41 protein-coding genes and 1 pseudogene (2 of these 42 running past the window's edge) are annotated in these 57,671 nt (G+C 58.3%); 19 read left to right on the forward strand and 23 right to left on the reverse strand.

What is annotated here, in order from left to right:
* Window positions 1–633 (reverse strand): annotated as a pseudogene (locus HFP54_RS18965) (SulP family inorganic anion transporter); its annotated part reaches 1,011 nt to the left of the window's first position; the annotation flags it as partial.
* A 668-nt stretch (window positions 634–1,301) separates the two neighbouring features.
* Between HFP54_RS18965 and HFP54_RS18970 the strand changes: the two are divergent.
* Window positions 1,302–2,024, forward strand: a complete 723-nt coding sequence (locus HFP54_RS18970; protein ID WP_168566392.1) for a dioxygenase family protein — start codon at window positions 1,302–1,304, stop codon at window positions 2,022–2,024.
* Between the two features lie 78 nt (window positions 2,025–2,102).
* On the opposite strand, the gene HFP54_RS18975 is transcribed toward HFP54_RS18970, so the two are convergent.
* The 5 genes from HFP54_RS18975 to HFP54_RS18995 all read right to left on the reverse strand — a co-directional run bounded on the left by HFP54_RS18975 (window position 2,103) and on the right by HFP54_RS18995 (window position 6,801).
* The gene (locus HFP54_RS18975; protein WP_146415804.1) at window positions 2,103–2,630 is read right to left on the reverse strand and encodes a shikimate kinase; all 528 of its coding nucleotides are present in this window, start codon (window positions 2,628–2,630) and stop codon (window positions 2,103–2,105) included.
* On the reverse strand, window positions 2,627–3,484 hold the full coding sequence (gene aroE / locus HFP54_RS18980) for a shikimate dehydrogenase (protein WP_146415803.1): 858 nt from the start codon (window positions 3,482–3,484) through the stop codon (window positions 2,627–2,629). Before aroE ends, HFP54_RS18975 begins: the two co-directional genes overlap by 4 nt.
* A gap of 106 nt (window positions 3,485–3,590) precedes the next feature.
* A complete protein-coding gene (ispG, locus tag HFP54_RS18985; protein WP_168566393.1) occupies window positions 3,591–4,742 on the reverse strand; it encodes a (E)-4-hydroxy-3-methylbut-2-enyl-diphosphate synthase in 1,152 nt (383 codons plus the stop codon).
* Window positions 4,739–5,608, reverse strand: a complete 870-nt coding sequence (locus tag HFP54_RS18990; protein WP_168566394.1) for a polyphosphate kinase 2 family protein — start codon at window positions 5,606–5,608, stop codon at window positions 4,739–4,741. The genes ispG and HFP54_RS18990 overlap by 4 nt, the downstream gene beginning before the upstream one ends.
* The gene (locus HFP54_RS18995; RefSeq protein ID WP_146415800.1) at window positions 5,605–6,801 is read right to left on the reverse strand and encodes a glycosyltransferase family protein; all 1,197 of its coding nucleotides are present in this window, start codon (window positions 6,799–6,801) and stop codon (window positions 5,605–5,607) included. Before HFP54_RS18995 ends, HFP54_RS18990 begins: the two co-directional genes overlap by 4 nt.
* A gap of 319 nt (window positions 6,802–7,120) precedes the next feature.
* On the opposite strand from HFP54_RS18995, the gene HFP54_RS19000 reads away from it, so the two are divergent.
* From HFP54_RS19000 to HFP54_RS19015, 4 genes are all read left to right on the forward strand, one after another.
* On the forward strand, window positions 7,121–8,392 hold the full coding sequence (locus HFP54_RS19000) for a hypothetical protein (RefSeq protein ID WP_235952051.1): 1,272 nt from the start codon (window positions 7,121–7,123) through the stop codon (window positions 8,390–8,392).
* A 331-nt stretch (window positions 8,393–8,723) separates the two neighbouring features.
* Window positions 8,724–10,148 carry an NAD-dependent malic enzyme gene (locus HFP54_RS19005; RefSeq protein ID WP_146415799.1) on the forward strand — a complete coding sequence of 475 codons (1,425 nt, stop codon included), beginning with the start codon at window positions 8,724–8,726 and terminating at the stop codon, window positions 10,146–10,148.
* 265 nt (window positions 10,149–10,413) lie between these two features.
* Window positions 10,414–11,745: a Gfo/Idh/MocA family protein gene (locus tag HFP54_RS19010; protein WP_231604830.1), complete on the forward strand. Its 1,332-nt coding sequence runs from the start codon at window positions 10,414–10,416 to the stop codon at window positions 11,743–11,745.
* A gap of 126 nt (window positions 11,746–11,871) precedes the next feature.
* Complete coding sequence (locus HFP54_RS19015) at window positions 11,872–14,001, forward strand: HEAT repeat domain-containing protein (protein ID WP_168566395.1); 2,130 nt, start codon at window positions 11,872–11,874, stop codon at window positions 13,999–14,001.
* Between the two features lie 75 nt (window positions 14,002–14,076).
* Here HFP54_RS19015 and HFP54_RS19020 read toward each other — a convergent pair whose 3' ends face one another.
* The 6 genes from HFP54_RS19020 to HFP54_RS19045 all read right to left on the reverse strand — a co-directional run bounded on the left by HFP54_RS19020 (window position 14,077) and on the right by HFP54_RS19045 (window position 20,335).
* Window positions 14,077–14,436, reverse strand: coding sequence for a hypothetical protein (locus tag HFP54_RS19020; protein ID WP_168566396.1), 360 nt, complete (start codon window positions 14,434–14,436; stop codon window positions 14,077–14,079).
* Window positions 14,433–15,191, reverse strand: a complete 759-nt coding sequence (locus tag HFP54_RS25775; RefSeq protein WP_197138272.1) for an ankyrin repeat domain-containing protein — start codon at window positions 15,189–15,191, stop codon at window positions 14,433–14,435. Before HFP54_RS25775 ends, HFP54_RS19020 begins: the two co-directional genes overlap by 4 nt.
* A gap of 64 nt (window positions 15,192–15,255) precedes the next feature.
* Window positions 15,256–15,747: a hypothetical protein gene (locus HFP54_RS19030; protein ID WP_146415796.1), complete on the reverse strand. Its 492-nt coding sequence runs from the start codon at window positions 15,745–15,747 to the stop codon at window positions 15,256–15,258.
* Window positions 15,744–18,218, reverse strand: a complete 2,475-nt coding sequence (locus tag HFP54_RS19035; protein ID WP_168566397.1) for a secretin GspD/PilQ domain-containing protein — start codon at window positions 18,216–18,218, stop codon at window positions 15,744–15,746. Before HFP54_RS19035 ends, HFP54_RS19030 begins: the two co-directional genes overlap by 4 nt.
* On the reverse strand, window positions 18,169–18,795 hold the full coding sequence (locus HFP54_RS19040; protein ID WP_168566398.1) for a hypothetical protein: 627 nt from the start codon (window positions 18,793–18,795) through the stop codon (window positions 18,169–18,171). Before HFP54_RS19040 ends, HFP54_RS19035 begins: the two co-directional genes overlap by 50 nt.
* A gap of 40 nt (window positions 18,796–18,835) precedes the next feature.
* A complete protein-coding gene (locus HFP54_RS19045) occupies window positions 18,836–20,335 on the reverse strand; it encodes a hypothetical protein (RefSeq protein ID WP_168566399.1) in 1,500 nt (499 codons plus the stop codon).
* Window positions 20,336–20,699: 364 nt separating this feature from the next.
* Between HFP54_RS19045 and HFP54_RS26240 the strand changes: the two genes are divergently transcribed.
* A complete protein-coding gene (locus HFP54_RS26240; RefSeq protein ID WP_168566400.1) occupies window positions 20,700–24,392 on the forward strand; it encodes a preprotein translocase subunit SecA in 3,693 nt (1,230 codons plus the stop codon).
* 73 nt (window positions 24,393–24,465) lie between these two features.
* Complete coding sequence (locus tag HFP54_RS19055; RefSeq protein WP_168566401.1) at window positions 24,466–25,764, forward strand: 3-deoxy-D-manno-octulosonic acid transferase; 1,299 nt, start codon at window positions 24,466–24,468, stop codon at window positions 25,762–25,764.
* Between the two features lie 256 nt (window positions 25,765–26,020).
* Here the strand turns inward: HFP54_RS19055 and HFP54_RS25290 are convergent, their stop codons facing one another.
* Window positions 26,021–26,896 carry a Spy/CpxP family protein refolding chaperone gene (locus tag HFP54_RS25290; protein ID WP_197138268.1) on the reverse strand — a complete coding sequence of 292 codons (876 nt, stop codon included), beginning with the start codon at window positions 26,894–26,896 and terminating at the stop codon, window positions 26,021–26,023.
* Window positions 26,897–27,181: 285 nt separating this feature from the next.
* Between HFP54_RS25290 and HFP54_RS19070 the strand changes: the two genes are divergently transcribed.
* A complete protein-coding gene (locus HFP54_RS19070) occupies window positions 27,182–27,685 on the forward strand; it encodes a fasciclin domain-containing protein (RefSeq protein ID WP_146415790.1) in 504 nt (167 codons plus the stop codon).
* Window positions 27,686–27,894: 209 nt separating this feature from the next.
* Here HFP54_RS19070 and HFP54_RS19075 read toward each other — a convergent pair whose 3' ends face one another.
* Window positions 27,895–28,578 carry a TlpA disulfide reductase family protein gene (locus HFP54_RS19075; protein ID WP_168566402.1) on the reverse strand — a complete coding sequence of 228 codons (684 nt, stop codon included), beginning with the start codon at window positions 28,576–28,578 and terminating at the stop codon, window positions 27,895–27,897.
* 289 nt (window positions 28,579–28,867) lie between these two features.
* On the opposite strand from HFP54_RS19075, the gene HFP54_RS19080 reads away from it, so the two are divergent.
* The 4 genes from HFP54_RS19080 (at window position 28,868) to HFP54_RS19095 (ending at window position 35,870) form a co-directional block, all read left to right on the forward strand.
* Window positions 28,868–29,539 (forward strand): sigma-70 family RNA polymerase sigma factor, encoded by a 672-nt coding sequence (locus HFP54_RS19080; protein WP_235952052.1) that lies wholly within the window; start codon window positions 28,868–28,870, stop codon window positions 29,537–29,539.
* Window positions 29,540–29,545: 6 nt separating this feature from the next.
* A complete protein-coding gene (locus HFP54_RS19085) occupies window positions 29,546–31,708 on the forward strand; it encodes a serine/threonine-protein kinase (RefSeq protein ID WP_168566403.1) in 2,163 nt (720 codons plus the stop codon).
* 152 nt (window positions 31,709–31,860) lie between these two features.
* A complete protein-coding gene (locus HFP54_RS19090; protein WP_168566404.1) occupies window positions 31,861–33,831 on the forward strand; it encodes a sensor histidine kinase in 1,971 nt (656 codons plus the stop codon).
* Window positions 33,828–35,870 carry a putative bifunctional diguanylate cyclase/phosphodiesterase gene (locus HFP54_RS19095; RefSeq protein ID WP_146415786.1) on the forward strand — a complete coding sequence of 681 codons (2,043 nt, stop codon included), beginning with the start codon at window positions 33,828–33,830 and terminating at the stop codon, window positions 35,868–35,870. Before HFP54_RS19090 ends, HFP54_RS19095 begins: the two co-directional genes overlap by 4 nt.
* A gap of 61 nt (window positions 35,871–35,931) precedes the next feature.
* Here HFP54_RS19095 and HFP54_RS19100 read toward each other — a convergent pair whose 3' ends face one another.
* Window positions 35,932–38,439, reverse strand: coding sequence for a DUF1592 domain-containing protein (locus HFP54_RS19100; RefSeq protein WP_168566405.1), 2,508 nt, complete (start codon window positions 38,437–38,439; stop codon window positions 35,932–35,934).
* Between the two features lie 11 nt (window positions 38,440–38,450).
* Entirely contained in the window at window positions 38,451–39,731 is a 1,281-nt protein-coding gene (locus tag HFP54_RS19105; RefSeq protein ID WP_146415784.1) for a DUF1552 domain-containing protein, read from the reverse strand.
* Between the two features lie 331 nt (window positions 39,732–40,062).
* Between HFP54_RS19105 and HFP54_RS19110 the strand changes: the two genes are divergently transcribed.
* Window positions 40,063–40,740, forward strand: a complete 678-nt coding sequence (locus tag HFP54_RS19110) for a CPBP family intramembrane glutamic endopeptidase (protein WP_146415783.1) — start codon at window positions 40,063–40,065, stop codon at window positions 40,738–40,740.
* 155 nt (window positions 40,741–40,895) lie between these two features.
* Window positions 40,896–42,884: a TolC family protein gene (locus tag HFP54_RS19115; RefSeq protein ID WP_315853934.1), complete on the forward strand. Its 1,989-nt coding sequence runs from the start codon at window positions 40,896–40,898 to the stop codon at window positions 42,882–42,884.
* 11 nt (window positions 42,885–42,895) lie between these two features.
* Here the strand turns inward: HFP54_RS19115 and HFP54_RS19120 are convergent, their stop codons facing one another.
* The 4 genes from HFP54_RS19120 to HFP54_RS19135 form a co-directional block, all read right to left on the reverse strand.
* Entirely contained in the window at window positions 42,896–43,933 is a 1,038-nt protein-coding gene (locus HFP54_RS19120; RefSeq protein ID WP_168566406.1) for an efflux RND transporter periplasmic adaptor subunit, read from the reverse strand.
* A 140-nt stretch (window positions 43,934–44,073) separates the two neighbouring features.
* Window positions 44,074–44,613 (reverse strand): hypothetical protein, encoded by a 540-nt coding sequence (locus HFP54_RS19125; RefSeq protein ID WP_168566407.1) that lies wholly within the window; start codon window positions 44,611–44,613, stop codon window positions 44,074–44,076.
* Entirely contained in the window at window positions 44,610–45,239 is a 630-nt protein-coding gene (gene hisH / locus HFP54_RS19130) for an imidazole glycerol phosphate synthase subunit HisH (RefSeq protein WP_146415780.1), read from the reverse strand. The genes HFP54_RS19125 and hisH overlap by 4 nt, the downstream gene beginning before the upstream one ends.
* The gene (locus HFP54_RS19135) at window positions 45,236–48,394 is read right to left on the reverse strand and encodes a PVC-type heme-binding CxxCH protein (protein WP_168566408.1); all 3,159 of its coding nucleotides are present in this window, start codon (window positions 48,392–48,394) and stop codon (window positions 45,236–45,238) included. Before HFP54_RS19135 ends, hisH begins: the two co-directional genes overlap by 4 nt.
* Window positions 48,395–48,715: 321 nt before the next feature.
* On the opposite strand from HFP54_RS19135, the gene HFP54_RS19140 reads away from it, so the two are divergent.
* The gene (locus HFP54_RS19140) at window positions 48,716–49,753 is read left to right on the forward strand and encodes a galactitol-1-phosphate 5-dehydrogenase (RefSeq protein WP_146415778.1); all 1,038 of its coding nucleotides are present in this window, start codon (window positions 48,716–48,718) and stop codon (window positions 49,751–49,753) included.
* Window positions 49,754–49,776: 23 nt separating this feature from the next.
* Here the strand turns inward: HFP54_RS19140 and HFP54_RS19145 are convergent, their stop codons facing one another.
* Window positions 49,777–50,625 carry a response regulator gene (locus HFP54_RS19145; RefSeq protein WP_146415777.1) on the reverse strand — a complete coding sequence of 283 codons (849 nt, stop codon included), beginning with the start codon at window positions 50,623–50,625 and terminating at the stop codon, window positions 49,777–49,779.
* Window positions 50,626–50,949: 324 nt separating this feature from the next.
* Here HFP54_RS19145 and HFP54_RS19150 point away from each other — a divergent pair, with 324 nt between their 5' ends.
* Window positions 50,950–51,456: a GNAT family N-acetyltransferase gene (locus HFP54_RS19150; RefSeq protein WP_168566409.1), complete on the forward strand. Its 507-nt coding sequence runs from the start codon at window positions 50,950–50,952 to the stop codon at window positions 51,454–51,456.
* A 78-nt stretch (window positions 51,457–51,534) separates the two neighbouring features.
* On the opposite strand, the gene HFP54_RS19155 is transcribed toward HFP54_RS19150, so the two are convergent.
* Complete coding sequence (locus HFP54_RS19155) at window positions 51,535–51,870, reverse strand: cupin domain-containing protein (protein WP_168566410.1); 336 nt, start codon at window positions 51,868–51,870, stop codon at window positions 51,535–51,537.
* A 261-nt stretch (window positions 51,871–52,131) separates the two neighbouring features.
* Here HFP54_RS19155 and HFP54_RS19160 point away from each other — a divergent pair, with 261 nt between their 5' ends.
* The gene (locus HFP54_RS19160; protein ID WP_168566411.1) at window positions 52,132–53,013 is read left to right on the forward strand and encodes an efflux RND transporter permease subunit; all 882 of its coding nucleotides are present in this window, start codon (window positions 52,132–52,134) and stop codon (window positions 53,011–53,013) included.
* Between the two features lie 180 nt (window positions 53,014–53,193).
* Complete coding sequence (locus HFP54_RS19165; RefSeq protein WP_168566412.1) at window positions 53,194–55,512, forward strand: HEAT repeat domain-containing protein; 2,319 nt, start codon at window positions 53,194–53,196, stop codon at window positions 55,510–55,512.
* A 50-nt stretch (window positions 55,513–55,562) separates the two neighbouring features.
* Here HFP54_RS19165 and HFP54_RS19170 read toward each other — a convergent pair whose 3' ends face one another.
* Window positions 55,563–56,414 carry a hypothetical protein gene (locus HFP54_RS19170; protein WP_168566413.1) on the reverse strand — a complete coding sequence of 284 codons (852 nt, stop codon included), beginning with the start codon at window positions 56,412–56,414 and terminating at the stop codon, window positions 55,563–55,565.
* A 363-nt stretch (window positions 56,415–56,777) separates the two neighbouring features.
* Here HFP54_RS19170 and lpxD point away from each other — a divergent pair, with 363 nt between their 5' ends.
* Window positions 56,778–57,671, forward strand: partial view of a UDP-3-O-(3-hydroxymyristoyl)glucosamine N-acyltransferase gene (lpxD, locus tag HFP54_RS19175; RefSeq protein WP_146415771.1) — the 5' portion only. 162 nt of this gene lie beyond the right edge of the window; the window shows 894 of its 1,056 coding nt (coding positions 1–894); its start codon is at window positions 56,778–56,780; its stop codon lies beyond the right edge, outside the window.

The raw sequence follows: 57,671 nt of genomic DNA on the forward strand, positions 1-57,671 counted from the left end.
TGCATCGTCGGCGGTCGGGACCGTTCCAAAGCCGGACGTCTGGTTGATCGCGACGGAGATGCCCGTGACGACCAAGATGGCGGCCAGCGAAGCCGGGACCGCTCGGGTCATCTTGGGCAACAGCCAAATGATGGCCATCGTCAATCCGACCAACCCCAGCATCCAACCGAGGGCAGCACCCGACAGAAAGACCATTTCACCGTCGGGCGAAAGTGTTTTAAAGCTGCTGATCTGGGCCAAACCAATCACGATCGCCAAACCGTTGACGAAACCTAGCATGACCGGGTGTGGGACCATGCGGATGAACTTGCCCAGACGTGCCAGGCCGATCGCGACCTGGAACACCCCGCACAAGATCACGGTCGGGAACAGGTATTCAATTCCGTGATCTGCGACCAGGGACACGACGACCACCGCCATCGCACCGGTGGCACCGGAAATCATGCCGGGACGTCCGCCCAACACCGCAGTGATCAGCCCCAGGAAAAAAGCCGAATACAACCCGATCAGCGGTGAAACGCCGGCCACAAACGCGAACGCGATCGCTTCGGGGACCAATGCCAGGGCGACCGTCAGGCCGGACAGCACGTCGTTTTTGATCGAGCCGTCCTGCGAGCGAAAGTAGTTCAGCATGTATTCGTTCGTCTCAGAAATTTCGATTTCGAAATCACGCGGATCGGTTCGCCGATCGGGGGCCGGCCCGCCGGGCCGCCCGCCATGTGATCGCGAACGAGATTCCACGCATGGGTGAAGTTCGGCTTGACTGAAGCGAGCGACCGCAGAGTCGCCCGGCACAGCCCCGTTGTTCCGGCAAAGCGGAGCACACGGAATTGCCGTGATATTTGTCGTCGCTGGTGGGGATCGACCGCCGGCGGTCAGCCGGGCATCTCGGGTGCAACCCTCGGTTCGCAAGGGCCGTTTTGATCGCATGGGTCGGTGGCGCGACGGCGCGGTGAGTCGAGAACTATACTTCGCCCCTAGCGCCGGTCAACGCGGATCGGACCCGGGGCCAAGCCTTTGCCACGCTGGACCAGCGGTTCGGAACGGCCGATCGATCGAATGTCCTGATGCAGCGGGTGGTCCCGCCCCATTGCGGTCGTCTGACGTGGGGATCTTTCACGCCACGAGTGACCCCGTCGGTGATGGAAAAGTTTGCGAAATTTTGTGACAGAAACCGAAACCCTCTACGATGAGGACACGGCGGCGCCGGAACTTGGCACACCCCAAGGGGTTTCACTGGCACCACGGACCGCGGCGTGCGGTCGATTCGGTTTTGATGTTGGGGCGGGAGACAAACGCGGATGGGACATACAAATTTGTTCAGCCGGCGGGCTGCGTTGCGGGTTTTACCGGCCGGGATTCCCGCGTTGTGGACGCCGGGGGTGATGGCGGAACAACTGGAAATCACGCCTCGACTGACCGAAGGGCCGTTCTATCCGGACAAGCTGCCGCTGGACACCGACAACGACCTGCTGGTGATCAACGATTCGATCGATCCCGCGGTTGGTCAAGTCACGCATTTGACCGGCAAGGTTTTGCGCCGCAGCGGCGAACCAGTCCGAAACGCGTTTGTGGAAATCTGGCAAGTCGATGCCAATGGCGTTTATCTGCACTCTGGTAGCAACGGGGCCAAGGGACGCGACACGAATTTTCAAGGCTATGGTCGATTCCTGACGGACGTGAACGGACGCTATTACTTTCGCACGATCAAGCCGACGACTTATCCCGGCCGTACGCCCCACATCCACTTTGCGGTCAGCATGAATGGTCGTCGGGTGATGACGTCCCAGATCCTGATCGAAGGGCATCCGCAAAACGAACGGGATGGTGTCTTCCGAACCATTCGTGATTCCGAAAGACGCAAGCTGGTGACCGCCAAGTTCAATCCGATCGCCGATTCGAAACTGAACGAGTTGCAGGCAAGGTTCAACATCGTCTTGGGGGAAACACCTCAAGAAGACGATCAGGGCGTGATGCGTGGTGGCATCGGTCCAAGCGATCGTGCGTCGAATCGGCGTGGTTGATTCGCCGGCGACCTGTGAGTGTGTTATGGATCGAGTTTGGCATTCGATCCGCGATGGGCTGATCGGGCGATGGCCTGATTAGGAAGCCTGCACATGTCCCGCTTCGACCAGCCATGCCACAACCGCGTCGGCCACTTGTGCGACGGTCACGTCGTCAGTGCATACTTCGAAGTCACTGACGCTTTGGTATCGCGGGTGACGCCGCTGAAGGACGTCGGCGATTTCATCGACGAAGCTGTGTGAACCCGTCAGTGATGGCCGCTGGGTGTCACCGCCGATCCGCCGAGCGATGGTTGGAACGGAGGCGGTCAGCCAGATCACCGGTCCGGCTTGCTTAAGGCGGGCGAGATTGGCATCTCGTTCGATCACCCCACCGCCACAGTCAATGACCAGTCCATCTTGGCCGGTGAAACGCTGGACGACCGATTCTTCCAGGTCACGAAAGGCGGTCCATCCCTCGGCGTCGACGATCTCAGGAATCGACTTGCCGGCTGTTCGAACGACGGCGTCGTCCAAACTAATTTTCCGCAAGTTCAGTCGACGTGCGATGCGGTTCGCGACGGCACTTTTTCCCGTTCCCCGGTATCCGACCAATACCACGTTCACAGTCGTGACTCCACGACGCGCCGCATGACGTCCCGAGGTGCCGGTTTGCCGGTCCACAGTTCGAACTGGACATAAGCCTGACCCAAGAACATTTCCAACCCTTCGATCGTGCGTCCGCCGGCCGCCATGGTATCGGCCAACAGCTTGGTCCGACGTGGGTTGTAGACGGCGTCAAAGACGGCCAAGTCGCGACGCAACCATGCGGCCGGGATTAGCGTGGCGTCTTCGTTGGGATGCATTCCGACCGGTGAACAGTGGATGATGATGTCCGCCGCATCGACTTCGGGTTTCAATGCTTCGGCGTTCAACCCGCATCCGACGATCGGCGTGCCGCCCTGGGACTGAACATCGGCAACAAGGCTTTGCACCCGAGAATCCGTTTTTCCGGCGATGGCAATACGTTGCGGCGGATTTTCGCGGACCAAGGTGACGGCAATGGCTCGCGCGGCACCGCCGGAGCTCAGGATCAGTACGTTTTTGTCCTGCGGATCAGCGTCGGCGTCAATTAACGCGTTCAGGGCTCCGCGTCCGTCGCTGTTGAAACCGGTCAGCACGCCATCGTTGTTGACCACCGTGTTGATGCATCCGATGCCCTGGGCCGTTGGGTCGACGACGTCGACGTTCTCCATGGCTTCCACTTTGTGCGGAATGGTGACCGACAGTCCTCGGTACCCCATCGCACGCACGCCTCGCAGTGCTTCACCGACTTGGCCCGGCGTCACGTCGTGAGCGACGTAAACATAGGGCAGCCCCAATGCATCAAAGGCGGCATTGTGAATCGCGGGCGACATCGAATGACCGACCGGGTGCCCGAACAGGGCACAGACGATCGTGTCGGGGGTGATTTCGGGCATGGAATGCGGGGGGAAGCGACGAAAAAAGGACCAACGGCGGACAGTGGCGGTCACGCCGCTGTGTGGGGCGACTGCCGAGTCAAGAAACTTGACCTGTCGATGATCTTCACGAGTTGGCCGAAGCGGTTTTCTGTTGAATCAGTTTGTCCAATTCCATCCGCAATTGATCCAAGATCTCGTCGTAACCGAAAGCACCCAACGGTTCGGGGCCGCGTTTCAGATTGACTTTGGCCGGACCGCACCACAGTCCCAAGTCCGCGTCGTCGGTTTCACCAGGACCGTTCACGCGGCATCCCATCACGGCGATCGTGATGTCGTATTGCTTGGCGTATTCGGTCATGACTTTGACGTCGGCGGCCAATTCCACGAAGGCTTCGTTTTCAACGCGGCTGCAACTGGGGCAACTGATGATGTTCAGCCCACCTTCGTTGAAGTTCACCACACTGCGGACGCGTCCGGCGTAGATATCATCGATGATCGATTGTCCTGCGTCGATTTCTTCGGGTTTACGCGGGTTGGGCAACGTCAAGGAAACGCGGACGGTGTCGCCGATGCCTTTACCGATCAACTGCTCAAAAGCGATTCGAGTTTTAATGATGCCTTCCGGCGGCATCCCGGCTTCGGTCACGCCCAGATGCAGCGGCACATCGGGACGGGCTTGGGCGAAGCGGCGATTGACTTTCACCACGTGCTTCGGATCGCTGTCTTTGAGCGAAACGACATAGCGATCAAAGCCCAGTGAATCGACGAACTCGCAGTGTTCCAGCGCGCTTTGGAGCATCGGCGTGATGGAATCGGACGGGTCGTACTTTTCTTTTTTGGCCGGATCGACGCTACCGCAATTGACGCCGATTCGAATGGCACAGTCGTGCTGTGCCGCTTGGTCAATGATGAAGCGGACTTTGTCTTGCCAGGGTTTGTCGCGTTGGTGGTGGTACAGGTGGCCGGGGTTGTATCGAATCTTGTCGACGTACGGCGCGACCTTTTCGGCCAAGCGAAAGTTTTCTTGCAAATCCACCGCCAAGTTGGCCGTGGTGCCGTCGCGGATCACGGCCAGGGCGGCCGCATCCTTGTCGCTGTCCACGGCGATGCGGACCACACCGGCGCCGCGTTTGCGGATCGCTTCGGCCTGTTCGATGGTCGCGTCGGTGTCCTGTGTCTTGGTCGCGGTCATGCTTTGGACCGCGATCGGGTTGTGATCACCGATGGTAATCGTGCCGATACGAACGGCACGTGTTGGATTTCGTTCAATGGTCATGAGGATGATGCTTTGCCCAATTCGGCGGCTTCGCGCTGGTACAGGGACCGGATTTCATCCAGGTCGACGTCGACCGGAGGCAGTTGTGGATCCATCGATAGCAACGTGTCGCAAACAATGGCCGCGACCGATGCATCGCGATACCACTTGTGATCAGCGGGGATGACGTACCAGGGGGCGTGATCTGTGTTGCATTGTTCGATCGCGTCCTCGTAAGCCTCGCGGTACTGGTCCCACTGATCGCGGGCCGCGTAGTCACCGGTGTTCAGTTTCCAGTGCTTGTCGGGATTGTCCAAGCGTTTCTTGAATCGTTCCAGTTGTTCTTCCGGACTGATGTGCAGGTAGAACTTCAGGATCTGGGTCCCCGCTTCGGCCAGCATGTGTTCGAAGTCGTTGATGATCTTGTATCGATCCTTCCATACCCGTTTGGGGACCAAGTCATTCACACGGACGACCAGCACGTCTTCGTAGTGGGATCGATTGAACACGCTGACTTTTCCCGCCGCGGGGGTGCAGCGGTGGATCCGCCACAAGAAATCGTGGGCGCGTTCTTCCTTGGTGGGGACTTTGAACGGATAAGTCCGGCACCCCTGGGGATTCATCTGGCCCAGAACTTTCCGGATCAGCCCGTCTTTGCCCGCCGCGTCGGGCGCCTGCAGGACGACCAGCAAAGACTGTTTTTCTTCCACGAACATGCGGTACTGCAGATCACGAATCTTGTGATTGGTATCCGCCGTGAATGCCTTTGCGTCATCTTTATCGTCAAACGGGCCACCGACTTTGGTGTCCAGCTTCTTCAAATTGGGACGCTTGCCGGGGGCGATCCGATGTTCTTTCGCGAATTTCAGGTCTTCTTTGGCACTCATGTGGCGTCGCGCAGTTGCCGGACGAAATGGGGGAATGCGGCGCGGATGCGGGTCCAGTTGGGGATCGCTTCGGCACCCGATGGATCGTTGCGGAAAAGGTCGCCGGCGATGGTGACGCATTCGGCGAACGATTCCACCGCGACCTCTTCGTCGTGACGATTGAATTGTAAGTCGTTGACGACCGCGTTGGCCGAATGTTGACGGATGCAGTCTTGTGCGGCCCGTAGGTAAGAGGCTCGTAGGGTGATGAAATTGCTGCGGCTAAGCTGGACGCCTTGGCTGGCCAGGGTGCGGTAAATCGTGCACAGGATGTCGATGGCCATCTTCATCAAGCCCTTGGTCTTGTCTTCGACCGACATCGCTTGGTGCTTGTGTTCGTACAGCCGGCACAGGTCGACTTGGCACACGCGTTTGAGCGATGTGTTGCGATAGACCTCCGCCAACGTGCCGACTTCCAGACCCCAGTCGCTGGGGATGCGGTTGCTGCGTGCCAGGTTGCGGGTCAGCGAAAATTCGCCCGAAAGCGGGTACCGAAAATTGCCCAGAAAGCGAATGAAATGGTTGTCGCTGAAACACTGTTTCATCGCACGCAACAAGGGCGCGACCAGCAAGCGGACGACGCGGCCGTGCATGCGATCGGTGACGCGAGCGTAAAAGGCTTTGCAAAACTCATAGTCCAGCGCCGGATGCACCATCGGCAAGCAAAGCCGCGACAGTAACATGCGGTCGTAATCGACGATGTCACAGTCGTGCAAAACGAAAGTGTCGATTTGCGGGTCGGCCAACAAGAAGCCGAACGCCGTCCAAACGCTGCGGCCTTTGCCCGGCGTTGAAACGGGAATCCCGGCATCGATCAGTTCTTGATACAGGCCCTGGATTTCCGGTCCGTCGGTCCAAATGACTTTGGCACGATCGCCCAGCGGTGCGACTTTGCGAAGCGTTTCGGTGTAATCGTCCTGGTCCGGGGCGACCCCCAGGGTGACGGCAATCGTGTGAACGTAATCCGCTTCGGTCAATTCCTGCACGATCCGATCAAAGGGCGCCGCACGCATGTCCGATGCCGTCACGGGCAGCACCAGCCCGATTTTGCTGGCCTGCGTCGATTGACGGATCAGGTCTTCGAGCTGCGTCAGCGTCGCCGACTGCAGGTCGTGAACCGTCGTGATCATGTCGTGCTGATAAAAGTCGGGCATCTTGGATGGGCACCACAGATAGAAAACGGGACGATTCGAAAAGGGGCACGCAGGATACCGGCGCCGCGTGCGGCTCGGAACCAGCGGCGTTTTCGCCAGGTCCGGAACGCCGCCGCGGCGTGGCGGCGACCCGAATCTGCTGGACCCGCTGGATTCTGTACCCTGGGGTGTAGGAATCGAGTATGCTGGGGCACATCGTTTGTGACTTCGGCGTTGTTCTTTCCCCCGATCCGCCAGATTTTCCATGTTTCTGCGTCGTTGCAGCCGTGCCGTGTTGGCAATGGTCCGCCCCGGCCATCGGTCGCTCGGACCGTGTGTTTTGTCGATCTTCCTACTGGGGGCGACTGCGTCGGCCCAGCGCGCGGCCTATGAACGACCGCCGATCGATTATCTGAACGCGGACGTCGACGACGCGGTGGCGCGGCTTCAGCAGCGAATCGACGATGGCCAGACGACTTTGGCGTTCGACGAAACGTTCGGCTACCTGCCGGCGGTGCTGCGCGAATTGGAGGTTCCGGTCAGTTCGCAGATGTTGGTATTTTCCAAGACCAGTTTGCAGATTCACCGCATTTCGCCACGTCGTCCCCGAGCGATCTACTTCAACGACGATGTCTACATCGGTTATTGCCAAAAAGGCGACGTGTTGGAAGTCGCGGCCACCGACGCCCACCAAGGCGCGACCTTCTACACGTTGAAACAGGAACGTACCGAACGACCGGCGCTTGTGCGGGACCGCGGCGGATGTCTGACTTGTCATGCGTCCAGCCGTACGCAAGACGTGCCCGGGTATTTGGTCCGCAGCGTGTTCGCCGACGCGGCCGGTCGCCCAAAATTCGGCAGTGGCACCTTCGTCACCGATCACACCAGCGACTTTCGCGATCGCTGGGGCGGTTGGTACGTCACCGGACGCCACGGATCAATGCGTCACATGGGGAACACTTTGTGCAAGGGAGATGACACGTCGTTTGATCGCGACCCAGGGGCGAACGTGAACGACCTGTCGGACTTCTTCGACACCGATCAGTACTTATCCCCCCACAGCGATCTGGTCGCGTTGATGGTGATGGAACATCAGACCCAGACCCACAATGCGATTGCCGCCGCCAATTATGAGACACGTTCGGCGCTGCATCAGTCCTATGAAATGAATCAGTTGTTGGAACGTCCGGAGGGTTTCATCAGCGACAGCGCCCGGCGTCGCATCCAAGCGGGTGCCGACCAGGTGGTGCGTCATCTGTTGATGTGCGATGAGTTTGCTTTGACCGATTCGGTCAGCGGAACGTCCGACTTTGCCAAGCAGTTCCAGCGACGCGGGCCGTTCGATTCCCAGGGGCGGTCGCTGAGGCAGCTGGATCTGCGGACGCGTTTATTCCGCTATCCGTGCAGCTATCTGATTTATTCTGATGCCATGAACTCGCTGCCTGACGAAGTGCGTGGGGTGATCTATCAGCGGATCGCTGACGTGCTGCGGGGCAACGATACCTCGGGTGACTTCGATCATCTGACCCCGTCGACTCGTTCTGAATTGGCCGAGATTTTGGCGGAAACGCGACCCGAGTTCGAATCGGCTTGGGCATCGGGGGCCCGGTGACAGCCCCGCCCACCGGCTCTCGCTAGCGACGGGCCCGGCGGAGCGAATCGACGTCGTCGCACGCTTGGGCGTGGCTGAAAGCTGGCGTGGGCCGGAGCCGGTATAGAACCGGGCCGGCGTGGGCGGATCGACTTCCGCTGGCCGTGCCGCTGGGTCGTGCAAAGGGTTTTTGGCATTGCCCGTCGGTTGTCTCCGCTTCGGGCAAGATGTCGCACGTGGTAGAAAATGCGTCCGACGGATCCCAATGTCTCCGGGTTTTCCCGGGGCCGGGCCGTGGGGATCCTTTTCACGATTCGCGACGCCTTCCAAAACCACGGGTGCCACAACCCTCATGTACGAACCAGCTCCGACCTACGCCGTTACGATTCGTTTGCGCTATCCCAACATTGCTGGAGTGGCGGAAAGGATCACCGATTCAATCGGCCAGGCGGGTGGATCGATCGGCGGCGTCGATATCGTCAAGGTCGGCGACGGCATGGTTTCGCGCGACTATACGGTCAGCGCTAAAGACGTCGAGCACGGGACCGAGATCGTCGATCAGTTGCGTCAGTTGGATGACGTGTCGGTGGTCAACGTTTCCGACCGTGTCTTTCTGATGCACTTGGGCGGCAAAATCGAAGTGCTACCGACCAAGCCGGTCAAGACACGGGACGATTTGTCGATGGCGTACACGCCCGGTGTCGCTCGAGTGTGCCGGTCCATCGCGGACGATCCGGATGCCTCGTTTTCTTTGACGATCCGTCAGAACACCGTAGCGGTGATCAGCGATGGTTCGGCCGTTCTGGGATTGGGCAACATCGGTCCACGCGCGGCGATGCCCGTGATGGAAGGCAAGGCGATGCTGTTCAAAGAATTTGCCGGCGTTGATGCCTTTCCGATTTGTTTGGACACCCAGGACACCGAAAAAGTCATCGAAGCGGTTCGGCATTTGGCGCCGACCTTTGGCGGCATCAATCTGGAAGACATTTCCGCGCCGCGATGCATCGAAATCGAGGAACGATTGGATGCCGAATTAGAGATTCCCGTTTTTCATGACGACCAACACGGGACGGCGATTGTCGTGTTGGCAGGATTGCAAAACGCATTGAAGCGTGTCGGCAAATCAATCGCCAAAGCGCGGATTGTGATCAACGGTGCGGGATCCGCGGGAACGGCCATCGTGAAAATGTTGAACTTGGCCGGTGCGGGCGAAGTCATCGTGTGCGATCGCGAAGGAGCCATCGTTCCGGCCGACGGATTGGACAAGGTGAAACGCTGGGTGGTGGACAACACCAACCCCAACCGAGTGACGGGCAAACTTGGCGAAGTCATTGCCGGTGCGGACGTGTTCATCGGTGTTTCGGCCGCCAACGTGTTGACCGTCCAAGACATCCAGGCGATGGCCGATCAACCCATTGTCTTTGCGTTGGCCAATCCGGATCCCGAAATTGATCCGCGATTGGCTGCCCCGCACGTTCGGATCATGGCGACCGGGCGCAGCGACTTTCCGAACCAGATCAACAATGTGCTGTGCTTCCCGGGTTTGTTTCGCGGCGTGTTGAAGGTGCGTGCGTCGACAATCAACAACCAGATGAAGTTGGCGGCGGCGCAAGCCATTGCCGGGGTGATTCCGGAACAAGACATCTTGGACGACTACATCATCCCCAGCGTGTTCGACCGCCGTGTCGCGCGTGCGGTCAGCGACGCAGTGTCAACGGCGGCGATCGAATCCGGTGTCGCACGGCGTACCAGTAAACAGCCGTACCGAATTCACTAGACATTCACTCGGCCGATAAACACGCGAGGCCGAATTGGATCGCGGCGTCGATCGAATGCTGCGACGTTTCTGCTTGCTGCCGATTTGGGATTGATGGACACGCCGCGACGGGCGTTTCGTTAGACTGGGCTTAATCGCCCCTTGGCCCGTTCGTAGAAATCCACGCGATTGAAGAAGCGTGGATCGGGCGGACCCAACGGGCGCCCCGCCAGCGTCAGTCTTTCCCGCCTTCCACGCAGCCAAAAGAAGCATGATGTCGCATCAGGTGTCCTCTTCCTCGAAAGGTTGTCGGCCGAGCCCGTCCAAAGCAGACGGGAATCCTGCGGCCGCATCCCGTCGTCGATTTCTAAAAACCGCCGCGGCCGCGGTATCCGCACCCTATTTCGTTTCCGGCCCCACGATGGGCTTGGGGGCTGCGGTTCCGCCAAGCGATCGCGTCACGGTGGGCGGGATCGGAATCGGGCGTCGCGGCACCTACGACCTTGGATGTTTCTTCGAACAGTCCGATGTGCAATTCCTGGCCGTCTGTGATGTGAAGCAGAAGCAACGCCAGGCGATCAAAGCGTTGGCCGACTTGCACCACGGCAACAGCGACTGTGATACCTATCAAGATTTTCGCGAATTGTTGGACCGCGATGATATCGATGCGGTGTTGATTGCGACCGGCCCAAACTGGCACGGCACCGCGGCGTGTGCAGCGGCACGTGCGGGCAAAGACATGTATTGCGAAAAGCCCTGTACAAAGAACATCGCCGAAAGTTTTCAGTTGGCTGATGTGATGCGTCGCACCGGGCGTGTGTTCCAAGCCGGGACCCAGCGCCGAAACCTGCCGCATTTTGCTTTTGCCTGTGAACTGGCCGCGTCCGGACGTTTGGGCAAACTGAAACGCGTCTACGCGCACCCGCGTGGCATGACGGCAAAGATCAGCGGATGGATGCCGCCCGAAGATGCACCGCCGATCGAAGAAGTCGATTGGGACATGTATTTGGGCCCCGCCGCCTATCGTCCCTACAACCACGAAATGATGGCCGCGTTCCACTTTGAAAAAGGGGGCGGTTTCGTCGGTGGTCTTGGCGGCGGTGGCGTCTTGGAATGGGGATCCCACTGTGTGGATCTGTGCCAATTGGCCGCCGGTGCCGATCGCACGGCGCCGGTGAAGTACTCGCCGCCGCGTGATGGCGAAATGGTTTCCACGTACGCCAGTGGCGTCGAACTGGTGTTGCGTGAAAAAGACTGGTTGCCGTTGGGGTCGTGCCCGGTGCGATTCGAAGGCGAAGACGGCTGGGTCGAAACGGGGGACAGCGGCAAATTTGTGCTTAGCAGCAATGAACTGTTGGCCGGCCGCAAGGTCGAAGAAATCGCTGGCTATCCGGCAACGTTCCATGTGCGTGATTTCTTGGACTGTGTGAAAACACGCAGCCAACCCAAGGCCAATGCGGTGGCCGCCTGCTATTCGCATATCGCCTGTCACGCGGCGAACATCGCTTTGTTCCTGGATCGCGAGTTGGAATTCGATCCGGTGAAGGCGGAATTCAAAGACGATGCGGAAGCCAATCGCTTGCGCAGCGAAGCGACCCGCGCGCCGTGGCGAATGTAGCCGACACGCTTGTCCAAGGAATGTCGGATCCATCCGGCAATGATAGCGCGTGAGTTTGCACGAATCTCACGCGGCGACCTTCCCACCGAAACAACCCTCCTTTGATTGAAATCCTGTCCACTCACCATGCGATACTTTGCAATACGGTTCGGATTCTTGGCCGCGGTCGCCGCGTTGACGGCTGTGCCGACGATGGCTCCCGCCGCCGATGGTTTCCGACAAGACGAACAGACGCTCATCGAGATTCTGGTATCCGAAGATGCCGGAAAACCACAAAAGGCAATCGCCTGTAAAAAGTTGGCGGTCTTTGGTTCGCCCAAAGCGGCCGAAGCGTTGGCGCCGCTGCTGCGTGATCCCGAAATGGTGTCATGGGCCCGCATCGCCCTAGAAGCCATTCCGGGTGAAGAAGTCGACCAAGTTTTGATCGAATCCATGGCCGACATCGACGGACGTTCGTTGATCGGCGTGATCAACACTCTGGGCATTCGTGGTACACGTGCTGCGGTGCCATCGCTGATCGATGCCTTGCAGAACCAGGACGCCGACGTGGCGGTCGCCGCCGCGGTCGCGCTGGGGGCCATTGGTGGCAACGATGCACGGCAAGCCCTCCAGTCGGCGTTTGCATCGGCCGATGACATGACCGTCCGATCAGGACTGGCCGAAGGACTGATTCTGGTCGCCGAAAATTCCATGGCCCAAGATCAGTCGGACGCCGCGGCACAGATTTACGATTCGGTCGCCGCCGCTGACGTTCCACCGCAGCGAAAGATCGAAGCGATTCGCGGAAGCATACTGTCACGTGGATCCGACGGCGTGGATCGTTTGATCGAAGCCTTGAAGTCGGATGACCGCGCCAAGCAAGGGATCGCATTGACAACTGTCCGCGAACTGTCGGGCGATGGTGCCACCGACGCATTGGTCAATGCCATTGAAAAAGTCGATGCGTCCCGACGCGCTTTGCTGATCACCGGGTTGGCCGAACGTGGCGATAACGATGCACAAGACGCTTTGATTCGGCAATCCGAGTCAGAGGACTTGGCCGTGCGGTTGGCCGCCATCGAAGGATTGCAGCGGATCGGCGACGTCACCGCCCTGCCCGCTTTGTTGGCCGCCGCCGATGACGAAAACGTGGTGGTGGTGGCATCGGCACTGGAAACGCTTTCACTGTTGCCCGATGACCAATTGGAAGACGCGGTCATCAGCCGGCTGAAAAATGCTGACGGTCGTGCCAAGGAAGTGTTGTTAAGTGTGGTCGGCGCGCGACGGATCGCCGGTGCAAAGTCGATGGTGATTGACACCTTGGATGCAAAGGATGCTTCGATCCGCGAAGCGGCCCTTCAGGCGATAGGCCAGATCGCCACAATGGACGACTTGGGGATGTTGATGGCCCGAGCGTTCGATGCCGACAACGACGACGCGGCGGCATCGCTGGACGCATTGCGTGCGGCTTGTGTGCGTATGCCCGATCGCGATGCGTGTGCGGAAAAGCTGGATCAGGCGGCCGCCAATGCTTCAACCGCAGATCGCATCACGACCCTGGAATTGTTGACCGCGATGGGTGGGGAACGTTCGCTGAAGGCATTGGCCGACGCGGCGCAATCCAACGATCGTGAAATCCAGGACGCTGCGACGCGTTTGCTGGGGACTTGGATGACCGTCGACGCCGCACCTTATTTGTTGGAACTGGCGTCCCAGCCCTCACACGCGTACCGAATCCGCGCTCTACGTGGTCATCTGCGGATCGCACGTCAATTCACGATGAACAATCGCGACCGATTGCAAATGGCCAATGACGCGTTGAAGGTGGCTGATCGCGAGGAGGAAAAGCGTTTGATTTTGGACGTCGTCCGTCGCTATCCAACACCGGCCATGTTGAATGTTGCGGTGAAGGTTGGGCAAGATGCCGAGATGAAACCCGAAGCGATCGCCGCCGCTGCGGTCGTGCTGAAGTTGGTCGGTGTGACGGACAAAACGGCCAAAGCGTTGCAGCCGCTGTGGGGCAAACCGATGGATATCGAAATCATTTCCGCGAAGTACGGTTCGGCCGACAAGCAAAAGGATGTGACCGAATTACTGCGACAGCATGCCGGGGATTCCCCGCTGATTTGTCTGCCCCAAAGTCAGTACAACTCGGCTTTGGGTGGCGATCCGGCACCGGGTTCCCCCAAGGAATTGACCGTTGAATACAAGATAAACGGTGAAGCCGGACAGGTTTCGTTTGCCGAAAACGATCCGATCGTTTTGCCGTTGCCCTAGTGCGACCGAAAACTCAAGGGCAACGCGAAAATCTCGCTTGCGCCGTCCAAACGGGCGGCGCGGCTGACGAAATGGCTACAAGTTCTCGGCGATCATCCGGTACAGGACCAATCGTTCGGTTCGGGATTCGATCGCCTTTTCTTGTTGCAAACGCTGGGCGATCAACGCATCGTCGACACCATGCTGGATCAACCAATCGCGGGCGTCTTCCCAAGTCGGCAACCAAACGCAGGCATCTTGCAACGCTTCGATCGTCTTGCTGCGACGCAAGAAATGCTTCATGTCCAGGATGAAAAAGACTCGGTCATGAAACGGCGAATCGGCTTCGATCAAGCCGTTTTCATCCCAGACGAAATGGCCGACCGCGGGCGTCCAATTCAAACCGTCGCCCTTCAACTGACGGGCGAGTTCGATTTCCATACGACTGAATTTCACTGTTCGGTCTCCGCAATCGCCTCCAAGCGTTTGGCGACTTCCGCGTGGCCGTTGGCCGCCGCGAACACGCCAGCGGTATCACCGTCGATGTCTTTGGAATCGACTCGGGCCCCGGCGTCCAGCAACAGATCCACTACGGACAATTGACCTTCGGCTGCGGCGAACATCAGCGGCGTGAAGTTTTCCACCTTGTCGGCCAAGTTGGGATTCGCACCACGACGTAGCAGCAGTTTAACGGTGTCAACGTTGTCGGCAGTTGACGCGTACATCAGTGCGGTTCGACCGGCGGAATCACGGTGATCGACGACCGCGTCCTGATCCAACAGCAACTTGACGACTTCGGTGTGTCCGTTGAACGAAGCCAATTGCAGCGGGGTCCGGCCCTCGGGACCGACGGCGTCCGCGTCCAGGCCTTGACGGATGCCGCTGCGAATCGCATCGGACAAGCCTTCTTCGGCGGCGGCAAAGAAAGCTTCTTGGGTCATCATCGGCACCGAACTGGAAATCGATGTGGATGCGGACTCCGCGGGATCGGCGGTGTCGTTCGGGGATGAGGCGGTGTCGTCGTCGGCCGTCGGATTGGTGTCGTCCGATCCGGCATCCTGTTCGGACGATTCCGCCGGCAATCCATCGTCGCCTTCGATGGGGACGGTCGCCAAATCGGTGCCACCGCATCCGACCAGCACCACCAATGCCAGGGGTAACAGGGACGCGGTGAACGTAACGGCAAGATTGCGATGGTGGGGACGCGTCATCGGTTTCGGCTTTGGGGGATGTGGTGACGAAGTGAGGTCACGATTCTCCCCAAGCTTAGCCGCTTCACCGATCGTCGAACATCGTCGCCGTCCAAGTCAGGTTATCGATGGCCAGGACGACATTGGGTGGATTGATTTTGACCACCCGGATATTCATCGCCTGGTCGCCTTCACGCAATATTTTGGTTTCGTCTTCGATCCGCAAGAACACGCGCGGGACCCCGACGTCGGCAAACCCCAAGACCTTCACTTGGGATGCGTTCGCACCGCGTACGGCGAACCCACTTCGTTCGTCTTGTTCACCGCCGGGGTACACAAAGGGATTGACCCGATCAGGGCTGACCGGATCGAACGCGACCGGCGTCGCTTGAACATCGGCGGTTTGGGACTCCTGGCTTGGCGTCGCGGTGATGCCTCGGACCGGGACGGCGTTTTGAATCGCTTCCAAGGTGGTGGCCGCGTCGCCACAGCCCAGCGTGGTCGCACAACCGATCGAACCGACCAGGTAAACCCAGTGAAATCGCCCCGATTTAAATTCATCTGGCAAGCGTTTCATTGTCGGGGTTCCTTCACGATCACGGGTTCAAACAGCATCGGTTCGGGCGAACTTTCCATGTCCATCGGCATTTCGCCCGGTATGTCGTCGGGTGATTCCGAAGGATGCCAAGTCGTGGGGGACTGGACCGTTGATTCCGGTACGGACGATTCGGAGATGACCCTTTCGCTAATGATGGTGGGGTTGCCGTGCATCATCGGATTCATGGTCGAACCATAGCCCCCGATCATCTCCAATTCACGTGAGCCACCGTTAACGCGGGCGCGTGGATAGTGGTTGGGACAATTCGGATCGCGACAGTCGGGCGTCAGCGGGCATTGCGTGGCGTAGGGGACACTGTCCAACAGGCAATCAGTGACCCGAGCAGCATGCTGTTCCCGGGGCAGCCCGACGTGGTTGGGGGTGATCATTTCCGGACGAATGAAAACGATCAATTCGCTTTCCTGGATCTCCGTGTCGTGACTGCGAAACAGCTTCCCGAAAAACTTCATGTCTTTCAGGTAGGGAACGCCAGCTTGCGATTCGACAACGCGTCGGCGACGCAGGCCGCCCAGCACGAAAGTCTCGCCGTTGGCAACCCGCACGACCGTTGACGCGTTCCGACTGTCAATGATCGGGTTGCCATTCAATTCGCCGACTTTGGTGCTGAACTCCGGTGCAACATTCAGTTCGATGGTTCCGTCGTCTGCGATACGCGGTTGGACGGTCAATGTGATACCGGCGTCCTCGAATTCGATGTCCGCCACGGCACCACCGACGCTTTGCTGGGCGGTTTGGACGGGCAGTCGTTCGACAATCTTGATCTCCGCCTGACGGCGGTCGCCAACGGTGATGCTGGGATTGGCCAGCAACTTGGCTTCTTCGGTTTGATCCAACGCGACGATCAGGCCCTCGACGTTCAGTTTCGATCCTGACGTCCCGAAAAGGAAACTACTGGACTTCGTCAGCACCGTTTCGGTGGTTGTTGCCACCGCGCCGGTGGTTGTATCAACGGCGGTGGTCGCGGCGTCTTCGATCGGCGTGACCAGATCCGATAGCGCGCTCAATCGAGTCGCCGATCCCAGGTTGCGTCCGCCCGACCAGTTGATGCCCAGGGCTTCGCGTTCGCTCATCCCGACATCGTAGATCAACGCCGTGATGCGGACTTGTGGGCGTGGTCGGTCCAGTTGCTCGATTGCCCGACGGGCAAGATCGACGCTGCGAGAATCGCCACGGACCAAGATGCGGTTCTCGTCGATGTACACCGCGACGGTCACGTCGGTGCCCAGGATCGACGCCAGTGATTCCTGCATCTGTTCGGCTTCCACGTACTGCAAAGCGAAGATGCGGATTTCATCGTTGGAATCGGTGCCCAGGACGTCTGCCGCCGCCATCGTCGGCGCTGCCGAGGGCGTCGGGCCAGGTGACGTACCAGTTTGCTGAGGCGTCGTTGGCGACAGGTTTCCGAAAAGGTTTTCGACCTGGCTGATCCGATCCGGATAATCTTTGACCAACACACGCTGTTGTCCGACTTCCAACATCTGGCCGCGTTCGGACAACAGCATCCGCGCCGCATCGACCACCACGGCTGGGTCATCCGAAGGCGGGATTTGCAAGGTGCGCGAGACGAATCCAGGATCGTCCGTTCCGACTTGGTCCACGGGCAATACGATCAGACTGTTGCCCGTTTGCTTGTAACCGTAACCGGAAGCCGACAGGATCGCCGAAAGGACTTCTCGTAAAGGCGTTTCATGAAATGTCCCGCTGACGCTTCCCGTCACGGATTCACCGGCGACGATGTTGATCTGCCAAAGGTCGCTTAGTAGGAAAACAACTTCTTGCAGCGGAGTTTCGCGAAACGTCACGGTCCCCCGTCGGTCCAGTGCCTCGGCAACACTGGTCGGACGCATCGTCGTTGACGTGGCCGATGTTCCCATGGGCTGCGTTGGTCCGAGCGATGGGACGTTGTTCGCTTCGTTGGACGTGCCTGACGAGGTGAACGTTGTTGCGGACGATGAATCTTGTTGTGCCGATGCGATCGAAACCGGATCGCCAGATCGGATGACCTTAGCTTGCGGGCGCCAAAGCATGGGGCGTCCGCGAGAATCCAGTGGCGTTTCACCGGGCGCGATCGGCACCGCGGTCAGCGGCCGAAGTCCCAGGGGTGTCAATCCGTCGCCACAGACCTTGGTCGATGGCGTGCAGCAAATGACAAGACAAAAGGCCGAGAACGCAATGCTCCACGCGGCGGCGGAGTATTGTCCGGTCGGTTTCGTGAAATCTGTTGTGGGGCGTTGAACGCTGTCGGCCCCGCAGACGTGCTGGGTATCACAAACGCCGTCACGCCCGACGACGCGCAGCATGGCGGCGAACCGTCGGCCGTTGCCCGCGTCCTTGGCGTCGAGAGAATGCGAATCGGCGTTGCCATCCATGGCAAAGGGCCTAATGAAGAAGTAGTTGTCGTGTGTGTTGTATCGGACGTCTTGCGACATCCTCGTCGGGTTCATCGGGGCGGGCGTGCAGGCCGAACACGGTGAAGCGAAGTTCCAGTGCCACGGGCGCCTCTGGTTTCATCGTCGGCAACACGTTCATCGTTCGCGTGGTCATGTACCAGCGTTGGCCTCCGATGGCCGTCAGGATTTTTTCAATCGCTTCCAGGCTGCCGTCCGCACGCAAATCGACGTCGTGTGAATGCAGGTCATAAGGTGACATCCTTGCGAACTCAGGCATCACTTCCGCCGTCGGATCGTCGTTTACCGTCGCCCAGGGCCGTTTGTTTCCGGTGTGGACTTCTAAACTTCGAATCCGCCCGCCGCCTTGACGCACGATTTCGACCAGTCGTTCCCGGACATCGGACCGGTTTTCGGGAATCACCGAACGGTCGTTCAGCGATTTCAGTTGTTCATTCAGTTCCCTTTCCATCTTGGCCAAACGCAGACCGCGTTGACGGATTGCCGTCAGTTCGACTTCCATCTTGTCGAACTCGGCCATATCGCGTCGCAGTTCAAAGTACTCATCGACCCAGGGCAGTCCGATGCCGATGATTGCCCCCAAACTTGCGGTTGCCACGATTAGTCCGACTATACGGGTGTTAAGTCTTTGCATGACATCAGTCCTCCGACGTCGAGTCGACGACAGGCAATGTTTCTTTGTGCAGATGTAACCCGATCAAAAAGCGAATGCCGCGGGTTTGGGGTTCCGGGTTGGTGGCCTTCAAGGCGACCTGTTCGACCTCAGGCAACCGGCGAAACTGGCTGACTTGTTCATACACTAGTGATTCATCGGTGACGGTGCCGTCCAGCAGGATCTGGTGACCGTCTTCCACGTGAAAGCTGTTCAACTTGCAGCGATCCAGCAAACTCTGCGTGATCTGGCGCAGCGTTAGATTCCAACGCGGTTCCGCCGCACCCTTTTCGATGCGTCCAAAGTGGTCCACCAGTTGGCGTCGCTGGGCCAAGGTCATCATGCGTGCCTTGGTGCGATACACCTCGGCCTGCATGGCTTCGCGTCGTTGGATGGCACGATCGGCAAGACCACGTTGACGGTGGACCATTGCAAACGATCCCAGCAACAGCACGGCCGCCACGAGCGCCGGCCAAGCGATCCGAAGAACTTGTGTGGTGGTCGAAACATCCGGTGCACGGCGGACGTGGTCCAACAAATCGGGAACACCGTCGTTTTGGATTCCGATCAACAGCGGCAGCACCGTGGCCACGACCGCCGTGGTGCCGCTTTCGTGTTCCGACTGTTCCAGGATGAATTCGCCACCAGACACGTTCAGCACGGCGGCGTCGATGTCGTGGGAATCGTCAAACAGATCCGCGGCGGCTTTGGCTTTTTCGGGGCTGCCACAAATCAGCAATTCGCTCAAATTTCCGTCGGATAATTGCCGGTGTCGCTGGCAAAATCGGCGTAGCCGTTCCAGGTGATTGATCACCGCGTCGTGGAATCCCTGTTCGTTGTTGGCCGCCGCCGGACGGTAATCCAACAGCAACCGACCTTCGAAAGCGATGCCCACGTCCCATTGGCGGCCGGTTCCGTCGGCGATCAGGGTCGGTGCCGCGTTGCAGTGGCCCAGGTGCCCGGCCAGCCGCGCAAGGCTGTTCAGCGATGGTTCCAGCCACAGGATATTCAAATCCGCGGCCCGAAAGGCTTCATAGACCGTTTCGATCACGCCACGGCTGGCAACACCGGTCACGGCGTAGTCGACCGACGCAGCCAAACGTTCGCGAAAGGACCCGATGACTTTTTCACCCGGGCCCAGCTGCAGGTAACGGGGAATTCGTGTGCCCAGCGTGTTCAATTCACTGTCGACGTCCTGGGGATGGCCGGTCGTGATCCGAGTTACGCAATAATCGCCGTCCAGTGACGCCACGGTGATGCCCTGGTCCATCTGGTGCTTGTGTCGCCATTTGACCAAGCAATCCACCAGGTCGTCCTGTGCCGCGGGACTCAGCCATCCGTCGGGACGCGGACAGTGGATTGCCTCGATCGTGATCCGATGGCTCGGACCCTCGGTCGGCGTGGCGATGGCCAGTTGCAGCAGGTCACGTTCGATACGCAACCCGAATCGCTGGCGGACGTCGGTGGTGATTGGACTTTGGGGCATGTCAGGCGCGGATTTCGATGGATGTTCCGCCGAAAGCTAGGTCACGTCGCAGGGCCTTGCCGGCAGGATCGCCAAAGTTCTTCAGTTGACCCAAATTCTTTAAGCCCGTAACTTGAGAATTTGAAACAAGTTACGGCGATTTTATTGGGCCCCGCTCGGGATGAGGTGGTCGCCCCGGACACGCCACCGGTGCGTTGAACTGGCACACTTGGTGGCTGCCTGCTAAAGAACACGCTTGCACAGCCTGTATCGGTCCGTCCGATCACGGCAGATTTTCCGCTTTTTGCGGTGTGGTCCCGCCCCACTTGGGCCGTATCCCATCGGGCGGCCGCTGATCGTCCAACGATCCACCCCCACAAGAAACATGTCAATTTTGGAAAGAATTTGGGACGCCCTCGGGCTCCTTTTCGGCGGTCTATTCGGATCGTTCGATCGCCTGTTCACCTCCGTTTTTGGATCGGCCAACGCGCGTCAGGTCGCCAAGCTGCAACAGCGTGCCGATCGCATTACGGAAATGGAGCCCAAGTATCAGGCAATGTCCGATGAGGAATTGCGTGAACAGACGGCTTTGTTTCGCAAGCGGTTGCGCGACGGTGAAACGCTGGATGACATCTTGGAAGAAGCGTTCGCGGTATGTCGCGAAGGCAGCCGTCGCCATTTGGGCATGCGCCACTATGACGTTCAGCTGATCGGTGGCATGGTCCTTCACGGCGGTGCCATCGCCGAAATGGTCACCGGGGAAGGGAAAACTTTGGTCGCGACCTTGCCGGCGTATTTGAACGCCTTGGAAGGCAAGGGCGTTCACGTCGTGACGGTCAACGATTACCTGGCACGCCGAGACATGGAATGGATGGCCCCGCTGTACATGAATCTGGGCCTGACGGTGAACGCCATTCAATCGGGCATGTCGATCGCCGAAAAACAGGCGGCCTACATGTGCGACATCACCTATGGGACGAACAACGAATTCGGCTTCGATTACCTGCGGGACAACATGCGACCGGCGGCCAAGGGCGACGACCGTTATCCGCCCGAAGCCCAGCAGTGCCAAGGTCCGCTGAACTACGCCATCATCGACGAAGTCGACAATATTTTGATCGACGAAGCCCGGACACCGTTGATCATCAGTGGCCCCGCTGACCTGGACCTGGGACGATACAGCGAAGCGGATCGCGTCGCGCGACAGCTGACCAAGGAAACGCATTTCACCGTTGATGAAAAGCAACACAACGTCACGCTGACCGATGACGGCGTCCGCAAGGCCGAAGAACTGGCCGGTGTGGAAAGCTTTTACACCGCGGGAAACATGGAATGGCCGCACTTGATCGACAACGCGCTGAAGGCTCATTTCCTTTACAAGCGTGATGTCAATTATGTGATCAAAGATCGCCAAATCGTCATCGTTGACGAATTTACCGGACGCTTGATGGAAGGTCGACAGTGGAGCGACGGGCTTCACCAAGCCGTTGAAGCGAAGGAAGGCGTGCCGATCAAACAGGAAACGCAGACCTTCGCGACCGCTTCGCTTCAGAACATCTTCAAGATGTACAAAAAGCTGTCCGGTATGACCGGGACGGCCATGACCGAAGCCGATGAGTTTTGGAAGATCTACAAACTGGACGTGGTGGCGATCCCGACCAACCGTGTCTTGGAGCGGATCGAACACCCCGACCTGATCTATCTGACCGAAAAAGACAAGTTCGCCGCTTTGGCCGATGAAGTCGAACGCACCAACAAGTGGGATGTGCTGACCATCAAAGACGGCACCGAACTTTGGGGCCAGATCCAAGATGAAAACGACGAATCGATCCAAATCATTCTGAAGAACGAGAAACAAGCGGAGTCGGTTCCGCGCTCAAAAGTCACCAAGATCGAACGCCACGGTCGCCCCGTCCTGATCGGGACGGTCAGCATTGAAAAGAGCGAACGCCTGAGCCAGTTGTTGGAACGACGTGGCATCCAACACGACGTCTTGAACGCTAAGAATCACGGCCGTGAAGCAGAAATCGTTTCCCAGGCCGGTCGCCTGGGTGCCGTCACGATCGCCACCAACATGGCCGGTCGAGGGACCGACATTATCTTGGGCGGTAATCCCGAGACGATGGCTTGGGCGCAGTTGCAACACAAATATGCGACGCGTTTGGATGTCCCCGACGACGAATGGAACGCGTTGGTCAAAGAAATCGACGAGCGCGAAAGCATGTCGGTCGAAGGCCAGCAGGTTCGCGAGATCGGCGGGCTGTATGTGCTGGGGACCGAACGCCACGAATCACGACGGATCGACTTGCAGCTTCGCGGACGTTGTGGCCGACAGGGTGATCCCGGTTCCAGTCGCTTCTTCCTGTCGTTGGAAGACGACTTGATGCGGATTTTTGCCGGCGATTTCGTCAAGAGCATGATGGAACGTCTGGGAATGAAAGAAGGCGAAGCGATCGAATCATCGCTGGTCACACGACGTATCGCCGCGGCACAGAAGAAGGTCGAAGAACGCAACTTCGAAATTCGAAAGAGTCTGTTGGACTATGACGAAGTCATGGACGAACAGCGGAAACGCGTTTACCGCTATCGCCAAAACCTGATGGACGGACACAGCAGCCGCCAGATGGTGCTGGAATTGATCCATGGCCAAATCGACAAGTTTGTGGAAACCTTCTTGGATCCCGATTATGGCGTTGAATCGTTTGCCGCCTTCGCCGGTGCCCAACTGAAGTGCCAGTTGGACCCGCGCGAATTCCGAAACATGGATTTCGAAATGGCGGATTCTTATGCCAAGGATCAGGCCGAACGGGCATCGGAAGTGACCGTCAACGAAGCGGTCGAAGAAAACCTGCCCGAGGGCATGGAAGACGAGTGGAACTGGAAAGCATTGACCCACTGGGCCAACACGAGGCTGGAAGCCAATTACCAGGACCACCAGCTGAAACGGATGGATCGCGATGACATGATCGACGAATTCATCGAAAAAGCACACGCACTGGTTGAAAAGACCGATCTGTCCGAAGGCCAACCGTTGCTGGATGCCGAGTTCGGGCTGCGAACCCTGTGCGCTTGGATGCGACACAAGTTCGGTATCGAAGTCACGCCGGAAGAATTCCGGGAAGTCGAGGATCGTCGCCAAGTCGCCGCTGCGTTGATGAAGCGGGCCGAAGACGCCTATGCGGAGAAGGAAGCGGAGTACCCGGTGCTGACCGGTATTTCACGCTTCACGCAAAAACAGGGCGCGCAAGTATCCTTGGATCGCGAGGGCTTGGTCGATTGGGTCCGCGGTCGATTCAAAGTTGAATTGCCTGTCGACGATGTCAAGCTGAACCGCGACGATTTGAAGGCACAGTTGGTCCAGTACAGCCGAAACGCGATCGGCGACGTCGAAAGCCAACAGTCCGCCGCCCAACAGCGTTTGAAAGACCTGTTTAGCAACGCGGACGATTCGACCACCGCGGCCGTTGCCGCCGGCGGTAACGGCACTCTGTCGACGATGGCCAAGTGGTTGGAAGAGGATTTGAACCACCACACGCCGGCCGAAGACTTGGCGCGGATGACGCGTAAGGAAATGGAATTGACCGTCAGCGGCGCGCTGGACGATCGGTTCCACCCTGAAATGCGTCGGATGGAACGGCATATCTTGCTGAACATCGTCGACGAAGCTTGGAAGAACCACCTGCTGACGATGGACCATCTACGCAGCAGCGTCGGCTTGAAAGGCTATGCCCAAATGGATCCCAAGGTCGAATACAAACGCGAAGGCATGCGTTTGTTCGACGCCATGTGGGAAAACATCGGCGAACGAGTCACCGACTTGATCTTCCGAATGGAGTCGTTCAACGAAGACTTCATCCGCAGCACTTGGGTCGATGCACGCACGGCCAAGGAATCCGCACCCGCCCCGCAAAGTCAGGCCCAGGAAGTCGCTCAGCAAAGCAATGAATCCCGCGGCGGCGAAGAGTCGAAGACCGAACCGATCCGCCGGCAAGGTCCGCGGATCGGTCGAAACGATCCATGCCCCTGCGGAAGCGGAAAGAAGTACAAGTCGTGCTGCATGCGGAAGACCGTCGAATAGTCAGGCACACACGACATCAATGATTCCGGTGACCGGCGAATGGCCTCCGGAATTCGATCACGGATGATGATCCATGTTCGCCAATTTCGTCTATCTGTTGATGCTGGCGTTGGCGTCGCCGTGGATCTTGTATCGCGTCATTGCCCATGGTCGGTACCGACGTGGCGGGCGACAGAAACTGTGGGGCCTGTCACCCAGTGATGCCGAACGATTGCGTGGCGATGACAGGCCGTGCATCTGGTTTCATGCCGTTAGCGTCGGCGAAGTCAATTTGCTGTCCAGCCTGGTACCCGCGGTTCAGGACGCGTTGCCTCAGTTCCGCTTGCTAGTCAGCACTTCGACGGACACGGGATTCGACTTGGCGGTGGACCGTTTCGGGGCGGATCGTGTGTTCTTTTGCCCGCTGGATTTTTCTTGGGCGGTGAAGTCGACGATCCGCCGATTGCGTCCCCGAATGTTAGTGCTGACGGAGTTGGAGCTTTGGCCCAACTTGATCCGGTGCAGCGAAAGACTGGGCGTGCCCGTCGCGGTCATCAACGGCCGACTGAGTGCGACCAGCGCTCGTCGCTATCAACAGTTTGGCTGGTTCTTGAAGCCCACATTCCATCGGATCGACTGGTTGGGAGCCCAAGACGAAACTGCGGCTCGGCGATTTCGTGATTGTGGATGTTCCGACGTGGATGTCACCGGTTCGCTTAAGTTTGATGGTGCGCCGGACAACCGTGACGATCCCAGGGTGCTCGCGTTGGCGGATTGGGCCGGCGTCGCGCCCTGGCAACGGGTGTGGTGTGTCGGCAGCACACAAGCCGGTGAAGAAGCGATGGCTTTGGCAGTGTTTCAAGATCTTGCACCGGAGCATCCCGAGCTGCGTTTCATCTTGGTTCCGCGTCATCAACAACGATTCGATGAAGTCGCCCAGCTGATTGAAGATTCGGGGCTTTCATTGCGGCGACGCAGTCGATCGGCTGATGCCGTATCCAATGCCTGGGATGCCGATACCGTCATCTTGGTCGATACCATTGGTGAACTGCGTCAGTGGTGGGGAGTCAGCCAGATCGCGACGGTCGGCGGCAGCTTTGGTGATCGCGGCGGTCAAAACATGCTGGAACCGGCTGGCTACGGGTGCGCGGTTTCTTTCGGACCGAATACCAAGAATTTTGCGGCGATCGCAGGCGGATTGTTGGATGTGCAAGGGGCTGTGCGGGTCCAGGACGAGAGTGAACTGAACCAATTCGTTCGGCGGTGCCTGGATGATGTGCCGTCGGCAGATCGGCTGGGGATCAACGCACGTCGGTACGTGGCCCAGCATCAGGGGGCGACCGGCCGAACCGTGGATGCAGTGAAACGCCTGCTGCAGCGTCAGGCTGGCTGATCTTGGCTGGCCGCAATCGCCCCTCGCACGTGAAAGTCGGCCTGGGGAGCGCAGAAAAATGGCCTGGCAACCGGTGACGATTGCCAGGCCATCGATCAAACCATAGCAGGACAGACACTCACCCAATGAGTGTCTGTCCCTATCGGTGTCGTCGGAGCGTACGAGCGACAACCGAGTGCGGTTTGTTTTTTACCGGACGCGTTTTGCCGCGTCCGGCGTAAAGCCGCGGGACGACACTGTCCGTGGGGAATCCGAATTACTCGGGACGTCCACCGCCGCGACCGCCACGGCCACCGCCGTCGCCACCGCGTCCGCCACGACCACCTCCGGGTCCGCCGCCGGGGCCACCGAATCCGCCGCGGCCGCCGCCGAATCCGCCACGGCGTTCGGGCATTTCAAAAGGCTTGCCCTTCATTTCTTCGAATTTTTTCTTTTGCTCGCTGGTCAGCACGGCAAGGGTTTCGGTTTCCAGCTTTTCTTGCATACCGGCAAAGGCTTCCTGCATCGCTTCACGCATCTTATCGCGATCGCCCGATTCACGGGCCTCGGCAATCTTTTCTTGGATGCCGTCACGCAAATTTTCGCCGACCTTGCGAATCTTTTCCTTTTGCTCGTCGCTCAAACCCAGCTCTTTGACAACTTCAGCGTCACGCAGTGCGTTGATGCCTTGGACTTGGATGTTGATTTGCTTCAGGCGGTCGTACTGCTCGGGAAACAGGACTTCTTCCAGTTGCTCGCGAGTCTTCTTCTCCACCTTTTCACGCATTTCTTGCATCTTGGCGAAGGCTTCTCGGCGTTCTTCATCGCTCATGTCGCGGAAATTGGGCATGTCGCCACGCATTTCTTCCACGATGTCACGGCCGACCTTTTCCAGCGTTTGGACCTGATCGTCCATCAGATCCAGTTCGGTGCGAACTTCATCGATTCGCAGCAGTTGCAGCATTCCGCCGCCACCGGGACCGCCACCACGGCCGCCGAAACCACCGGGGCCACCCGGACCGCCGCCACGGCCTCCGAAACCGCCACCGCCACCACCGCGGCCGCCACGTCCGCCTTGGGCTGAAACATCAGATGCGATCAATGCCATCACAGCAACGCACAGGACCAAGGCGGTCAGACGCGTCAATTTCATCGTTTGGGAACTCGTGTTGGGAGTTGACATAAAGAGAAGACGATCGGGTGCGTGCGACGCACAAAAATGGGCCCACTCCCGCTCGCGGTACTCTCATTCAAACCACGCCAGCCGTACAGGGTTTCGCGGATGCGAGGGATCACCGAGGCAAAATTTTTCAAGATCTTGCTTGCCGCGTCTCTACAGTCTGCCGATTCGCGAATGCCGACGCCTGTCACGGGGGGCGCCCCACAGGCCAATGAACTTCCTAACGTCTGTTAACAATCCGAAAAAGGAACCGAAACGATGAAGCGTTTCATGCTGACCCTGGCCGCCCTGATGATCGTTCCCGCCGTCGCCAAAGCTGACGATCACAAGAGCGGTGAACACGCACAGAAGAACATCGTAGAAACCGCCGTTGGTGCTGACGGCTTCAAGACCCTGGTCGCCGCCGTCAAGGCGGGGGGATTGGTCGAAACCCTGAGCGGCGAAGGCCCGTTCACTGTCTTCGCCCCGACCGACGACGCGTTCGGCAAGCTGCCCAAGGGCACCTTGGAAACCTTGCTCAAGCCCGAAAACAAAGATCAACTGGTCGGAATCTTGAAGTACCACGTCGTTGCCGCGAAGGCACCGGCCGCCAAGGTTGTGAAGTTGGATTCGGCGAAGACCTTGAACGGAAACGTCAAGATCGAAGTCACCGATGAAGGCGTGATCTTGAACGACAAAGTCAAGGTCGTGAAGACGGACATCATGTGCAGCAATGGCGTGATCCACGTCATCGACGCGGTTCTGTTGCCCTCCAACGACTGATCGGCAACCGACATGCTGTACTCCCAGACAATGAATATTGTCTGAACTCAGCCTGGCAAAACCAATCGAAAAGCGGCCCCGGCAGTTTTACTGCAGGGGCCGTTTTTCGTCGGTCAAGTGATCGGGAAACCCGTCCGATCAGTACGCCTTGGTGATGCCGCAATGATCAATGGTTCGGGAAAGTCTTCCGTTTCCGTCACTCGAAGCGTCTAGGAACCGGATGCCAGTTCATCCAAGAAGGGGATGACATTGTCTTCATAGGTGAAGCCTGCTGTGTCTCCGGTGTCGACGAATTTCTTCAACAGCTTGCCGTCCGCCCCGTAAACAAACACGGCGGGAATTGACGGAATGTCAATGGCTTGGAAAACGGTGTCGCTTGCTGTTTCGCACAGATAGCTTTCGAACGTTGCATCTAGGGCCTTTAAAACGGCAAGGATTTTGGGCTCATAGCTTTCCGGTGGTTTGGTCTGGCGTCCATCGAAGTCGACGGCGATGGCGACGAAGTCAAATTCATCGTCTCGTTCCCTGGCCAATTCCGCCAACGACGGTAGTTCTCTTAAACAGGGTTCGCACGACAAGGACCAGAAATCGACCACGGTGACCTTGCCGCCGGCTTGGATTCGCTTCTCGATTGCCGGCCATGGCTCGTACCGGATCTCCGGTTCGCTTTTCTCGGCGGACTTCGTTCCGTCGGGAGCGACGGGTTCGGCCACAGTCTTCGAGGTGTCCGTCACCGATTCAGTATTCGTGACGGATTCACTGCTCGATTCGTCGTCGGCGGTCCCGTCGCTGACCCGTTGGCCACACCCGGCGACCAGCATCGTCAGGCCACACAGGGCCAAAAAGATCTCCCGCGACCTGCCAAGAATTGTTCGCGATCGACGAATCGTCATCGGATCAACATTGCTGGGGCGATCATGACCCGTTGAAGCTGGGAAACGAGAAATCGTCTGCGTGGATTTGTTCATCGGTTCACTGAAAGGTGTGCGAGGACGGAGGTTGGACGCCATTGCCGGCAATCCTGTCGATGGCCGCTCGATGCGTGGGGCGGAAATGGATCGATGTTCAGCCCGACCGAGGATTGATTAGATTAGGGGGAACTGCGAGGCGTCACACAGCGTGTCGGATCGTGCCGTTTGGATCAACGCGTCACCGGATGCCGCGGACCGAGCTTTCGACCCCATGATCGACTCTATGACCAGCCTTCCGCCAGGCCCGCCGGCCGATTCCGACCCCACGTCGATGTCGACGGCCCAGTTGTTGGTGGCGTCCCAACGAGGTGACAACGAAGCGTTCGGTCGATTGTTGGATCAGTATCGTGGTTATCTGTTGATGTTGGCTCATCGTTATTTGTCGGAACGGCTGCGACGACGGATCGACCCGTTGGACTTGGTCCAGTGGACGTACCTGGAAGCCAAACGGGATCTGCACCAGTTTCGTGGCACGACACCGGCGGAATTTGCCGCATGGTTGCGTGGCATGTTGAAACACAACGTGGCGTCGGCGGTCACACGACATGTGACGACACAAAAAAGATCGCTGAAACGCGAAGTCACCGTTGGCGATTTAAAGCAAGGGTCTGATGCCGCGTGGATCCAACAGATGCCGGGCAGCACCACCAGCCCCAGTGGTGTGGCGATCCGAGGCGAAGCGGTCTTGGAATTGTTAAACGCGTTGCACAGCTTGCCGGAAACACAAGCCGAAGCGATTCGTTTGCGGTACATGGAAGGCTTGTCGCTTTCGCAGATCACTGAACGCATGGGAAAATCTGAAACCGCCGTTGCCGGCTTGTTGAAGCGTGGCTTGCGAAAGCTACGCGATCATTTTCAATCGCAAAGTAGTCCCTGGTGGTGATTCGTTTTGTCTGACATCGACCAGCACGATGATCGTTTGGACGAAGCCTTTGCGGCGTACCTGCGCAGCTGCGATTCTGGCGAAATCGGCAGCCGCGAGGAATTCTTAAGTCAGTTCCCAGACATCGCTGACGAATTGCGCGAACTGATGGACGTGGCCGATTCATTCGGGCGATTCGGCGGGCAGGCTTCGCAACCAAAGGTCGTCAATCCGATCGCCGAAACCGTCAACCTGTCGGTCGCCGACCAGAACGATTCGATCGCGGACCCGGCCGCCACGTTGCCGATGGCGAATCGTGGGCACGGTGATCCCGGGCCGACCTTGCCGTTCGACTTGGGTGATTACCTGCTGAAAAAGGTGATCGGCCGTGGCGGCATGGGGGTTGTCTACTTGGCACAGCAAAAGGATTTGCAGCGTGATGTCGCGGTGAAGATGATTCGAAGTGGCATTTTGGCCGACGATTCGGAGGTCCGACGCTTCTATACCGAAGCCCAGGCCGCCGCGCGGTTGCGGCACCCGGGGATTGTCGCGGTATACCAATTCGGACGCCGTGCCGGTCACCATTTCTTTTCAATGGAGTTCATCGAAGGAACAAATCTACAAAGCCAGGTGGCCAAAGGGCCGATGGATTTCCAGTTGGCCGCCCGCTATGTCCGCGATGTGGCACGAGCCATCGCGCATGCCCATGACAACGGCGTGCTGCATCGTGACCTGAAACCGGCAAATGTGCTGATCGATCCTGACGACCGCGTCCATGTGACCGACTTTGGTTTGGCAAAGACTGCCGACGCTGACGGTGGGATGACGGGCAGTGGCACCGCCGTCGGAACGCCCCATTACATGGCACCCGAACAGGCCGGCGGTCACAGCGATCGTGCGACCCCCCAAAGCGATGTCTATTCACTGGGGGCCATTCTGTTCGCTTGCATCACCGGGCGTCCGCCCATTGTCGGCGACACCGTGATGCAGACCTTGATTCGTGTGGTGCACGACCCCGCGCCAGCCCTTCGTTCAATTCGGGGGGACGCCCCGGCGGATTTGGAAACCATCGTCGCGAAGTGTCTGGAGAAACAACCGGGCAAGCGTTATTCGGGGGCCCAAGCGTTGGCCAGTGACCTGCAGGCCTATTTGGACGGCCAGCCCATTGCCGCCCGTCCGCGGTGGTTGTTGACCAAGGCTTGGCACTGGATCGAAGGCGTTCCGGTGGTTGCCGCGATCATGGGACGTCGACGTTTTCATACGACCGACCAACATCGCCGACTGCAAACGGCGATGTTGACTTTGATGATGTTCATGCCGATGTTCGTTGTGGGGCTTGCCTGGTGGCGACATCACTTGCGGCATTCGATGCCGGACCAGGTGGTGTTGGCCGGTGGCATGACCGACGGCGTCTATACGGATGTGTCCAATCGGATTGCACGGAGACTGGCTTCGTCCGTGGGGATCCAAACGCAAGTCGTCCCCACGGGCGGAAGCCTGGAAAACCAACAGCGACTGGTACGTGGCGAAGTCAACATGGCACCCTTGCAGGCGTCCGCGGTCTCCGGTGATCCGTTGTGTGTCATCGCGCCGTTGTTTTACGAAGTGGTCCATGTGATGGTGCGTCGCGATAGCGGCATTCAAACATTGGATGACTTTGCCGGTCATCGTGTCGCGGTCGGTCCCAAAGCCAGCGGGTCGCGTGTTGCCGCAGAGATGGTTTTTGATTCGCTGGGATATGGACTGGATGACCCGCAACGCGATTTCACGCCTTGGTACGAGTTGCGCACCGACCTGAATGTCGATATCGCGGTTGTTTGCATGGGGCGTGGCAATCGAGTCGTGCGTCGCTGGTTGCAATCGGGGCAATGGCAGCTGATGGAGGTTCCACGTGCGGACGATATTTCGCTGGAACACCCGACCTTGCGTCCAATGCGAATCAGTGCGGCAGACTATCAGGGATGCAATTTGCCTGATTCGGGCGTTCGGACAGTCGGTACGATGGCTTTTCTGGCCACACAGATCGATGCACCGGATCCATTGGTCCAGCAAACGTTGGAAGTATTGTACGAGCCACCGTTGCTGGTCCCCGGGATGATCCACTTGAGCCAGACGACGGAATGGCAGGGGCTGTCGTTTCATCCCGCCGCCCGCCGCTTCTTTGAAAGTAAAGCCGTTGCGGCTGATTGAATCCATACAAGCCGTAGATTCGTCAACTTCTTTGAGCCAAGGCGACTTTCCAGGGCATTGAGCACGACGCTGATCGACCGTCTGTCCCAGCAAACCTAGGGTTCGGTAACTGTTGTTCCGATTCCCCTGACGTTTGTTTGCTGTTCCCGTTGATGAATCAGCCAGCGGCCGAGATTCCTGATCGCCACGGCGAAACGCCCGACCCAGGCTCCGAACGAAGGGGCACGACTGGGCGTGCGGATCGGTGCGCCGGTGTGGCGGGGCATGGGCGTTCGCTGCGCAGCAAGCTGGTCCTGTCCTTGGCGCTCATGTTCATCGCGTTCATCGCGGTCGACGAAATGGTGCGCCGGAACTATCTGAAACCAGCCCTGTTGTCGTTGGAACGGGCCGGAGGGTATCGCGACGTACGCCGCGTGATCGCGGCGATCGAATTGGAATCCGATCATCTTTCCAGTATCGCCGACTATCTGAACACGACGCATCCATCCGTTGCAATGCACGACGGGACGCGCCCCTTTGGCGATTCGGTAAACGACGGAATCGACTTTGCTGGGTATGTGCAGACCGATGGCACTTGGGTTCCGCTGCACCAGGACGCCGACACGTCGACCGATAGCATTCAGGGTTTCGCGAAGCTGGCGGTTCGGCATCTACCCAAGATGCAATCGGAAAACCCGTCGTCTCAATTTCACGCGGTTCAATCCGCTGACGGGCAGTTGGCTCTGGTCGCCTTACGGGCCGCCAGACACCGTCCCGAAGATTTTTTGTTTGTCGGTCGGGCGTTGGACGCCACCAGCATCCGCCGACTGGGCCGACGGACCCAGGTCGATTTCCAATTGCGAAAAACCGTGAGCGGCGAACCGATTCATAGCACTCATCCACTGGCGACCCCAACGACGCTTGCCGACAGCGGTTCGGTTCAGACCGTCAGCGCACGCTTTCCCGTTCTGGCAGAAGCCGGTCCCGAGGACTTGGAACTGATGGTGTTCATTCCACCAGACCTAGCACGCCGGGCCTTGCAAGCGGTTTACAGCGGACGAAATCAATTCGTGTTTGGTTCGGTGGCCGCTTTGTTGGTGTTGCTGATGATGCTGCAACGCATCGTCATCACGCCATTGCAAGCGATCCGGTTCCACGCCGAACGCGTGGCCGATGAAGGTCTGAGGGCGGAGCCGCCGGAAATCAAATCACGCGACGAAATCGGAAACCTGGCGCTGTCCTTTCACCGCATGATGCGTCGATTGCGACAGGCGCAAACACGATTGTCAGCCACCTCACGCGCTGCCGGGATGAGCCAAGTTGCCGGCACGGTGGTGCACAATATCGGCAACGTGCTGACGAACGTTAACAGCTTGCTGGAAGCGGCATCGCACAAAGCGACGCAGTTGCGTCTGGCACCGCTGAAGGGGCTGGCAACGAAACTTCAAGAATCCAAAGACAACGACGATTTGATTCGGGAAATGCCGAACTACTTGCGGTCGTTATCGGAAACATTGGAATCGGATCGTGAAGAACTGACGGAAATTCTGCAGACACTTCGCTGCAACCTGGGACATATCGAAGACGTCGTGCGTCAGCAAAGTCGACATGCCGGTGCGACGACCGATCACCAAACGTTTTGCGTCGGGGAACTGATCGATGAAGCAGTGTCTTGTTGTCAGGGACGCTTCGATGCCGCGGACATCACTGTCGACATTGTTGGCTATCCCGATGTCGTGGTTCGCTCGGATCGGTCCATTTTGCTGCAGGTTCTGATCAATGTGCTGACCAATTCGCATGCGGCATTCATGGATGGGAAAGTTCGTGGCCGATGCATCGAAATCGGAGTCGACGAACACGGTGACGAGGTGTGTTTGTGGGTTCGCGACAACGGTTGCGGCATTGATTCCGACATCATCGACAAGTTGTTCGATGCCCACTTCACGACTCGGGAAGACGGTACCGGACTCGGCCTGCATTTCTGTTCGTTGTCGATGTCCGGCCTGGGCGGAAGAATCGAAGCACGCAGTGACGGACTGGGGCGTGGAACCACGATCGTGATGACGGTTCCGTCTGGATTGAACAGCGGGTTTGCTGCCGAGGCCGCTATCGATGGCGATGTGTTGATGGAGGTGGGGACATGAATCCGGCTACCATCGACTATGCAAAGACGGGAGTCCGGCGACTGTTGGTCGTCGACGACCAACCGCACATCCACGACACGTTCGATCGGATTTTTCAACAACAGTCGGCTGCCGACGGAGATCTGGCGGATTTCGAGGCTCGTTTCTTGAATTCGGCTGCCGCGCCGTCGGCCCACGATGTCGAATCACCCAACGAAATGCCGGCCTATGAACTCAGTCATGCCGTTGGGTGCGATCAGGCGGTTGCGTTGATGCAGGCGGCCGTCGCCGATGGACAGCGGTTTTCCGTTGCCTTTGTTGACATGAAGATGCCCCAAGGACCGGACGGCATCGAAACCACTCGCCGTTTGTGGGAATTGGATGAACGTCTGCAAATCGTCATTTGCACCGCACACAGTGACCGTCCCTGGAAAGACGTCCTACAGGAACTGGGATACAACGATCGTTTGTTGCTGTTGAAAAAGCCGTTTGAATCGGACGAAGTACGGCAGTTGGCTTTATCGCTGAGCGAAAAGTACCGTCTTTCGGCGATCCGAACGCATCAGATTAACGAATTGCAAACCGAAGTCAGTTTGCGCCGTAGCGTCGAAGACGAACTGCGTGAAATGGCCCAGCGGGACAATCTGACCCGATTGCCCAATCGATGCTTCTTGCTGCAGCAACTGGAGAAAATCATTCAAAAGCATCGTCGCAATGTTCAGCGATTGGATGCCGTGTTGTTTTTGGATTTGGACAATTTCAAAATCATCAATGACAGTCTGGGGCATGACGCCGGTGACCTGTTGTTGAATGAGGTTGCTTCGCGTTTGAAAGAATGCGTTCGTGACTATGACCTGCTGACGCGGTTCGAAGACCAGCAGCGTTTCTGTGACCAGGGCGAAGAAACGATGCGGCTGGGCGGCGATGAATTCGTCGTCGTGTTGGAATGTCTTAGCGGGACCGATGATGCGATGCGGGTGGCACAACGGATTGTCAAACGCGTTGCCGAACCATTCAAGTTGGGGGACCGCTGGGTCAACGTCGGTACCAGCGTTGGCGTCGCTTTTGTGGATGCACAAATCCGCGACGCACATGAAGCTTTACGGAATGCCGACACCGCGATGTACCGCGCCAAAACCAGCGGACGTGGACGGGTGGCTGTTTTTGATCAGTCGATGCACGCCGCCGTTTGTGCCCGTTTGGAGATGGAAGAACAGTTGCGACGCGCGGTCGATCATGGTGATTTTCGATTGCTTTACCAACCAATCGTTGACCTTGCCAACGGCCGAATCAAAGGCGTGGAAACGCTGCTGCGTTGGCAGAATCAACACGGTGTGAACGTCAGTCCCGATGAGTTCGTTCCGGTCATGGAGGAAGTCGGCCTGATTTCTGCGGTCGGCGAATGGGTGATCCGTGAAGCCACGACGCAGTTCGGCGGTATGTTGCAGCGGTTACCGGATTCGATTCGCGACACCATTTATCTGGGCGTGAACTTGTCCAGTCGGCAGTTGAACGATCAAGGCTTTCTGCGGCGTTTGCTTCAGATCTTGGATGAAACCGGATTCGATCGTCGTCGATTCAAGTTGGAGATGCGAGAGACCGCGGATCAGCGAAGTGGTGCTCGAGCATTGGCCGGAATGCAGTCGCTGAATCAGTCGGGAATTGGAATACACATCGATGATTTCGGCAAAGGCCAATCATCGCTGCTGTGCTTTCAAGCCTATCCGGTGGAAACGGTCAAAATCGATCGATCCTTCACGGCCCAAATTGTCAGCGACAACAGCCATGCGGTGATCACTCGAGCAGTGATTCAACTGGCGCACCAATTGGGCGCTCGCATCGTGGCCGAAGGCGTCGAATCCGAACAGCAGATGTCGCTCCTTCGTCGATGGGGATGCAATATGGCCCAGGGGTACTTCTTTGCACCCCCGCTGAGCCTGGAAGACTTGGAACGATTGGTCGTTCAGCCGACACGCAGCACTGGCGTCAAGTCATTGATCGGTGACGTCGGCGGGATCTTCTATCATGACGGCCAACCGATCGTTAGCGGTATTTCCTAACGGAAAGCCCTGGAAGGCTTGCCACTTCCACCGGCCGAGCTTGTTGTCCGTCGCTGTTTTCCTAGCGACTGATAAATGCCGGTGATTCGACCAAACGGTGGATCAACTGACGGACCGGATAATCTTCATCCGCGACCGAATCGCAGATGGCGTCCACCGTCGAACGATCCTGAGGTTCCAACCGCCGCCCCAGTGCAAAAGTCATCATGCTTTCGACAAACGATCGTGCAAAGAACGATCGACGCTGGGCCAACAGCATTTTCAACCCTCCTAGGTCTTCGAAAGATTCACCGCTGGGCAGTTTTCCACCTGTTTCAATGGCAATCTTATTGCCGTATCGATCGCGACGACGTCCGATCGGATCAAAGCTTTCCAAAGCGAAACCCAAGGGATCGATTTTTCGGTGGCATTGATTGCAGGCTTGGTCGCTGCGGTGTTTTTCCAACAGATCGACGATGGACTTCGCGCCGCGAACATCGGGGTCGATCGCCGGAACATCGTCCGGGGGTGGCGGTGCGGATTGACCCAGGACGGTTTCCAGCATCCAGACGCCACGAATTACGGGGGACGTTTCGATTCCGTTGGCAGTGGCCGTCAACACGGCGGCTTGTCCCAACAGTCCTCCACGCAAGGGATCATCAAAATGGACCAGACGGAATTGTTCAGCCTGTTCCGCGGGGATCGCATCGGCGATGCCATACAAGCGGGCAAGATCGCGATTGATGAACGAATAGTCGGCGGTCAGGAATTCGGTCACTGGCAGGTCGTTGTCAATCAAATGCCGAAGGAATAACTCGGATTCACGACGCATGTCGTCTTCCAGGCTGTCCTTGTAGTAAGCCTTGAACGAATTGCGATCCGGTGGTTGGCTGCCCAGGTCGCTAAGCCGCAACCATCCGTCCAGGAACCGGCGAATCAAGACATCGCTGCGGGAATCATTCAGCAAGCGATCCACTTGTTCGGCACGAACGGCCCGGTCCGACAGTTGCCCCTGCGCTGCACATTGACGTAACGAATCGTCGGGCATGGTTCCCCACAGGAAGTACGAGAGACGGGTCGCGATCGCATAGTCGGACAAGTGGTCTGCCGAATCGTCCACGTCGGGATCCATGTACAGAAACGCGGGGGAACACAGAATGGCGCGAATCGCGTCTTGGAACGCTTCGAAATCGCTGCGTCCCTGTTTCTTGCGAACGGCAACGACCGACATCAGACGATCGACCTCGGCGGGGCTGACCGGACGTCTGTAGGCTTTGGACGCGAATGCCGATAGGATCTCGCGTGTTCGCTCCGGTGCGAATGTTTGTTCGCCAAGCACCGCTTGCTGGCTGCGTGTTGGTGTGCCCGCTTCGATGGGGCCGCGGATCTGAACCTCATGGATTCGGATGTGTGGCAAAAAGCCGTCACGAATGATCGTTTTGCGGTCGACGAAGATGCCGCTGCTTTTTCGTTTGTTTTTCGGCAACAGTTCCGGGTACTTGCGAACCAAACGAACATACAGGGGCCGCACTTCGGCCATCCCGTTGGGGAACGTAAAACGCGGTGCGAATCCTCGATCCAGCGGCACACGGAATGTCAGCCAAGTCGGCTGATCGTCGGGAACCTTGGAATGCGCCAATACTGGCTGCATCGGTTGCATCGTGTGCTGTTCTTTTAAAGCCACATCGCCAGGCACGATTGCCAGACGGAACGGTTCGTCCAGTTCAATGCCAAGCTGGTCGGCCGGGTACGGTGTGTCACGGTTTTTCGCTTCGGCCAGTACGCGGATTTCGTAGGTTCCGTCGACCGGAACGCCTTGATCAAAATCCAGCAACGGTCCGTAGGCACCTTCGGGGCGATCGGCCAGCGGACTGTCGTAAAGACACAGATAGCGATAGTCAAAAGCTTCCTTGTGGGCGGGGTTCAGCTCAGGCTGTTGCAAAAAGTGGCCGCGGAAATTCCAGGTTCGTTCTGGGACATCACGTGATTGCCGAAACACCTTTTCCACCACCTGGTCGGCGGCGTCCAGGTAGTGTTCCAGCAGATAGGCGGACGTGACCAATTCGTCACCGACATTGTCGAACGATCCGCCAACCGTATCGGCGGGAAACGACAGCGTCGGATCAAACATGGACATGTCCATGTCGAACAGATCGGCAATGGTGCGGCGATATTCGTCCCGGTTCAGCCGGCGCAGGACGGTTTGGCGGTTCGTGCTTTGGGACGCCTGTTGGGCGAGGGCGATCGATTCGCGAAGGGATTCGGTGGTCGCCAGTCGGACCTTTTCAGCAGGTTGATCCGCGTCTTGGGGAGGCATGTCGCCCAGCGTCAGCTGATCGACAATCTCGGTCATCAGGATCACATCATCGGCACTCGGTTGCCGGTAATCGATCTGGTCGAAACGACGCTGGGCTTCTTGCGTGTCCGGTCCGTGACAGTCGGCACAGTATTTCGCCACAAAAGCCGCCAGGTCGTCGGCCGGGCATTCCCGCGGCGACATAAGGACAACGATGCAGGACAGCGCGATCACACACCCCAGCGGTCGGCGAAGGCAGGGTGATGCCGCCACCAATCTTTGAAACCAATGCATTGTTGATGTTCCTAACCGTTGGCCACTTCGATGCCACGCAGCGTACCGGTGCTGGTTGCAAAGCGGTCGGCGGGAACACCGAATCGATTCAGCATCGTCAAGAACAGGTTTGTCAGCGGCGGTCGATGATGAGCGGATGAATCAAATGCCAAGTGCCGTCCGTGCCGGAATCCGCCACCGGCCAAGATGACCGGCAAATTGGTGTTGGTATGCGAATTCGCGTTGCCCATGCCGCTGCCGAACAGAACCATGGTTCGATCCAACAGCGATTGTCCCTGTTGATCGATTTTCGAAAGCTTTTCCAGGAAATTGGCAAAGTGCTGGACTTGGTAGGTTTCAATGTCGATCAACGCATCGATGCTTTCTTGAACCTGACCGTGGTGCGAAAGCGCGTGATAGCCTTTGCGGTATCCGAATCGGCTGGACGCAAAATCGCCGCCGATTTCCAACGTTGCGACACGCGTCGAATCGGTCTGTAGTGCCAAAGCCATCAAGTCATATAGGACCGGCAGATCGTCCACCATGTTGGTGTTGTCCGGTGCCGGCAGTTCCGTTTTCGGCTTGGGGATGGTCGACCATTGTTCGCCCAATTCCAAGCGATGTTCGACTTCGCGAACGCTGGTGAAGTATTCGTCCAACTTGTCACGGTCTTGTTGGTTCAGCCGTTTCGCTAGCGACTTTGCGTCATCGTTGACCGCATCCAGAATGGATTCATGCAGACGGAAACGGTCGATGGCTTTCTGTCGATCCGCCTGGGCATCACCGACGAACAGCCGCTGAAACAACTCATGCGGTCCCGGAATCGGTGGCACGCGAGTGCCGCTGCGTGTCCACGACATCTGGCATCCGCCATGGATGCCAGTTTCCGATCCAATGGTCAACGACGGGAATCGCGTTTTTCCGGCAATCGTTTCGGCGGCCCGTTGATCGACGGTGATGTTGCCGTCGGGTTGCGACGCGGCATCGACGTGGCGAACGCCCGAAAGAAATGCGTGGATGGCAAAGTGCCCGCCTTTGACGCCGTGGTCCAAACCCGAGATCACGGTCAGATTTTTTCGCTGGCTTTCAAGCGGCTTCAACGTCGTCGACAATTCGTACCGATCACCTGCTTGGCTGGGCCAAAACGCGCCGGGATAAAACCCCAGCATGTTTCCGATACAAACCATTCGCATCGGCGTCGCTTCGGTGGTGGCGGCCTGGGCTCGGCGAGGCAGCGATTCCATCGTTGGCAGGGCGATGGTCAGGCCCGCGGCTTTCAAAAAGCCACGACGACCGCGGGGGGCATTTCGCATCGAACGCGATTCCCTGGTATTGGGTGGGGCGGGAGGGTGTGGAGGCAGGCGATGCCAGGCAGGACCCTTGATTCTAAGCGATCCATCGGTCGCGGCAAAATTTATTTGGCCGGGATATGCGACCGTGCCGGATCAATTCAACACAGATCGCCGCCCGGGCCCGTCCCCAGGGCTAGGCAAAAGGGCTAGGCTATCCGAACGATGTTTGAATGGGCCGACGGCCGATCGGACGATCGTGTGGACCGCTGATTCAGGCGGCAAACGGCGAAACGGGAACTTCCGGCGGTCTCACCCGCTGGTTCCAGTGTGAATAGGATTTTCGGTCAGACGGATGGACGATTCAGAAGACGAAGCACCACAAACGGCGGACGATGTATTCCGAACCGCGGTGATTTTTGAATCGGCACTGGGGCTGCTTGCACTTTTTTTAGGGTGGTTGCTGGGGCCGGACCCGCGTGCCTTGGTTCCAAAGATCGACCTCAGCGTTTTTCAGTGGGATGTCTGGTCACCGGTGGTCTTGGGGATCGGCTATGGGATGGCCGCCGCGATTCCAATGCTTTTGGGAATCGCCATCTTGCGTCGCTTGCCGTTGGAATCGGTTCGCGAATTGGAACGACTAAGCGACGACGGGATGCTGCGTCTGCTGCTTCAGCTCGGACCGCTGGAATTGATTCTGATCAGCTTGTGCGCCGGGGTTGGGGAAGAACTCCTGTTCCGTGGGTGGCTGATGCAGTGGTTGTCGGAAAACCCCAGCGGTGTCTCGGGCCCGCTTGAAATCGGCATCGGTCTGGTCGGATCATCGATCGCGTTCGGGTTGGTCCATCCCATCACGCGGCTATACGTCGTGGTGGCATCGGTGATCGGTTTGTACTTGGGCGTGTTGCTGCTGCTTAGCGGAAACCTGTTGATTCCCATCGCGGCGCATGCGACCTATGACGCGGTCCAGCTGATGATGACGGCTTGGCAAAAGAGTTCGGATTCGGTCGACCTTGACGAATCGGACGACTGATCGATCCGATCGGGTCCTAGCGATGCTGCCGTGCCATTCCGGTCCGGCGAAATCGTCTTGTCCCGTTTCAATGGCTTGGGGTGTTCCCACCGGAACACGGCGCCGATGGGGACAATGGATCCCTATCGACGTTTCGGTTCAAGGAAGAACCCGCCGTGTTGTTGCCGCATGCACGAATCTTTGATCGCTATGGCTGTTTGCACAGCCGATGGATCGTTGCATGCTTGGTGATCATTGGCGGATGCCGAGGCCATCGTCCTGCTTGGCAAATTGCTCAAAGCAGCGTTCCGGTCAAACCATCTGCTGCATCGGTACAGCCGTTCCCATCGCCAACCGACGCGTCAATCCCGGGGGCGGATACATTTGCAGGGGTGGCTGCCGGCAAACAAGCAAGCCCTTTGCGATTGGCGTCCCACGAAGACGTCGATGATGCCACCGCCAATGATGCCGCGTTTGAACAACAGTGGGATTCGCTGACCGGCGGTGATGAACAATTCGCGTCCGTCGGCGGTTCAGAAGTATGGACGGGTGGTGATGGCGAGGACGGGTTGCCGCCAAGGCGACCGTTGAGCGAAGCCGAAATGCTGACCATCGCGTTGACCGACGCGCCGGCGATCCGTTCGCTGGGGATTCGCGTTTTATCAAATCCCGAATCATTAACCACGGCGTACGATCGGGCGATCGAAGTGACCGACCCGTTCTTTGGGCCCGCCGCCGCGTTGGCGGAATTTGACAGCCAGCTTTCCGCCAGCCTGAACACCGCCAACAACGATCGTGTTTTTAACAACGCGACGCTGGGCGGCGAGGTTCAGGAACTGGTGCAGGACACCGCCGAAGCGACAATTGGATGGCAAAAGCGGTCGGTCAGTGGTGCGGTTTTTGATATCCAGCGGGTTCACCTGTACGACAACAACAATCGGCAAGCCAATCGGTTTCCCAATTACTGGGAATCCTATTTCGAAGCCGGGGTGCGTCAGCCGTTGTTGCGTGGTGCCGGGCGGACGTTCAATGAAATTGCCGGGCCCAATGCCAGTCCTGGATTCAACTTTTCCAACGGCATTTTGATCGCACGGATGAACACGCAGATCAGCGATATCGATTTTCGAATCGCGCTGCGTGATTTTGTTCAAGAACTGTATGCCACGTATTGGACGCTTCGCCGAGAGTATCAGTCGCTGGAAAGTTTGGTGGAGGCCAAGCAGATGGCCTACGAAACTTGGCAATCGACTCTGGCGCGACGCGAGGCAGACTTGCAGGGGGGCGAAGCCGATAAAGAAGCTCAGGCGCGTTCCCGCTATTATCAACTGCGACGTCAGATCATCAATGTGTTGGACGCGGATCAGCCACAATCCGGATTGCTGGTCACCGAACGTCGGTTACGTCAAATGTTGGGCATGCCTATCAACGAAGGCGTGATTCTGTTTCCTGTCGATCCGCCGGCCGACGTGAAATATGTGTTCGATTTTCCCGCGTTGGTGCAGCGAGGACTCAGCTATCGCGATGAACTGAGACGCCAGTCGATTCGCGTTCAACAGGAACGTTATCGTTTGATCGCGGCAAAGAACTTCTTGTTACCACAGGTCGATCTGATCGGACGATATCGCGTTCGCGGGTTCGGCGACGACCTGTTTGGGGACGGGCCGGATCGTTTCAGTTCCGCATTCGACGATTTCTATTCGTTCGACCACCAAGAGTGGCAATTCGGTTTGGAAATGGGCGTTCCCGTTGGCCGACGCCAGGCAAAGGCAGCGGTGGCCAATGCGAAACTTCAGCTGAACCGACAGTTGACGATTTTGGACCAGCAGCAAACCGCTTTGCGTGCCGAGATCAGTGATGCGTACAGCGAAGTCGACGCGGCCTATGATGCGTTGACGGTGTCAAAAGAGATCCTGGACGCTTCCCAAGATCGCTACGACGCATCATTGGCGCTATATGAGAGCGACAAGATCCAGATCGAATTCTTGTTAGATGCTCAACAGGAACTGGTGCGATCACAACAGCAAATGGCCGAAGACCAAAGCCGGTATTCCATGTCATTGATTCAATTGAATGCGGTGGCCGGAACCCTGTTGGCCGATCTTGGAATCAACGTCGCTTACGGGCCATGCGGTACCCAAGAATCAGTAGTGGAAGATCACCCCTGATCGATCCGGCGTCAACGCGACACCGGTTCCCTTTCGATCGCCATCGTTCCTTTCATGCCGGCACGCAACCGTCGGTCGGGGTTGTCGATTCGTGCCCAAAGACGTGTTTGACCGGTGACCGGGTGCAGTTCCGACGAAACAAATGTCACGTTTCCGGACCAAGTTTCGGTGGCGGACGATGCGGTCATCGGGGACGCCGCGCTTGCCATGCTGGTCGTACGCAAGCGAAATTCCACCTTGGCGTCCAGCAATTCATCGCCATAACGCTGACCATCGACAAAGCACTCCACACGAATCGGATTTAACGCGATGACTCGAACGAGCGGTTTGCCTTGTTCCACCCACTGACCGGGTTCGACCATGACTTCGGCAACGCGACCGCCGATGGGTGATTGATAATGGTGCTTGGTCAAACGGGTTTCGATCAGACGCACCGCCGCCAGTTTTTCCCTAGCTTTGGCCGTGGCGATTTCCCGTTGATGATCCGCCTGTTCGATCGCCAATGTGGATTGGTCGACGACCAATTGCAGTCGTTCAATTTCCGTCCCGCTGATCGCTCCGGCGAAACGCTGGTTGGCCTGTTGTGATTTTTGCAATTCTTGTTGGTGAACGTCCAGCGACCGTTGGGCGTACCGAGCGTCGACATCGTTGCGGCTTTCGATGACGGCGGCTTCGTAGGCGGCTTTGGCGGCTTGAAGTTCCGCGTTGATTTCTTCGTCGGCGAATTGAACCAACTGCGTTGCAGGTTCGATGGAATCGCCCTCGCGGACATGAATGCTTTTGATGATCCCGCTGATCGGTGACGCCAGCGTCGTGTTTTGAATGAGCGACGTTTGGGCGTCGACCTGAATGATCGGTGATGTTGTGCCCGATTCTGACGCCGCACTTGCGTTAACACTGCTTTCCGTTGGCGTTTGCCCGACGACATGGCCGGCGAAAAAGCACGACACAAGGGCCAGCACGGCGCCGCCGGTCAGTTCAAGAGTGCGAAACGCTTTGGGTGCCAACGATCGGCATCGGCTTGTCTGGGCGGCGGAAAGTAGTGACATCGAACCTGGACCCCAAAACACAAGGCGGGTGGACCGGCCCCGGGGGCCTTGCCGGCAAAGCTAGTCGCCGGGGCAAGTCGATTCAATGATTTCCATCTCTCTTGGCCGCAGGTCGATTCCTGGGGTAGCAATCGTGCGGGTTATTCACCCACCGGGCGGCGGACGGTCACCCGATAGGCCCAAACGTACGTGGGGCCTGATTCCGAGGTCGGGCGCAGACAGATGGATGCACCGTCGGTGTCTGGCCGGGTCGAAGATTCGGGGGCGATGTCGATCAGTGATCGATGTTCGGCGGGCCATTGATACGTCGACCGTGGATCCGTTGAGGGGGCCTTGCTGCGGCACGCCCATTCGAATCGAATCGTACAATCATTGTCGGTAAAGGATTCCGGTTCGACACTGACGCTGAAGTGGCTGGTCCCGCTGGCGCCGACGCCCAAGGCAACGCAACGATCACCGATCGATTCGACGGAAATTTGTTGCAGAGGGGCCGAAGCAGGCCAGACATCTTCGCCCGTTCCTTCGACGGATTTCAGCAAGGGGTGATCGCCGAAGGCTACGTCGTGGCAAAACCGGTCCATCTGCCAATGGAAGTGGACCGCGAAGTTGCCGATGCACAGTCGGACATCCTGCGGTAGTGCATCGTTCGGGCCAGTGGTTGCGTCGGCAGGTTGGGTCATGACGCGACCGTGCCTGCAACGGGCAACTCATTAAAACCGGACAACAGTTTCAGTCCATCCGCTTGGCTTTTTTCCGGATGAAACTGGCACGCGTAAACATTGTCTTTCCACACCATCGCACAGAACGGCCCGCCGTAGTCGGACGTTAAAGCGACGACCTCAGGATCGTCGGGGCGAACGAAATAGCTGTGGACAAAGTAAAAGTGCGTGCCGTCGGCGATATCCTTCAAAATCGGGGCATCGTGTTTTCGTTGGACTTGGTTCCATCCCATGTGGGGAACCTTGAAGCGATCGTCCAATTCAAACCGAACGACTTCGCCGCCGATGATCCCCAGGCCTTCGTGTTCGCCGTGTTCGGTGCTGCGGTCAAACAACAGCTGCAATCCCAGACAGATCCCCAAAAACGGGCGACCTGACGCGACAAAATCGCGAATCGGTGCGGCCAAGTCGCGACGATGAATTTCGTCCATGGCATCGCCGAAGGCACCGACCCCTGGCAGGATCAGTTTCTGGGCTCCGGCGATCGTCTGTGGGTCGGATGTGATTTCGGCTTGGCCGCCGACGCGCTGGATTGCTTTCTGGACGCTCCGCAGATTGCCCATCTGGTAATCGACGATCGTGATCATGGTTGTTCCGGCAAAGGGACTTGAGTCGGGCCTGTCAGGTACGCGAAAAGGTCATGGCGGTCTTGATCGGACATCGCATCGATCAAACCGTCGGGCATCGCAGACTTTTCAGTCTTTTGGGCTTCTTCGATTTCATCCGCAGCCACCGTGATCTTGTCGGTTGCGGTCTGGATCGTCCAGGTGCGGTCGTTTTCATCCAACACCAAGCCGTTGACGACCCGGCCGTCGGCAAGCAAAACCACGGTCATGCGATAGTCCTTGTCCACGACGGCACTGGGATCGATCACATTTTCCAAGATGTAATCCCAGTTGGATCGGTTCGCGCCGGTCAAGTCGGGGCCGACATTGCCGCCCGATCCGTACAGACGGTGACAGGTCCCACAGTTTTTTTCAAACAGGAATCGGCCGCGTCGCGCGTCGGCGGTTTTCAAGACGCCGGTCGCAAAGTCCGATTTCAACGCTTCGATTTGGCGTCGTTTTTCAATCGGGCTGACTCGAACCTTGCCCCAGACGCGGTCAATGCGATTCGACAGGGATGCATCCGCCAAACTGTGGATTTGCCGGACCTGCGACGCGGTGACGTCCGTACGTGGGATCTTGTTGCTTTCCAAAGCATCGATCAATTGGTCGGCAAAGGAAACGCGGCTGACCAACAGCGAGACCACTTCCGGCCTGCGGGGCGCGCGAAACCGGTTGTACTGTGCCAAGATCATCCGGGCGACCTCGGGGTTGTCGAACGTCGACAAACCTTTGGCCGCGACCACGTTCGTTCGTGGATCGCGAAGTAGTTTTTGACAGACTTCGAACAGATTATCCGGACGGCTGTCGATCAGCGTTTGAACGGCTGCCAAACGTTGGGCGGGATCCGCCGATCCATCAAGTGCCAGTTCGGTGATGGCTTCCAATGCCTGCCCGCTGCCAAAGACCACGTCCAGGTTTTGAATCTGACGTGACAAGCCGTTCTGTTTGGCTGCCGCTGCGAAGGCATCCCAACCCAGGGGACGGTCCACCCGACGGACACCACGAACCGCAGCGGACAAACCGGTGATGACATCGGCCATTGCATCGGCATCGTCCGAAGCGGCGACGCCACGCAAAATTTGCGTCAACGGTTCCGGAGACGACGCAATGTCTTCGGCCAAACGACGCGTCACGTTCCGACGAACTGTCGACAGTCGGCTATCCACGCACAGGGATGCCAACTGGTCCGGCGATTGTTCCGCCACCGGCATCAGTCCGTACCAAATCAACGGCGGGATATTGTGGTCGCCTTCGTCCTGGATTCGCCGGGTCAGGGGGGACGCCAGCTTCGTCCGCAGGTTGACGGGCAACCGCTGAAGTGTCGATGCGAGGCTCAGTCGCACCAAAGCGGAATCTTCTGTTTCTGCCAGTTCAACCATCCGGTTCAGCCAAGCCGATGCACCGGAGAATCCTTTGTCCGTTTCCTTTAGCGATGCATGCCACGGGCCCATGACGTCGTCGATGGGCCAGGAATCAGCGATGGCGCGAACACCGATCGCACGCATCGTTTCATCGGAATGCTTCAGCAAGCGTTCCAAATCGGCATCGTTCAGTGAACGGAGCGCCCACAGCGTGTGAGCCAACCGGGCTTGCAGTTTGATGTCGGCGGCGATCCGGCAAGTCGCACGGATTTTCCGAATGTCGTCCGCCGTCAGCGTGCCGGCGGCTTGGCGTGATTGCAGCACCAGTCGTGCTTGTCGAACGAACCAAGCGTTGTCGCTGGTATGGAGGGCGACCAGGGATTCCACCGACTTTGCACGCAGGTCGTGCGGCGAACCCGCCACAGCGTTGGATGTTGCACCTGCGCCGCTGCCTTCGTAGCGGATCTGGTAGATGCGTCCGCTGGTACGATGAACGCCGGTGTGTTCGTGGCATTCGCCCGTATCACTCCAGTCCAGGACATAGACGTCGCCAGCGGGACCGTACGACATTTCCATGCCACGAAACCATGGATCGGTGGCGATCATGAAGTCCGGTTCGTGCCGGGCAACATAGCCCCCGCCGATGCGTTCCAAACGTTCCACGTTGGCCCGTCGACCGTGCAAATTCAAGGTGAACAGTTTGCCGTCGTAGATGTCCGGCCATTTACCGCCACGATAAATCATTGCCCCACAGTGGGCGTGACCGCCGCCGAAATCGTTGGCCGCACCGTCGCGTGATGCCTGCCATGTGCCGCCGGTGTCGAAGTGCCAGTGGTCGGCGTGAAAGTCGATCAGTTGATACGTGTGACGATTCGGATCCAGCGTGAAGGGCCGCCGAAAATGAGCACCCGCGATTCCATGCCACAGATGTCCGATGACCGTGTTGGTAAAGAACAGATCACCCGCTTCGTTCCAGTCGTGCCCCCAGGGATTGGTGGTTCCCGCATTGATGACTTCCACCGCGGACGTCGTCGGGTGATACCGCCAAATGCCGCCCTCCAGTGCAACGCGTTGTTCGTCGGGGGTGCCTGGGGTGCCGATTCGTCCCGGGCATGATCCGCCACAGCGTCCGTAAAGCCACCCGTCGGGGCCGAATCGCAGGCCGTTGGCAAAGTTGTGATAGTTTTGCTTGGCGACTTCGAATCCATCCAGAATGACTTCGGCCGGCCCGTCGGCCACGCCATCACCTTCGGCATCGGGGATGAATAGCAATTGCGGCGGGCACATCAGCCAGACGCCACCAAGTCCGACTTCGACACTGGTCAACATTTGCACGTCGTCGGTAAAGACGTGTCGCTGGTCGGAACGACCATCGCCATCCTGGTCGACGAAGAAGAGGACTCGATCACGAAGGCTGCGATTGAAACGTTCGCTGCGATCGGAATAGGTGTAATTTTCCGCGACCCACAGTCGACCACGCGAATCCCAAGCCATATCGATGGGATTTTGAACGTCTGGTTCGGCGGCAAAAACCCGTGCGGAAAATCCGTCGGGCAATTGCATGGTGGATGCCGCCTGTTCGGCCGACATCACCGGAGCGTCGCCGTCGCGATCGTTGTTGATCGGTGTGGGGAAATCGTCGGCGCCGGCGGTTGTGGCGGCGACGGTCAACAGCAACCCGACGACCAAGGCCAGCACGTGGAAACGTTGCGTGTCGCCGTGTCGGGTGAAGGGGGCACCAGGGGGACACCGGAAAGCATAGATCGAAGGCATCAAGGCGGGCCGCAAGTGATGGGTGGGACGAGGTCGCAAAAAGCATGGCGAGACCGCAGGACGGTCATGAATCAGGTGATCGTGCCGTATCCAAAGTAATCGTTTTGCGGGCTCGTTTCAGATCACGTGCTGTCGATTTGGCTCGCGGACGATTAACATTTGCTGCGCCGTGCGACTTCGCCGACGTTGGGGCACCCGGCGAAACCCGCCAAACGTTGCCCAGCGAATGCCGCCACGCGGTACTTCGTCGGCGCGGCTTTTTGCCCGTTCGTCCGCCGCCCGTTTCCGTATTCCCCGCCCCGATAGAAACCTGCCAGCGTCATGAAAGCTCTTCTGCTGACCGAATACAAAAACTTGGAAGTCACCGACGTCGATGAACCGGCAGTCGGGCCTGACGACGTTCTGGTCCAGGTCGAAGCATGTGGAATCTGTGGCAGCGACATCCACGGTTATGACGGCAGCAGCGGCCGCCGGATCCCACCGTTGGTGATGGGGCACGAGGCGGCGGGAAACGTTGTTCGGACCGGCGAAAACGTGACCGACCTGAAACCCGGCGATGCCGTTACGTTTGATTCGATGGTGTCTTGTGGTCAGTGCGACTTTTGTCGTTCTGGTCACCAGAATTTGTGCGACAACCGCATGGTGTTGGGCGTCAGTTGTGGCGATTACCGTCGCCACGGAGCATTCGCCGAACGCATCAGTGTTCCACGGCGAATCGTGTATCGCCTGCCCGACGGTCTACCGTTGGAACATGCCGCCCTGGTCGAAGCGGTTTCGGTGGCGGTACACGCGGCCAACGTGACCCCCATTACCCTGGGCGATACGGCGGTGGTGGTCGGTGCGGGGATGATCGGTTTGCTGACGATCCAAGCCGTTCGTGCCGCCGGTGCGTCGCGCGTCATTGCCATCGACATCAACGATCGTCGTTTGAAGGTCGCCCAAGACGTTGGTGCCACCGACGTGATCAACAGCAGCCAGGTCGACGCGGTACAAACGGTCATTCAAATGACCGACGGACGAGGGGCGGACGTGGCGATGGAAGTCGTCGGGATGACACCGACCGTACAGACCGCGATCGAATCGGTTCGCAAAGGTGGCTGCGTGACCTTGGTCGGAAACGTCACGCCAACGATCGATTTGCCGCTGCAGTCGGTGGTCACGCGTGAAATCCGGTTGCAAGGCACCTGTGGCTGCAACGGTGAATATCCCCAGTGCATCGACATGATGGCCCGAGGCATCATTGATGTTCGTCCGCTGATCACCCAGAAGATCACGCTGGCACAAGGGCCCGAGTGGTTCGATCGGCTTTACAAAGGTGACCCGGATCAAATGAAGGTCATCGTCTGTCCCCAGACTTAACCTAAACGCAAGCACCGACGTGGTCAGTGCTGGACGACCAAAGTGACTTCGCTGCGACGGTGATTGAACATCACATCGTTCATGAAGCTGGTCATCAACATCAAGCCGCGACACTGTTCGATTTCAAAAGATTCGGGGGTGCCAGGTGCGGGGGTCGTTCGTGTGATGGCCCCTTTGCCTTCATGGGCCACCGAAATCCGCGTGTCGGAATTCGCGATGCTGACTTTGACACGCACCGCCAAGTCACAGTCGGCCGCGTCGGCGTGTTGAGGATCCAGGATCTGTGATTCGCGGATCTGCAGGTTACCGTACTGAATCGCGTTGAAGATTGCGCTGGCCATTGCTGTTGCCGTTCGGTAACGCAAGTTGGGGTTTCCGCACTTGGCCGCCGCCATTGTCGTCACCAAGTAATTGGCAACGACCGGAATCGAACCGATGTCGTTGGTCAGCTTGAAATAGAATTCGGGTTTGCGTAGTTGTCCCGCCAGACCTGATGCCTGAGCCTCGGCGACGCGGTAGCCCAAAACTTGTCGGACGACCTTGGTCAACAATTGTTGCAACGAATCCTTGGGGACAAAGTCGGTCGCACCAATGGCCAACGCGTCAACCGCAAGCGATTCGCTGCCACGCGCGGTGACCACGACGATGGGGATTTCCGGATCGCTGTTGGTCAGGTGTTGAACCAGCTGGCACCCGTCCAGAACCGGCATGTTTAGATCCGTCACAATGGCGTCGCAACGGTTGTCGTTCAGATAGTCCAGCGCTTGCTGGCCGTCTTCGACGCAATCGACATCGTGCTGGTCAGATTCCAGGATCGACCGTAACACTTCCATGTGCGTCAGGCTGTCCTCGGCTACTAAGATTTTGGCCATGACAGGTTTCCTGACATCATGATGGGCATGCTATTGACGTCGCCTCATTCAACGTCGAACCGAAAGAACGTCCATTGTATCCCGTTTGGGGGCGGACGTGGACAGGATGCGGGCCGTGCGCGATGCAAGGAGGCTGTCGGCTGCACTGCTCACACACTGACGGGATTTCATTCCCCCCATGGCTGCGGATGGTCCGTCGATCGAACGTTCAGCGGCTGGTTGGCGTCGGTGTTGTTTTGCAAGATTTGTGTTGTCTAGGGCCGCGTTTCGTGGTCCACCGCGTCCGCCACGCGGTCCCGTTCTTCGTGACACCGCCGGGATGTTATGAGCAAGATTGAACTTGTCGCCGTCGACTATCAGAATTCCCAACATGCCAACGACCTGGTTTCGATGTTGGATCACTATGCCAGCGACGTCAGCGGCGGCGGAGAGCCTTTGTCGGCGGAGGTTCGCCAAAGCTTGGCGGCGCGGTTGGCCACCCGAAGCGATGCCGACAGCGTGTTGGCGTACGTCGACAATCGCCCGGCCGGACTGCTGAATTGTTTCGAAGGGTTTTCCACCTTCGCGGCGCGTCCGCTGTTGAACATCCACGACGTGATCGTCCATCAAGACTTTCGACGCCGTGGGATCGCCCGACGACTGTTGAATGCGGCCCGCGACATTGCGATTCGTCGCGGGTGTTGCAAGATGACGCTGGAGGTGTTGTCGGAAAACCGGGGCGCGGTGGCCGCTTATAAACAGTTCGGGTTCGAACGCTATCAACTGGACCCGACATTTGGGCCCGCAGTCTTTATGGAAATGAAGCTGGACGGTGCCGCGTCGCTTGCCTGATTCGCAGCAAGGTGCGGGGCATTGGGAATACCGAAACACGGGCCACGCCCCAGATCCGTGCCACGCCGCAGATATTCGTCAGTCCAAGACAAAGTCCAGGGTTTTGGAAAACTGGGTCAGCACCACACAACCGTGCTGGGAATAGTGGGGGCCGTGTTTCGTTCCCGCCTGAGCAAAGAAAACGGTCCCCGGGCGATAGTGTTGACCATTTTCGATGAAATCGCCTTCCAGCACGTAGACCAATTCGTCGGCGATGTCATGGTGGTGAGCCGGAATTTCAGCGCCCGCGTCCATCCGGGTCAGGACGGTCAGCCCCCCCGTATTCGGATTCGTGTTCAGGACCTTATTGGTGACGCCGGCAAAGTCGGACTCCTTCCAGGAAAAGTCGTCGGGATGACAAATCGAATCGTACATCGAACGTTCCGTGGTCCAGTGGTGCTTGTCCGAAAGGGGAAGGGGCGGGATGTTCCCTGCGGTGTGATGTCCAATCCTACCCCAGGACATCCGTTTCGACAGGCACCCGTCGCACATCAGTGACCTGTCCGCGACAATGGCGGTTGTCCATGCTGACCCTGGTGCCAGTGTGTGCCAGAGACGTGTGGCGATTGTCACGGTGATCACCAGTGTTGGTGATCCCTTGGGCAAAGAGAGCCTTTTTTCGAAGGGAGACGAGTGATGGGATGTACCTGTTGCCCAGCAGTGCTGTTGCGACGCGTGACGCCTTGGGCCGCGACCGTCCTGGTCGTGTGGTTCGGCCTGTTCGCGTCTTGCACGGGGATGGCTTTGGCAGTTCCGCCGGAGTTTGCGCCCCAGACGACGGACGACCCCCCGCAAAATCCTCAGATCCGAGTGCCCGCCGATTTGCCGCCCGCCCCGACGCTTCGCACCCCCGATGCCGATGACGCGGTGATGGACAAGATCAAAGAAGCGCTGCAGGGAAACGGAACCCCGGGTTCGGACGACCCGTCGATCCTGGGCGGCATTTTGGAGCACCTGCGTAGCAACAAAAGCGTGCTGCATGGATCGACGTTGGACCCTTCGCTGGTTCCGCACGCATTGCCTCCGTCGGCACCGCCCCGACCGGCGGGCAATATGGCGGCGGGCAATATGGCCGCAAAGTTGGCCGAACAGTTGTTGCGGACCGCACGTCAATTAGAGAAGTGGAATCGAACCGTGGGTGATGCCGATCCGGCGACGATTCGCATGGTGGATGATTTGCGGCGACAAGCCGGCGTCGTGCTGGGATCCCGGCCGATGGCCCATGGGCACCACCTGACACGGCCGGGTGATGGCGATCCGAATTGGACGTCCCCCGCCCGCAATCCAGAACACCGTCCCACCGACCCGCGCCGTCATCCGGTGCGTCCGACCGAACATCAGCAGCCCGGACCGAGTGTTCGTCCGGCGTTGCCCCCGCCCGCGCCGATACCGCCAAGACCGATGGGTAATCCACCGAAGCATGACGAAATGCCCTTGGACGCCCCCAGCCTTTCGGTGCCCGATGCATTGGGCCCGCCGCCCGATGAAGTGCCGTCGCTGAAGGTTTTGCCTCGTTGATTTCGTTGACTTGAACCACAATGGAATCTCCGGCCGTCCGGCACGACGACGTGTCGAACCGGACGAACAGGATCTGCCCGATGCAATGGTCGCGATGGCGACACATTTCCCCGCCCCGATTTGACGACTGACAGTCCCTTGACGCTCCGACCCGACGATTCTTCATCCCCTTCCCTTCGCATGCGACGCGGTCGTGCGCGTTGGCCGCTATTGATCGTTGTCGCCGCACTGGTGGTCGTGACCGCCGCGGTTGCCGCCGATTATTGGTCGGCCAAGCCGGCCGAGTACCAGGCAACGTTCGTGGGCCGCGAAGCCTGCGTGGACTGTCACCAGGAAGAAGCCAAGCTGTATCAGGATTCTCATCACGATTTGGCCATGGATCTGGCGACCGATGAAACCGTCCTTGCGGACTTTGGCGACGTCACGTTCACGCAATACGGAGTCACCAGCCGGTTTTATCGCGATGGCGACAAATTCATGGTGAACACCGAAGGCGAAACCGGGGAAATGGAGGACTTCGAAGTCAAGTACGTCTTCGGTTACACGCCGCTGCAAAACTACATGGTCGAATTCGATCGGCCCGATGACATGCCCGAAGACCAGGTCGCGCGAGTGCAAGTCTTGCGACTGACCTGGGACACCGAAAAAGGCGAATGGTTTTACCTGTCACCGCCGGACGTCTTTGAAAAGATGGAACCCGATGATCCGTTGCACTGGACCGGCATCGGGCAGCGTTGGCAAATCATGTGCGCCGAATGTCATTCGACCAACCTGCAAGAAAACTACGACCTGAAGACCAACCAGTACCACACGACGTTTTCAGAGATCGATGTCAGTTGTGAATCCTGTCACGGTCCGGGCAGTCTGCACGTGGAATTGGCCAACAGCCGGTCCTTGTTTTGGGATCGCAACCATGGATATGGCCTGGCCAAACTGAAAGGCGATAATCCGCGTCCGCAGATTGAAACGTGCGCACCCTGCCACAGTCGGCGGGCCTTGTTGGATGAAACCTTTCAACCCGGTGATCCCTATCACGATCATTTCCAGTTGGAAACGCTGACCGAAGCCACGTATCACGCCGACGGCCAAATCAAAGACGAAGTGTACGTCTATGGATCCTTTATCCAAAGCAAGATGTACCACGAAAAAATTCGTTGTACCGATTGCCATGATCCGCATTCGTTGCAGCTGAAGTTCCCCGGCAACCAAGTCTGTACCAACTGTCACCAACACGCCGCCGGCAAGTATGACGTCCCGTCGCACCATCATCACGAACCAGGCACCGAAGGCGCGATGTGTGTGAATTGCCACATGCCTGATGCAACCTACATGGCGGTTGACCCACGACGTGACCACAGCATGCGGGTGCCACGCCCGGATCTGTCATTGGCGATCGGTACACCCAATGCCTGCAGCGATTGTCACGTAATGGATCAGCTGGAAGACGTCCGAAAACAGATCAGCGAAAAGGATCGGAAAACGATCGAAAAGATGTACCCGTTGGAGGAATACGCCAATTGGTTGTTGGCCGCGCAGGCGGGGATCGAACCCGTGGCCGACGCGGTTCGCAAGACCGACCAATGGTGCGAAGACGCCTGTGAAAAGTGGTACGGCGAAGACCGGCAAACGCCCAAACACTGGGGCGAAGACATTGCCGCGTTTCGTCGTGGTGACCCCGACGGTGTGAAGCGATTGATCAAGGTCGCCAAGACTCGCGGTGGCTATCCGTATCCGCCCATTGCACGGGCCACGGCGCTCCGCGAACTGACCCTGCGTCCGGTGGGTGACAGCGAACTGCGCAAAATCGTCGATGCTGCCAAGGAGATTTTGGCCGACACCACCGACGAACCCATTGTCCGCGCCGCGGCCGCCTCGGTCATGCAAGTCGCACCGCCCACGGTGGCGCGGAAGTCGTTGGTGACCGCGCTGCAAGACACTTCACCGCTGGTGCGAGACGAAGCCACGCGGACACTGGCTCAATCGGATGCCTATGGCACGCTGACATCGTCCGAGCGAACCCAAGTCGATTTGGCGCTGAAGAACGTCAAGCAGACACTGATGATCGGTGGTGATCGCGGGGGGGCCCACATGACATGGGGCATCTTGAACGAACGGACCGGAAAACTGGAGGAAGCCGCCAAGGCATACCAGAACGCGCTGCGGATCCAACCGGCGATGACCGGCCCGCGAACGAACCTCGCGTCCTTGTTGGAACGGATGGCGTCCCAGCAACCCGGCCCGACCGCCGCACAGTACCAGCAATACGCGGCGAAGCTGCGCGACGAAGAGTTGCCGTTGTTGATCCGCGACGCCAATCTGGCACCAGAGAACGCCGATGTTCAGCATCGATGTGGACTGGCGCTGTACTTGGCAGGTCGCTACGACGAAGCGCTGCAGCGACTGGAATTGGCCGCAAGACTTGCTCCCGAGGTCGACCAGTATCAGATGGTGGTCGAATTGATGAAGCAAAAGATGGCGGAAGAAGAAGCGTCGAAGTAGTCCGCGTCGGTTCGCGGACCTCTTCAACGGCTTTGCCCGATCAGTGTTGCTTAGTCCATCAGACGCATCAGTTGCGCGCCAATGGTGATCAAGTCGCCAGCGGGCGATCGCGTCACTCGCCGCGAATGCTCCGGTGCATGTATGTGTCGCGTTCCATAGGGTGCGGCCACGCTGCTGCGATACAAGCTGGACCGGTAATTGAAATCACGCGTGTCAAATCGGTCGCAAGATTGCGGCAAACCCGACGGAGTTCGGCGTGGCGCGCTGTCCAGCGGGCTGTAAGCACGATAGTCGTCGACGGTGATCCCACGAGGCGTCGTGGGAAAGATCGGTGGTACCGCCAATGTTCGTGGTGTTGTGATCGGTGCCACACTGATCGGCGGCGGAACCGGAATCGTTTGCGGAACGTTGGGCGTGATCGGTACCGACGACGACCGATATCCGCCATACGCGTATCCGGGATCCAGCGTCTGTGGCAGGCGTGTCACCGCGCCTCCGTAGGCACCGCCCAGTTCCAGATGTGTCGATAGGATGGTGAAAGCGCGGCGGACATCGGTCCAGCAAGCGGTCAAACGAGGATCGGCGTATCCGCTGGAGAACAGAGTCGCTTCGATCCGATCCTGCAGCCCCACCACATCGTAATATCGGTCCAACAATCGGTCCGTATTGCGAGGGTCGCGGGCGGCGGTACGAAGCAGGTTGGCGGCCGAATTCAAACGATCGATCGCTCGTTCGGTGTACGAATCCAGATATCGGGCGCGATCGCTGTGCGTTTCAAATTCGCGGACCGCGTCGCGGTAATAGTCGGCGGCTCGGTAAAGCGGCGTGTCGTGATTGGCCGATGCGACCGTTGCCGGAGCGATCGAGAATGCCAACAGGGTCAGGGTCCAAATACGGGTCATGGTCAAAAGCGTCCCTTGCGTGCGTGGGAGAGCCCGGGGGGCGGTGGAAAAGTGCGTTCGGCCGTCACGACCGATTTCAAGGGTCGTGAAACGCATCGCGGATGCCAGAATTTCCAGCGACGCCCATCGCATTGCCATAAGTCGTTTCTTTGCTGCGACTTATGGTCGTTTGAGTGAGGCCCATGCGGGAAAACGCGTGTCGTCAAATTGATAATGGCCAGCCGTGGATGCGGTCTCAGTTTGTCGTCAATGTGATGTCGATAAGTGGGGCATCGTTTCACGACAATCGTCTTGTCTTGGTACCAGCGGATCGGCTAAACCGGTGGACGACACGCAACCGTCGAGCTTTCCGAAAGGATTCGGATGACCATTTCAATCTCGGACTTGGCCGCCATGGTGGGTGGCAAGTTGATCGGAGACCCTTCCCGGATGATCACCGGGGCCAACCCGCCGGCCGAATGCCAGACGGGGCAAATCACTCTGTTGGACGAAGCCAAACGGGCCGGGGAATTCGACCCGGGCTGTGCCGCCGCGGTCGTCACGCCGGTTGCCCTGGCCGACGGTATGGAAGCGGAGTGTGTTCAGATCGTCGTGGAGGATCCCCACGAAGCGTTCGGCAGGATCGTCGCCCATTTTCGTCCTCCACTGCCCGCGACCGTCCCGCAAGCCGGAATCGATCCCGACGCGCAGGTCGATCCGACCGCAGAAATTCATCCAACGGCAACCGTGGCGGCCGGTGCCTTCATCGGGGCCCGCGTCCGGATCATGCCGGGTGTGGTGGTCGGCCAGTGCTGCACGATTGACGAAGACTGCGTGTTGCACGCCGGCGTCGTGCTTTATTCGTACACCCGCTTGGAACCACGCGTCGTCCTTCATGCCGGCAGCGTCCTGGGGGCGCACGGCTTCGGATATCGCCAAGAAAACGGACGTCACGTCCCGACCGCTCAGCTGGGATACGTGCACATCGAACGTGACGTGGAACTGGGGGCTTGCGTCACCGTTGACCGCGGCACCTATGGTGCGACGCGGATTTGCGAAGGCACCAAAGTCGACAACCAAGTGATGATCGGACACAACTGTCGGATCGGTCGCCACAATTTGATTTGCAGCCAAGTCGGCATTGCCGGCAGCTGTCACACCGGTGACTACGTCGTCTTGGCTGGCCAAGTCGGATTGAAAGATCACATCAAGCTGGGGGATCAGACGATCGTCGGCGCCCAGGCCGGCGTGATGGAAGACAGCCAGGGTCACGAAGTT

The sequence above is a fragment of the Crateriforma spongiae genome, from assembly GCF_012290005.1.
Classification (GTDB): Bacteria; Planctomycetota; Planctomycetia; order Pirellulales; family Pirellulaceae; genus Crateriforma; species Crateriforma spongiae.

Excerpts from the sequence above, each read along its gene's own strand:
- HFP54_RS18970 (WP_168566392.1), top strand. The coding sequence starts at position 1,302 with ATGGGACATACAAATTTGTTCAGCCGGCGGGCTGCGTTGCGGGTTTTA.
- aroE (WP_146415803.1), bottom strand. The coding sequence starts at position 3,484 with ATGCCCGAAATCACCCCCGACACGATCGTCTGTGCCCTGTTCGGGCAC.
- ispG (WP_168566393.1), bottom strand. The coding sequence starts at position 4,742 with ATGACCATTGAACGAAATCCAACACGTGCCGTTCGTATCGGCACGATT.
- HFP54_RS18990 (WP_168566394.1), bottom strand. The coding sequence starts at position 5,608 with ATGAGTGCCAAAGAAGACCTGAAATTCGCGAAAGAACATCGGATCGCC.
- HFP54_RS18995 (WP_146415800.1), bottom strand. The coding sequence starts at position 6,801 with ATGCCCGACTTTTATCAGCACGACATGATCACGACGGTTCACGACCTG.
- HFP54_RS19005 (WP_146415799.1), top strand. The coding sequence starts at position 8,724 with ATGTACGAACCAGCTCCGACCTACGCCGTTACGATTCGTTTGCGCTAT.
- HFP54_RS19015 (WP_168566395.1), top strand. The coding sequence starts at position 11,872 with ATGCGATACTTTGCAATACGGTTCGGATTCTTGGCCGCGGTCGCCGCG.
- HFP54_RS25775 (WP_197138272.1), bottom strand. The coding sequence starts at position 15,191 with ATGACGCGTCCCCACCATCGCAATCTTGCCGTTACGTTCACCGCGTCC.
- HFP54_RS19030 (WP_146415796.1), bottom strand. The coding sequence starts at position 15,747 with ATGAAACGCTTGCCAGATGAATTTAAATCGGGGCGATTTCACTGGGTT.
- HFP54_RS19035 (WP_168566397.1), bottom strand. The coding sequence starts at position 18,218 with ATGTCGCAAGACGTCCGATACAACACACACGACAACTACTTCTTCATT.
- HFP54_RS19045 (WP_168566399.1), bottom strand. The coding sequence starts at position 20,335 with ATGCCCCAAAGTCCAATCACCACCGACGTCCGCCAGCGATTCGGGTTG.
- HFP54_RS26240 (WP_168566400.1), top strand. The coding sequence starts at position 20,700 with ATGTCAATTTTGGAAAGAATTTGGGACGCCCTCGGGCTCCTTTTCGGC.
- HFP54_RS19055 (WP_168566401.1), top strand. The coding sequence starts at position 24,466 with ATGTTCGCCAATTTCGTCTATCTGTTGATGCTGGCGTTGGCGTCGCCG.
- HFP54_RS25290 (WP_197138268.1), bottom strand. The coding sequence starts at position 26,896 with ATGAAATTGACGCGTCTGACCGCCTTGGTCCTGTGCGTTGCTGTGATG.
- HFP54_RS19070 (WP_146415790.1), top strand. The coding sequence starts at position 27,182 with ATGAAGCGTTTCATGCTGACCCTGGCCGCCCTGATGATCGTTCCCGCC.
- HFP54_RS19075 (WP_168566402.1), bottom strand. The coding sequence starts at position 28,578 with ATGACGATTCGTCGATCGCGAACAATTCTTGGCAGGTCGCGGGAGATC.
- HFP54_RS19080 (WP_235952052.1), top strand. The coding sequence starts at position 28,868 with ATGATCGACTCTATGACCAGCCTTCCGCCAGGCCCGCCGGCCGATTCC.
- HFP54_RS19090 (WP_168566404.1), top strand. The coding sequence starts at position 31,861 with ATGAATCAGCCAGCGGCCGAGATTCCTGATCGCCACGGCGAAACGCCC.
- HFP54_RS19095 (WP_146415786.1), top strand. The coding sequence starts at position 33,828 with ATGAATCCGGCTACCATCGACTATGCAAAGACGGGAGTCCGGCGACTG.
- HFP54_RS19100 (WP_168566405.1), bottom strand. The coding sequence starts at position 38,439 with ATGCATTGGTTTCAAAGATTGGTGGCGGCATCACCCTGCCTTCGCCGA.
- HFP54_RS19105 (WP_146415784.1), bottom strand. The coding sequence starts at position 39,731 with ATGCGAAATGCCCCCCGCGGTCGTCGTGGCTTTTTGAAAGCCGCGGGC.
- HFP54_RS19110 (WP_146415783.1), top strand. The coding sequence starts at position 40,063 with ATGGACGATTCAGAAGACGAAGCACCACAAACGGCGGACGATGTATTC.
- HFP54_RS19120 (WP_168566406.1), bottom strand. The coding sequence starts at position 43,933 with ATGTCACTACTTTCCGCCGCCCAGACAAGCCGATGCCGATCGTTGGCA.
- HFP54_RS19125 (WP_168566407.1), bottom strand. The coding sequence starts at position 44,613 with ATGACCCAACCTGCCGACGCAACCACTGGCCCGAACGATGCACTACCG.
- hisH (WP_146415780.1), bottom strand. The coding sequence starts at position 45,239 with ATGATCACGATCGTCGATTACCAGATGGGCAATCTGCGGAGCGTCCAG.
- HFP54_RS19135 (WP_168566408.1), bottom strand. The coding sequence starts at position 48,394 with ATGCCTTCGATCTATGCTTTCCGGTGTCCCCCTGGTGCCCCCTTCACC.
- HFP54_RS19140 (WP_146415778.1), top strand. The coding sequence starts at position 48,716 with ATGAAAGCTCTTCTGCTGACCGAATACAAAAACTTGGAAGTCACCGAC.
- HFP54_RS19145 (WP_146415777.1), bottom strand. The coding sequence starts at position 50,625 with ATGGCCAAAATCTTAGTAGCCGAGGACAGCCTGACGCACATGGAAGTG.
- HFP54_RS19150 (WP_168566409.1), top strand. The coding sequence starts at position 50,950 with ATGAGCAAGATTGAACTTGTCGCCGTCGACTATCAGAATTCCCAACAT.
- HFP54_RS19155 (WP_168566410.1), bottom strand. The coding sequence starts at position 51,870 with ATGTACGATTCGATTTGTCATCCCGACGACTTTTCCTGGAAGGAGTCC.
- HFP54_RS19160 (WP_168566411.1), top strand. The coding sequence starts at position 52,132 with ATGGGATGTACCTGTTGCCCAGCAGTGCTGTTGCGACGCGTGACGCCT.
- HFP54_RS19165 (WP_168566412.1), top strand. The coding sequence starts at position 53,194 with ATGCGACGCGGTCGTGCGCGTTGGCCGCTATTGATCGTTGTCGCCGCA.
- HFP54_RS19170 (WP_168566413.1), bottom strand. The coding sequence starts at position 56,414 with ATGACCCGTATTTGGACCCTGACCCTGTTGGCATTCTCGATCGCTCCG.